Origin of the sequence: Mammaliicoccus sp. D-M19, from assembly GCF_022386695.1 — a bacterium.
Taxonomy (GTDB): Bacteria; Bacillota; Bacilli; order Staphylococcales; family Staphylococcaceae; genus Mammaliicoccus; species Mammaliicoccus sciuri.
Genome location: NZ_JAJNHW010000005.1, coordinates 1 through 57671 on the forward strand (window position 1 = coordinate 1; position 57671 = coordinate 57671).

General features: G+C 32.9%; 56 protein-coding genes and 1 riboswitch. Of the genes, 37 read left to right on the top strand and 19 right to left on the bottom strand.

Annotated features, from left to right (window positions below; all coding sequences use genetic code 11):
- Positions 1-2306 (top strand): Rib/alpha-like domain-containing protein (locus LQ675_RS15000; RefSeq protein WP_275590344.1); only part of this gene is annotated, 2306 nt, incomplete at its 5' end.
- A 157-nt stretch (positions 2307-2463) separates the two neighbouring features.
- Positions 2464-4062 carry a poly(glycerol-phosphate) alpha-glucosyltransferase gene (locus tag LQ675_RS10400; RefSeq protein WP_239727932.1) on the top strand — a complete coding sequence of 533 codons (1599 nt, stop codon included), beginning with the start codon at positions 2464-2466 and terminating at the stop codon, positions 4060-4062.
- A 61-nt stretch (positions 4063-4123) separates the two neighbouring features.
- Here LQ675_RS10400 and LQ675_RS10405 read toward each other — a convergent pair whose 3' ends face one another.
- Positions 4124-4813 carry a queuosine precursor transporter gene (locus LQ675_RS10405; RefSeq protein ID WP_048542951.1) on the bottom strand — a complete coding sequence of 230 codons (690 nt, stop codon included), beginning with the start codon at positions 4811-4813 and terminating at the stop codon, positions 4124-4126.
- A 151-nt stretch (positions 4814-4964) separates the two neighbouring features.
- Here LQ675_RS10405 and LQ675_RS10410 point away from each other — a divergent pair, with 151 nt between their 5' ends.
- The 27 genes from LQ675_RS10410 to LQ675_RS10540 all read left to right on the top strand — a co-directional run bounded on the left by LQ675_RS10410 (position 4965) and on the right by LQ675_RS10540 (position 31246).
- Positions 4965-5159 (top strand): zinc-finger domain-containing protein, encoded by a 195-nt coding sequence (locus LQ675_RS10410; RefSeq protein WP_049318859.1) that lies wholly within the window; start codon positions 4965-4967, stop codon positions 5157-5159.
- A gap of 10 nt (positions 5160-5169) precedes the next feature.
- On the top strand, positions 5170-6294 hold the full coding sequence (locus LQ675_RS10415) for a virulence factor (protein WP_107610295.1): 1125 nt from the start codon (positions 5170-5172) through the stop codon (positions 6292-6294).
- A gap of 3 nt (positions 6295-6297) precedes the next feature.
- Entirely contained in the window at positions 6298-6735 is a 438-nt protein-coding gene (locus LQ675_RS10420) for a BrxA/BrxB family bacilliredoxin (RefSeq protein ID WP_048542954.1), read from the top strand.
- Positions 6719-7519 (top strand): class I SAM-dependent methyltransferase, encoded by an 801-nt coding sequence (locus LQ675_RS10425; RefSeq protein WP_239727935.1) that lies wholly within the window; start codon positions 6719-6721, stop codon positions 7517-7519. The genes LQ675_RS10420 and LQ675_RS10425 overlap by 17 nt, the downstream gene beginning before the upstream one ends.
- A gap of 560 nt (positions 7520-8079) precedes the next feature.
- On the top strand, positions 8080-9033 hold the full coding sequence (locus LQ675_RS10430; protein WP_048542958.1) for a thymidylate synthase: 954 nt from the start codon (positions 8080-8082) through the stop codon (positions 9031-9033).
- A 15-nt stretch (positions 9034-9048) separates the two neighbouring features.
- Positions 9049-9525: a dihydrofolate reductase gene (locus LQ675_RS10435; RefSeq protein ID WP_048542960.1), complete on the top strand. Its 477-nt coding sequence runs from the start codon at positions 9049-9051 to the stop codon at positions 9523-9525.
- Between the two features lies 1 nt (position 9526).
- The gene (locus LQ675_RS10440; protein WP_048542962.1) at positions 9527-10276 is read left to right on the top strand and encodes a lysophospholipid acyltransferase family protein; all 750 of its coding nucleotides are present in this window, start codon (positions 9527-9529) and stop codon (positions 10274-10276) included.
- Positions 10263-11105, top strand: coding sequence for a DegV family protein (locus tag LQ675_RS10445; protein ID WP_048542963.1), 843 nt, complete (start codon positions 10263-10265; stop codon positions 11103-11105). Before LQ675_RS10440 ends, LQ675_RS10445 begins: the two co-directional genes overlap by 14 nt.
- Positions 11095-11661, top strand: coding sequence for a DUF2140 family protein (locus LQ675_RS10450; protein WP_048542965.1), 567 nt, complete (start codon positions 11095-11097; stop codon positions 11659-11661). The genes LQ675_RS10445 and LQ675_RS10450 overlap by 11 nt, the downstream gene beginning before the upstream one ends.
- Positions 11662-11688: 27 nt before the next feature.
- Entirely contained in the window at positions 11689-12207 is a 519-nt protein-coding gene (gene msrA / locus LQ675_RS10455; RefSeq protein WP_048542967.1) for a peptide-methionine (S)-S-oxide reductase MsrA, read from the top strand.
- A gap of 1 nt (position 12208) precedes the next feature.
- The gene (msrB, locus tag LQ675_RS10460) at positions 12209-12637 is read left to right on the top strand and encodes a peptide-methionine (R)-S-oxide reductase MsrB (protein ID WP_025906285.1); all 429 of its coding nucleotides are present in this window, start codon (positions 12209-12211) and stop codon (positions 12635-12637) included.
- 14 nt (positions 12638-12651) lie between these two features.
- Complete coding sequence (locus LQ675_RS10465) at positions 12652-13155, top strand: PTS sugar transporter subunit IIA (protein WP_025906286.1); 504 nt, start codon at positions 12652-12654, stop codon at positions 13153-13155.
- Positions 13156-13377: a YozE family protein gene (locus LQ675_RS10470; RefSeq protein WP_025906287.1), complete on the top strand. Its 222-nt coding sequence runs from the start codon at positions 13156-13158 to the stop codon at positions 13375-13377. It abuts the gene before it with no gap.
- Between the two features lie 284 nt (positions 13378-13661).
- Positions 13662-15089 (top strand): S41 family peptidase, encoded by a 1428-nt coding sequence (locus LQ675_RS10475; RefSeq protein WP_239727937.1) that lies wholly within the window; start codon positions 13662-13664, stop codon positions 15087-15089.
- Positions 15089-15619 carry a GNAT family N-acetyltransferase gene (locus tag LQ675_RS10480; RefSeq protein ID WP_048542972.1) on the top strand — a complete coding sequence of 177 codons (531 nt, stop codon included), beginning with the start codon at positions 15089-15091 and terminating at the stop codon, positions 15617-15619. The genes LQ675_RS10475 and LQ675_RS10480 overlap by 1 nt, the downstream gene beginning before the upstream one ends.
- A gap of 2 nt (positions 15620-15621) precedes the next feature.
- On the top strand, positions 15622-16689 hold the full coding sequence (locus LQ675_RS10485) for an undecaprenyldiphospho-muramoylpentapeptide beta-N-acetylglucosaminyltransferase (RefSeq protein ID WP_048542974.1): 1068 nt from the start codon (positions 15622-15624) through the stop codon (positions 16687-16689).
- Positions 16690-16702: 13 nt separating this feature from the next.
- Complete coding sequence (locus LQ675_RS10490) at positions 16703-17311, top strand: phosphatase PAP2 family protein (RefSeq protein WP_058611288.1); 609 nt, start codon at positions 16703-16705, stop codon at positions 17309-17311.
- A 645-nt stretch (positions 17312-17956) separates the two neighbouring features.
- Positions 17957-18631 (top strand): response regulator transcription factor, encoded by a 675-nt coding sequence (locus tag LQ675_RS10495; RefSeq protein WP_048542978.1) that lies wholly within the window; start codon positions 17957-17959, stop codon positions 18629-18631.
- A complete protein-coding gene (locus LQ675_RS10500; protein ID WP_025905221.1) occupies positions 18628-20004 on the top strand; it encodes a HAMP domain-containing sensor histidine kinase in 1377 nt (458 codons plus the stop codon). Before LQ675_RS10495 ends, LQ675_RS10500 begins: the two co-directional genes overlap by 4 nt.
- A gap of 91 nt (positions 20005-20095) precedes the next feature.
- Positions 20096-22882, top strand: coding sequence for a 2-oxoglutarate dehydrogenase E1 component (locus LQ675_RS10505; RefSeq protein ID WP_075577956.1), 2787 nt, complete (start codon positions 20096-20098; stop codon positions 22880-22882).
- A 13-nt stretch (positions 22883-22895) separates the two neighbouring features.
- A complete protein-coding gene (gene odhB, locus LQ675_RS10510) occupies positions 22896-24140 on the top strand; it encodes a 2-oxoglutarate dehydrogenase complex dihydrolipoyllysine-residue succinyltransferase (RefSeq protein WP_048543004.1) in 1245 nt (414 codons plus the stop codon).
- A 555-nt stretch (positions 24141-24695) separates the two neighbouring features.
- A complete protein-coding gene (locus LQ675_RS10515; protein WP_048543006.1) occupies positions 24696-25511 on the top strand; it encodes a VOC family protein in 816 nt (271 codons plus the stop codon).
- 15 nt (positions 25512-25526) lie between these two features.
- Entirely contained in the window at positions 25527-25730 is a 204-nt protein-coding gene (locus LQ675_RS10520; RefSeq protein WP_048543008.1) for a DUF6501 family protein, read from the top strand.
- Positions 25731-25808: 78 nt separating this feature from the next.
- Positions 25809-26606 carry an ATP-binding protein gene (locus LQ675_RS10525; RefSeq protein WP_048543010.1) on the top strand — a complete coding sequence of 266 codons (798 nt, stop codon included), beginning with the start codon at positions 25809-25811 and terminating at the stop codon, positions 26604-26606.
- A 10-nt stretch (positions 26607-26616) separates the two neighbouring features.
- Positions 26617-28503, top strand: a complete 1887-nt coding sequence (locus LQ675_RS10530) for a vWA domain-containing protein (RefSeq protein WP_075577954.1) — start codon at positions 26617-26619, stop codon at positions 28501-28503.
- Between the two features lie 115 nt (positions 28504-28618).
- Entirely contained in the window at positions 28619-29956 is a 1338-nt protein-coding gene (brnQ, locus tag LQ675_RS10535; protein ID WP_075577953.1) for a branched-chain amino acid transport system II carrier protein, read from the top strand.
- An 87-nt stretch (positions 29957-30043) separates the two neighbouring features.
- A complete protein-coding gene (locus LQ675_RS10540) occupies positions 30044-31246 on the top strand; it encodes a DUF819 family protein (RefSeq protein WP_048543016.1) in 1203 nt (400 codons plus the stop codon).
- A 666-nt stretch (positions 31247-31912) separates the two neighbouring features.
- Here the strand turns inward: LQ675_RS10540 and LQ675_RS10545 are convergent.
- Genes LQ675_RS10545 through LQ675_RS10555 form a run of 3 tightly spaced genes read right to left on the bottom strand, consistent with a single transcriptional unit; the run spans position 31913 to position 34106 of the window.
- Positions 31913-33115: a toxic anion resistance protein gene (locus tag LQ675_RS10545; RefSeq protein ID WP_058591278.1), complete on the bottom strand. Its 1203-nt coding sequence runs from the start codon at positions 33113-33115 to the stop codon at positions 31913-31915.
- On the bottom strand, positions 33108-33821 hold the full coding sequence (locus LQ675_RS10550; protein ID WP_048543020.1) for a 5-bromo-4-chloroindolyl phosphate hydrolysis family protein: 714 nt from the start codon (positions 33819-33821) through the stop codon (positions 33108-33110). The genes LQ675_RS10545 and LQ675_RS10550 overlap by 8 nt, the downstream gene beginning before the upstream one ends.
- 15 nt (positions 33822-33836) lie before the next feature.
- On the bottom strand, positions 33837-34106 hold the full coding sequence (locus LQ675_RS10555) for an acylphosphatase (protein WP_048543021.1): 270 nt from the start codon (positions 34104-34106) through the stop codon (positions 33837-33839).
- A 147-nt stretch (positions 34107-34253) separates the two neighbouring features.
- On the opposite strand from LQ675_RS10555, the gene LQ675_RS10560 reads away from it, so the two are divergent.
- Positions 34254-34556, top strand: coding sequence for a DUF1033 family protein (locus LQ675_RS10560; RefSeq protein ID WP_048543023.1), 303 nt, complete (start codon positions 34254-34256; stop codon positions 34554-34556).
- A gap of 168 nt (positions 34557-34724) precedes the next feature.
- A complete protein-coding gene (cspA, locus tag LQ675_RS10565; protein WP_016912585.1) occupies positions 34725-34925 on the top strand; it encodes a cold shock protein CspA in 201 nt (66 codons plus the stop codon).
- A gap of 106 nt (positions 34926-35031) precedes the next feature.
- On the opposite strand, the gene lysA is transcribed toward cspA, so the two are convergent.
- From lysA to LQ675_RS10610, 9 genes are all read right to left on the bottom strand, one after another.
- Complete coding sequence (gene lysA, locus LQ675_RS10570; RefSeq protein ID WP_107601862.1) at positions 35032-36297, bottom strand: diaminopimelate decarboxylase; 1266 nt, start codon at positions 36295-36297, stop codon at positions 35032-35034.
- The gene (gene alr, locus LQ675_RS10575) at positions 36297-37367 is read right to left on the bottom strand and encodes an alanine racemase (RefSeq protein WP_239727940.1); all 1071 of its coding nucleotides are present in this window, start codon (positions 37365-37367) and stop codon (positions 36297-36299) included. Before alr ends, lysA begins: the two co-directional genes overlap by 1 nt.
- A complete protein-coding gene (locus LQ675_RS10580; RefSeq protein WP_239727942.1) occupies positions 37367-38515 on the bottom strand; it encodes a M20 metallopeptidase family protein in 1149 nt (382 codons plus the stop codon). Before LQ675_RS10580 ends, alr begins: the two co-directional genes overlap by 1 nt.
- 98 nt (positions 38516-38613) lie before the next feature.
- Positions 38614-39333: a 2,3,4,5-tetrahydropyridine-2,6-dicarboxylate N-acetyltransferase gene (gene dapD / locus LQ675_RS10585; RefSeq protein WP_048543030.1), complete on the bottom strand. Its 720-nt coding sequence runs from the start codon at positions 39331-39333 to the stop codon at positions 38614-38616.
- A gap of 1 nt (position 39334) precedes the next feature.
- The gene (dapB, locus tag LQ675_RS10590) at positions 39335-40072 is read right to left on the bottom strand and encodes a 4-hydroxy-tetrahydrodipicolinate reductase (RefSeq protein ID WP_107601864.1); all 738 of its coding nucleotides are present in this window, start codon (positions 40070-40072) and stop codon (positions 39335-39337) included.
- Entirely contained in the window at positions 40069-40959 is an 891-nt protein-coding gene (dapA, locus tag LQ675_RS10595; RefSeq protein WP_239727953.1) for a 4-hydroxy-tetrahydrodipicolinate synthase, read from the bottom strand. The genes dapB and dapA overlap by 4 nt, the downstream gene beginning before the upstream one ends.
- 15 nt (positions 40960-40974) lie before the next feature.
- A complete protein-coding gene (locus LQ675_RS10600) occupies positions 40975-41961 on the bottom strand; it encodes an aspartate-semialdehyde dehydrogenase (RefSeq protein ID WP_107610298.1) in 987 nt (328 codons plus the stop codon).
- Between the two features lie 20 nt (positions 41962-41981).
- Positions 41982-43184, bottom strand: coding sequence for an aspartate kinase (locus tag LQ675_RS10605; RefSeq protein ID WP_048543037.1), 1203 nt, complete (start codon positions 43182-43184; stop codon positions 41982-41984).
- Positions 43185-43270: 86 nt separating this feature from the next.
- Positions 43271-43446, bottom strand: a riboswitch (Lysine riboswitch).
- Between the two features lie 358 nt (positions 43447-43804).
- Positions 43805-45406: an ABC-F family ATP-binding cassette domain-containing protein gene (locus tag LQ675_RS10610; RefSeq protein ID WP_058591288.1), complete on the bottom strand. Its 1602-nt coding sequence runs from the start codon at positions 45404-45406 to the stop codon at positions 43805-43807.
- A gap of 143 nt (positions 45407-45549) precedes the next feature.
- Here LQ675_RS10610 and LQ675_RS10615 point away from each other — a divergent pair, with 143 nt between their 5' ends.
- From LQ675_RS10615 to lacG, 5 genes are all read left to right on the top strand, one after another.
- Complete coding sequence (locus LQ675_RS10615; protein WP_048543042.1) at positions 45550-46452, top strand: CvfB family protein; 903 nt, start codon at positions 45550-45552, stop codon at positions 46450-46452.
- 255 nt (positions 46453-46707) lie between these two features.
- Positions 46708-47577, top strand: a complete 870-nt coding sequence (locus tag LQ675_RS10620) for a CAT RNA binding domain-containing protein (protein WP_037588018.1) — start codon at positions 46708-46710, stop codon at positions 47575-47577.
- Positions 47570-47902, top strand: coding sequence for a PTS lactose/cellobiose transporter subunit IIA (locus tag LQ675_RS10625; protein WP_037588016.1), 333 nt, complete (start codon positions 47570-47572; stop codon positions 47900-47902). Before LQ675_RS10620 ends, LQ675_RS10625 begins: the two co-directional genes overlap by 8 nt.
- A gap of 5 nt (positions 47903-47907) precedes the next feature.
- A complete protein-coding gene (locus tag LQ675_RS10630) occupies positions 47908-49599 on the top strand; it encodes a lactose/cellobiose PTS transporter subunit IIB (RefSeq protein WP_048543044.1) in 1692 nt (563 codons plus the stop codon).
- A 17-nt stretch (positions 49600-49616) separates the two neighbouring features.
- A complete protein-coding gene (gene lacG, locus LQ675_RS10635) occupies positions 49617-51032 on the top strand; it encodes a 6-phospho-beta-galactosidase (RefSeq protein ID WP_075577948.1) in 1416 nt (471 codons plus the stop codon).
- Between the two features lie 49 nt (positions 51033-51081).
- Here the strand turns inward: lacG and lacD are convergent, their stop codons facing one another.
- From lacD to pepF, 6 genes are all read right to left on the bottom strand, one after another.
- Positions 51082-52020, bottom strand: a complete 939-nt coding sequence (gene lacD, locus LQ675_RS10640) for a tagatose-bisphosphate aldolase (protein WP_048543047.1) — start codon at positions 52018-52020, stop codon at positions 51082-51084.
- Complete coding sequence (locus LQ675_RS10645; protein ID WP_239727955.1) at positions 52021-52971, bottom strand: 1-phosphofructokinase family hexose kinase; 951 nt, start codon at positions 52969-52971, stop codon at positions 52021-52023.
- On the bottom strand, positions 52968-53495 hold the full coding sequence (lacB, locus tag LQ675_RS10650) for a galactose-6-phosphate isomerase subunit LacB (protein ID WP_048543053.1): 528 nt from the start codon (positions 53493-53495) through the stop codon (positions 52968-52970). Before lacB ends, LQ675_RS10645 begins: the two co-directional genes overlap by 4 nt.
- A 12-nt stretch (positions 53496-53507) precedes the next feature.
- Positions 53508-53945 carry an RpiB/LacA/LacB family sugar-phosphate isomerase gene (locus LQ675_RS10655; protein WP_376700358.1) on the bottom strand — a complete coding sequence of 146 codons (438 nt, stop codon included), beginning with the start codon at positions 53943-53945 and terminating at the stop codon, positions 53508-53510.
- 135 nt (positions 53946-54080) lie between these two features.
- The gene (locus tag LQ675_RS10660; RefSeq protein ID WP_172965063.1) at positions 54081-54827 is read right to left on the bottom strand and encodes a DeoR/GlpR family DNA-binding transcription regulator; all 747 of its coding nucleotides are present in this window, start codon (positions 54825-54827) and stop codon (positions 54081-54083) included.
- A 190-nt stretch (positions 54828-55017) separates the two neighbouring features.
- Positions 55018-56814, bottom strand: a complete 1797-nt coding sequence (gene pepF / locus LQ675_RS10665) for an oligoendopeptidase F (RefSeq protein WP_107610300.1) — start codon at positions 56812-56814, stop codon at positions 55018-55020.
- 273 nt (positions 56815-57087) lie between these two features.
- Here pepF and LQ675_RS10670 point away from each other — a divergent pair, with 273 nt between their 5' ends.
- On the top strand, positions 57088-57429 hold the full coding sequence (locus LQ675_RS10670) for a hypothetical protein (RefSeq protein ID WP_025906054.1): 342 nt from the start codon (positions 57088-57090) through the stop codon (positions 57427-57429).
- Positions 57430-57671: the final 242 nt, after the last annotated feature.

Here is a 57671-nt window from a genome sequence, read left to right on the forward strand (position 1 = left end):
TTCCAAACAAAGTTGAATCTGATCCTACTTCTGATAAAGTAACGGATAAAGATGGCGACGGTAAACCTGATATCTCTACTCCGAAGGATACGGATGGCGATGGCATACCTGATAACCAAGATAACGACATCGATGGTGATGGCGTAAGTAACGAAGATGAAAAACTTATCGGTACTGATCCAACTAACCCTGATACCGACGGTAATGGTGTAAACGATGGGGACGAAGATTACGATAGTGACGGTATTCCGAATAAAGATGAATCTGATCCTAAATCTAATACACCAACGGATAAAGATGGTGACGGTAAGCCAGATATTACAACTCCGAAGGATTCAAACTCAGATAGCGATTCTGGTTCTAACTCAGACAGCAGTTCTGATAGTCAATCTGATAATGATTCTGATTCAGACACTAACAGTGGTTCTAACTCTGATACTGACAGTAATTCTGATTTAGACTCGAACTCTGATTCAAATAGCGATTCTGGTTCTAACTCAGACAGCAGCTCTGATAGTCAATCTGATAAAGATTTTGATTCAAATGCTAACAGCGGTTCTGACTCTGATACTGACAGTAATTCTGATTTAGACTCGAACTCTGATTCAAATAGCGATTCTGGTTCTAACACTGACAGCAGTTCTGATAGTAACTCTACTTCAGATGACAACAGTACATCTGACCCAGACTCTAATTCAGTTTCTGATTCAAACAGTACTTCTGATAGTGACAGTAACTCAAGCTCAACTTCAGATGGTAACACTGATAATAGTTCCGACTCTAACAGTACTTCAAATTCTAGCTCTGATTCTGATTCAGACAAAGATACTGATGGAGATGGAATCCCAGATAAAGATGACAACGACATCGATGGTGATGGTGTAAGCAATAAAGATGAAGAATTAATTGGTACTGATCCAACGAATCCAGATACAGATGGTAATGGGGTAAATGATGGTGACGAAGATTACGATAGTGACGGTATTCCGAATAAGGATGAATCTGATCCTAAGTCTAATACACCAACAGATAAAGACGGTGACGGTAAACCTGATATTACTACACCTAGTCAAGCTGCATCAAATGATCCTGGATATGGTAAAGATTCAACTTCAGTTAAACCTGGTACTGAGGCTAAAATACCTCAATCTGGTGATAAAGAATTACCACCTGGTACGAAGTTCGATGTTCCAGCTGACGAAGTTCCAAGTGGTTGGACTGTAACTGTAGATCCTAATACTGGTGACATTACTGTTGTTCCACCGAAGGATGTAACACCTGGTACTCAAGTTGATATTCCAGTAACGGTTACTTACCCTGATGGTTCTTCTGAAGTTACTTCAGCTAAAGTTGTTGTTGAAAAATCTGCTGACAAACCTGCTGGTAAGACTAACGCTGATGACAACACACCTGGATATGGTTCTAAAGATCAAGGTCCAACTCCAGTTAAACCTGGTACTGAGGCTAAAATACCTCAATCTGGGGATAAAGAATTACCACCTGGTACGAAGTTCGATGTTCCTGCAGACAAAGTTCCAAGTGGTTGGACTGTAACTGTAGATCCTAATACTGGTGATTTAACAATCGTTCCACCGAAGGATGTAACACCTGGTACTCAAGTTGATATTCCAGTAACTGTTACTTACCCTGATGGTTCTACTGAAGTTACTTCAGCTAAAGTTGTTGTTGAAAAACCTGCTGACAAACCTGCTGGTAAGACTCAAGCTGACGACAATTCACCTGGATATGGTTCTAAGAATCAAGGTCCTATAACAGTTAAACCTGGTACATCTACTCATATCCCACAATCTGGTGATAAAGAATTACCACCTGGTACGAAGTTTGAAGTACCTTCAGACAAAGTTCCAAGTGGATGGACTGTAACTGTAAATCCTAATACTGGTGACATCACAGTAATTCCATCTAAGGATGTAACACCTGGTACAAAAGTTGATATCCCAGTAACTGTTACTTACCCTGATGGTTCTAAACAAACTGTAACTGTTGGTGTAGTAGTTGAAAAAGCTTCTGATAGCACAGATGCTGGTTCTAATAATATGAATGGTATGGATAGCAAAGCTGCTGATCATGCTGGACATATGGCACAAACTGAACAACAACAAAACACTAACGGTACAGAAAGTTCTAAAGCTAACATGATGAATAAAGGAAACAATACTCAAGCAAATGTATTACCAGACACTGGTGAAACACCTGCTGAAAATGCTACTTTATTCGGAAGCTTATTCGCAGGACTTGGCTCATTATTCTTATTTGGTCGTCGTAAAAAAGAAGAAGAACAATAAAATATAATGAGTAATGAGGGTCTGGAACTTTAATGTTCCAGACTCTTCATTTTTAATTTTAATTAAATGATCATTTTTATATTTGTCTATACATATTTGAATACAGATTGAAAAAAGGTTTATATACATATATTGAAGTTGAAAGGAATGAAAGCACGTGAATATTAAAGAGCAAATCAAGCGTATAATAAATGATCATTCAGATTATGAAAGATTATTTATAAGTATTGGCTATCCTAAAGTTAAAGCCGTTGTTAAAAGCTTTAAATTATCGAACAAGAACCAAATGATTAAATTTATAGAAACATATCGTAAGAAGAGTGGTAAAGCACCTAAATGGATTAAAATTGATATTGTGACATCTGTTGAAGACATTCCATTTGATAAATTAAAAGAAGATTTGATCCATACAACTAGAAATCATGTTGAGTATGGTTTTACATTAGATTACAACTGGAACCTTGCATTTTTACCAGAAGAAATAAATAGCAATGCTTTTATTAGACCTACAAATGAGAAAGGGATATTCATACTTTCTGAGAAAAATATCAATCATTATTTAAGAAAGTATAAGAAGAATTACAATTTATATTTACACAAAGATTATGCAGGCAAAGTAGTTCAGAAATTCTATACAAAGAGTTTCTATATTGAAGATGAACAGGTTATAAATTTAGAACAAGAAGGCTATAAGAAAGGGTTAAGACCAGTAGATAATCTTCCAGTTGAAATTGATCGTATGATTCAAACGAATACAGATTATTTGATGAATATTATACAAGATAATGGTAAGTATCATTATGGCTATTTTCCACACTTTGATATCAATATCAACGCTTATAACAACCTATGTCATAGTTCAACAACATATGCGTTTATTAAATCATTATCTTATTTGAAGAAGAATGTGAGTATTGCTAAGAAACCAATAGATTACATTATTAAACATTATTTATATAAACACGAAGGTGCAACATATGTATTTGATGATACAAACTATATAAATGAAATTAAATTAGGTCAAAATGCTGCATTTATACTAGCTGTATGTGGTTATATACAATACGGTCGTTCGAATAAGAAGTATTTAAAAGCAGCTCAAAATGTTGCGAAAGGCTTAGTAAACATGATTGATGAGAATGGGGAAACAACCCATGTGTTAAACTATCCAGATTTAACAGTTAAAGATTCATTTAGAGTGATTTATTACGAAGGTCAAGCAGCACTAGCGTTATTAAAATTATATCAACTTGATCAAAAGGAAGAATGGTTAAATGTTGCAAAATTACTTTATGAAAAATTTATTCGAAAATCATATTGGAAACACCATGACTATTGGTTAAGTTATAGTACAGAAGTATTGATTCAAGTAGAACCAGAAGAAAAATATTATCAATTTGCTTTTCAAAATTTAGGAGAACATTTGAATAGCGTACAACAACGTCAATCTACAGATCCATTATTACTAGGCATGTTAATGGCTACATATAATATAGTAGAAAGTGCGAAACAACGTGACAAAACTGACTTGGTTGAACAATTTATAGACGTTGATCTATTGATAGATACGATTCACAGAAGAGCAGATTATATGAGAACAGGTTATTTTTATCCTGAAGTTGCAATGTATTTCCAAAATCCAGAGCGCATATTAGAAGCATTCTATATTAAACATGAAGGTTATCGTGTCGAAATAGATGATATCGAACATTACTTAACAAGTTATGTAGAGTATTTAAAAGTATTCAATCAATAAGAAAATCCTACCTTTTCCATTGTAATGGAGTAGGTAGGATTTTTATTGGATTTGTATGAAATTATTCGCTAATCTTACCATTTCTATACATTGATTTAGCAATGTAACCAAATGGTACGTTAGATAATGTTGTGAGCAGTTTTAAGAAGTATGTCGTAAAGAATATTTCAAATACAACATTGTTCGGTAAGTTACCATAGAACGCAATCAATACAAAAATTGCTGTATCTACAATTGAACTTACAACTGTACTTCCATAAGCTCTTATATAGAAGGTTCTATCTGATGAGAATTTCTTCTTAATTAATGTGAATAGTAATACATCTAAATGTTGACCAATGATATATGCAATGATGGATCCAAGTGCAATTCTTGGTACAATATTAAAGATTGTTTCAAGCGCTTCTTGAGAGATATCTTCCTGTGCAGGAATAAACGCTAAAGAGCACTGTAATAATATAACCATGACGATTACTGAAGAAAATCCAAGCCAAACTGCTTTTCGTGCTTGTTTTCTACCATAGATATCGTTTAATATATCTGTTGCAAGATAAATTGATGCGAACATAACATTTCCAAGTGTTGCACTAACTGAAAAGAGTTCTACTGTTTTAATAACCTGTATATTTGCTATAATAGTACCTATAGCAACCCAAACAAACAGACCAGTCTTCCCAAAAATTCTGTATAGAACGAGCATCAATATAAATGTAACGAAGAAAGTTCCAATACCTATTAATTCATTATACATAACTTTGTTCCTCCTAAATTTTGATATAGCGGGTGTTTAGAAACCGCGATAATCGAACTTATCTATTATACGGCTCAAAGTTATAAAAATCAATAAGCTTTATCGTAAACAATTTGTATGATGAATGTTATAATAACGGTCTAGTAAGGGAGTGACACTCATTTTAGCACAAGAAGAGAAACAAGCAATTAAACAAATAGACCAATTGATGGAAACATACTGTAAAGGGTGTTTATTAAAGACGCACTATAGGGAAACAAAAGGTAAACATCAAGCCCATCAGTATTGTATATCGGAATGTTCTATCGGTATACGCATTAAACAATTAGGTAACAAGTTGCAATAAGGAGGATATTATGGAAATTGTTAGAGTTGAACCGACACCAAGCCCAAATACGATGAAAATCGTTTTATCATTTAAGAAAGAAGATAGGTCTTCAAATACTTATACTGAAGTGAATGATCATAATCCAGAATTCATTAACCGTATTCTTCAATTAGATGGTATTAAATCTGTATTCCATGTTATGGACTTTATCGCTGTAGATAAACGTCCAAAAGAAAACTGGGATACTTTACTTAAAGATGTTACATCAGCCATCTCAGGTTCAGATCAAGAAGGGGACTTTGCTGAAAATCAAGTAAATGAACATTTCGGTGAAGTAAAAGCTGAAGTCTTAAAGTTTAAAGGTATACCTTATCAAATTAAATTAACAACTCAAGAAGAAGAAAAACGTAAACAACTTCCTGAAATTTATATTGATAGTATGCTAAAAGCAACGAAAGACTCAGATAACGTTGTCTTTTTAAGAAAATGGGAAGATTTAGGTGTACGTTACGGCGAAGTAGAGGAAGTATTAGCAACCGTTCAAGAAGAAATATTAGCTTTGTACCCTAAAGAGAAATTAGAGGCTTTAGTTGAAGAAGCTTTAACAAGTGACATTACCATTCCTGAAAAGCAATTTGTACATGTTGATAAAGAAACGTTTGAAGAAGAAGAGGATTGGAAAGTAAAATTAAGAATGTTAAATGACTTTCCAACACCAACAGAAGACGATTATCCATTATTAGATGTCGCGTTAAATGATGAAAAGCCTCAAGTACGTAGAATGGCAATCGTGTTATTAGGTATGATTGAATCAAAAGAAACATTACCTTATTTATATAAAGGTATGAAAGATAAAGTTGTTTCTGTTAGAAGAACAGCTGGTGACTGTCTAAGTGATTTAGGTTTTAAAGAAGCGTTACCAGTAATGATAGAAGCTTTAGAAGACCCTCAGAAAATTGTAAGATGGCGTGCAGCTATGTTTATATTTGATGAAGGTGATGAAACTGCATTAGAAGCATTGAAAAAAAGACAAGACGATCCAGCATTCGATGTTAAATTGCAAGTACAAATGGCAATTGAAAGAATCGAAAATGGTGAAGAAGCATTAGGTTCTGTTTGGAAACAAATGGCTAATAGAAAGAAAGAGGGATAAAATATGAATGCATATGAACAATACATGAAAGAACTCGCTCAACCAATGAGAAGTGAATTAACTGGACAAGGCTTTGAAAGTTTAGAATCAGCAGAGTCAGTTAAAGAATATATGGAGAACGCACAACCGAATGAAACAACATTTATCGTCGTAAACTCTGTATGTGGATGTGCAGCTGGTTTAGCACGTCCTGCAGCTGTTACAGTATCCCAACAAAATGATAAAAAACCTTCTAGAATTGCTACAGTATTTGCTGGACAAGATAAAGAAGCAACTGAAACAATGAGAGAATATATCGCACAAGTACCATCAAGTCCATCTATGGCATTATTTAAAGGTAATGAGCTTAAATACTTCATGCCACGTGAACATATTGAAGGAAGAGATATTCAAGAAATCTGTTTGGATATTAAAGACGCTTTTGATGAATACTGTGACTAATATTCGTATCACAACTGCCGTTAAAACTAATGCATCTCTCTACAAACAAGTAGAAGATGCATTTTCTGTGTTATCTCAATTAGAATCCATACAGAATGTTCAAATCATAAAGCGAAGAAAATTAACGATTAATCAATTGTTTCAACGAGATACGACACCATTAATTGTATTTGAAAGTAGTGGACCTAAACTATATTTCACGCCAGATACACCAATATATTTTCATTTAGATACTGTCAAAGTTAAATTGCATATGATGAAACAACATAAGATGCCCGTACTAATTGAAATGTTAGATGAAATAACAACAGACTTTAAAACATTTAATTTCATAGATGGCACAATGGGATTTGGGCGAGATACTTATTTAATATTAAAGCATTATCAACAAGCAAATGTATATGCAATAGAACAAAATCCACTTATCCATTATGTTATTTCTGAAGGTATGAAACGCTATTTAACTGATGATGAATTAAGACGAATCCATTATATAAATGATGATTATCACAATTGGATCAAACAACATCCCGAATTGATCGACATCTTATATTTAGATCATATGTTTGAACAGACACTTGATGAAGACGATAGAATGGGGGAACTTTCACGCAATATTGAAATACCTTCAGAAATCAAAAGTGTATCTCACTTCAAATATTTAATCGTAAAAGCACATTATAAAAGCGAGATTTTCAAACAGTTTAATACGATACAATGTATTAGGAAAAGTACTAAAACACATTATGGACTGAAAATAAATCAAGATTATAAATATGAGTGATGGTGGAGAATAATATAAGAAAGTCTTCGTGCGCTATGGCCTGTTTTAGTGCCTAGTCGCACGGTATCTTTGAGTCTTCGTGCGCTATGGCCTGTTTTAGTGCCTAGTCGCACGATATCTTTGAGTCTTCGTGCGCTACTGCCTGTTTTGGTACCTAGCCGCACGATATCTTTGAGTCTTCGTGCGCTACTGCCTATTTTCGTACCTAGTCGCACGATATCTTTGGGGCTTCGTGCGCTTACATTCTTAATTTAAACATCACTTAATTCTATACCATTATATACAAAAACTGGGACAATCTCTTGTCCCAGTTTTTGTATATTACCCCTTATTTATACTATTCTGTAATGCACATACTGATCATATAGCATAATAATAAGAAAAAGCCTAAAGTAGCAAAAATTTCATTCATTGAAATAGCCTCCTTCGTTTTGTTAGCACTTTGTTCATTTATAACCATTATACCTAATAATCTGGAAATTTTCTATATTATATCAGTAGTAAATTATCGCTAATTTCGTTAATATAGTAACAGGAGAATATTAAAAAGAGGTGCTCAAATGAATAACTTTGATAAAGCGTATCACGATTTATGTAAAAGGGTATTAGAAGAAGGCGAGAATAAGGACGATAGAACGGGTACGGGTACGATTTCTATATTTGGTCACCAAATGAGATTTGATTTATCTGAAGGTTTTCCGTTATTAACAACTAAAAAGGTTTCTTTTAAATTAATTGCAACAGAGCTTTTATGGTTTATTAAAGGCGATACAAATATAAGGTATTTATTACAATATAAGAATAACATATGGAACGAATGGGCTTTTAAAAAATGGATTGAAAGTAATGACTATGATGGTCCTGATATGACAGACTTTGGTCGTCGCTCTTTAGTAGATGATGAATTTAATGAACAATATAAAGCACAACTTGCGATATTCAAAGATAAGATTCTGAATGACGATGATTTTATGATAAAATACGGTGACTTAGGCAATGTTTATGGTAAACAATGGAGAGATTGGAAGGATCAAGATGGTAAACGATTTGACCAACTTAAGACTTTAATTGAAAATATTAAACAAAATCCTAATTCAAGACGCCATATTATTTCTGCTTGGAATCCAACTGAAATAGATACAATGGCATTACCACCATGTCATACATTATTCCAATTTTATGTAAAAGACGGAAAATTAAGCTGTCAATTATATCAACGAAGTGCAGATATTTTCTTAGGTGTACCTTTTAATATTGCGAGTTATAGCTTATTAACACATTTAATTGCTAAAGAATGTGGATTAGAAGTAGGCGAGTTTGTCCATACGTTTGGAGACGCGCATATTTATAAAAACCATATAGACGCAATCAATGAACAACTTTCAAGAGATTCTTACGATGCACCTAAACTTAAGATCAACACTGATAAATCATTGTTTGATATTGAATACGAAGATTTAGAAATTGACGGTTATGAATCACATCCAAGTATTAAAGCACCTATTGCAGTTTAAAAAGGAGTAATATAAATGAAATCAATAATAGTTTGTCATGATCAAAATCGCGTAATTGGCTTAGACAACAAGATGCCATGGCATCTACCAAATGACTTAAAAAGAGTTAAAGCATTGACGACTGGAAATACGATCGTGATGGGAAGAAAAACATTTGATTCTTTAGGTAAGCCATTACCGAATAGACGTAATGTTGTATTAACGACAAATCCATCATTTGAACACGTTGATGTCGATGTGATTCATTCTTTAGATGAAATCGATCAACTCGAAGGACATATCTTCATCTTTGGCGGTCAAGGTCTTTATGAACAAATGATGGACCGCGTTGATGATATGTATGTAACAGTAATAGAAGATAAGTTTCAAGGTGATGCCTTTTTCCCTCCATACGACTTCAAAGATTGGACGGTTCTTTCATCTGAATCTGGCGAACTCGATGAAAAAAACACTTTACCACACACTTATATGCATTTGGAAAGGAAAAAATAGTATGTTAAGAACGACGAAAACACTCGGTTATATTGTAGGTTATGCTGCACTTGTATCTTCACAATTAAATAAAGTTAAGCATAAGAAGACATTGATAAATGATATCCGTAAACAAGATGAAATGATCTTTTTATATGCGAAAAGATGGGCTTCACGTATTCTAGATTCAGCTGGTGTTACGTCACACTTGTCTGGCAATACAGAACCATTTGATGAGCCTGTATTATACATTTCAAATCATGAAGGTAATTTTGATATTCCTGTATTAATTAATCATTTACCGCAACCATTTGGTTTTATTTCAAAGACAGAAGTTCAAAAAATTCCGTTTTTAAGTCCATGGATGGAAGAAATGAATTGTATATATTTAGATCGTTCAAATAGACGCGCAAGTTTACAAATGATAAAAGATGGTATTAATAAATTAAAAGAACAACATTCTTTATTAATTTTTCCTGAAGGTAGTAGAAGTAAAGGTGGAGAAATGCAAGAATTTAAAGCAGGTTCTTTTAAATTAGCTAAATCAGCTAAAGTTAAAATTGTACCTGTTGCGATTTATGGGACATCTAACATTATGGAAGCTCAAGATTCTAAAAAAATGGTCCCTGGTGATGTTTATGTACACATTCTAGACCCAATTGAGCCTTCTATTTTTGAAGATAAGACCATGCAAGAAGTAAGCCAATTTGTACAAGGAAAAATTAGTAATACTGTTCAATCATTAAAGGAGAATCATTATGTCAAAAATTAAAATAGTTGTTGATTCGACGACAGATTTATCAGCAGATTTTTTAGAAGAAAATAACATTACTGTCGTACCCCTAAATATACTAATCGATGGTGTTACGTACGTAGACCAAGAAGATATTAGCTCAACAGAATTTCTAGAAAAAATGAAAGACGCTAAAGAATTACCTAAAACAAGTCAGCCTCCAATTGGTAAAATTGTTGAAACCTATGACGCGTTAGGGACAGATGGTTCTGAAATTATTAGTATTCATATGACTTCTGAGTTATCTGGTACATTTAGTGCAGCTCAGCAAGCAGCTCAAATGACAGAAAGTAAAGTTACAGTTGTGGATAGTAAATTCATTTCATTAGCTTACGGATTCCAAATTGAAGAAGTCGTGAAGATGATCAACGCAGGTAAAACTGTTGAAGAAATCGTCGAAGAAATTGAAGTGATTAAAAATAATTTAAGACTATTTGTAGTCATTGGTAATATCGACAACTTAATTAAAGGTGGAAGAATCGGTAAAGCGAAAGGCTTACTCGGTTCATTGATGAATATTAAACCAATCGGCGAATTGATTAACGGAAAAATCGAAATGATGCATAACGCAAGAACGCAAAACGCTATTGTTAAATATTTAATGAAAGAATTGGATGTCTTCTTAGAGAAGAAAGAACTTATAAAAATAGGCATTGCTGATGCGAATGCAGAACAATTGATGACGAAATTGATGAATACAATTAAAGAAAAGAAAAATTTCCACTTATTTGATACTGCAGTGACGACACCAGTCGTTTCAACGCATACTGGTGAAGGTGCTATTGGCGTGTTCTTCTATGGAAAATAAACATTGGATGAATCATAGAGCTTGGTTTTATGCTTTTATTATATTAATTATTCTAATACTTGGTGCTCTAGCTTATGTATGGTCTCAAATTTCAGACGATACAAACCATCAAACAATCAACACAGAACAAACTAAGAAAGATTTCACGATTTCTTTTGATAATGCACAATTAGAATCGTTAATGAATGCGTCTATGAAAGATTATGACATTCAATCACGCATAACTAAAAAATCATTGTCATTTGATACACGTACTAAAATTTTAGGTAAAGATATTGATATAACACTTCAAACGAAACCTAAAAAGTTAAATAACGATACAATCTATTTCAAAATTCAATCGATAGATATTGGGAAATTAAATATTTCAAATCCATTTATTCTATCTCAAATCAATAAATATAGTGAACTTCCACCATATATTCATGTAAATCCTAAAGATGAATCATTCAATTTATCTTTAAATCAGTTGGAGATTGATAATGTTGAGTCTATACAAATTCAAACATTAGATATTTCAGACAAAAAATGGTACTTTGATATTAAGTTAAAGTAACTTAACATCATTAAAGGAGGTACAACTATGGCTTATGCAACGTTAGCTGGGGGATGTTTTTGGTGTTTAGTTAAGCCTTTTAATGAATTCCCTGGTATTATTGAAGTGACTTCCGGATATAGTGGTGGTCATGTTGAAAATCCAACTTATGAAGAAGTTTGTACAAATCAAACTGGTCATGTTGAAGCTGTTCAAATTGAATACAATGAAGATGAAACAGACTTTGAAGCTATATTAGATATATACTTTAAGACCTTTGATCCAACAGATAATAAAGGTCAGTTCTTTGATAGAGGCGAAAGTTATGAACCTGTTATTTTCTACCACGATAAAGAACAAGAAGAAATAGCGCATAACAAAATCAATCAATTAAATGAACAAAATATTTTTGATAAACCAGTCATTACGCCAGTTAAACCGTACAAGAACTTTTACCCTGCGGAAGACTATCATCAAGATTATTACTTGAAGAATCCAGCACATTATCAAGGGTATCAACAAGGTTCTGGACGTAAAGCATTTATAGAAAAGTATTGGGGGCGTTAAAATGCTAAAAAAAAGTAAAGATGAATTAAATGAAATGGAATATCTCGTAACACAACAAAATGGTACAGAACCACCTTTTCAAAATGAATATTGGAATCACTTTGAAAAAGGTATTTATGTAGATAAATTATCAGGTAAACCATTATTCACTTCAGAAGAAAAATTTGAGTCTGATTGTGGTTGGCCAAGTTTTTCAAAAGCATTAGATGATGAAGAAATCATCGAACTTGTTGATAAAACACATGGCATGATCAGAACTGAAGTACGTTCTGAAGATTCAGATAGTCATTTAGGTCATGTCTTTAATGACGGTCCTAAAGAATCTGGCGGCTTAAGATATTGTATTAATTCAGCTGCTGTACAATTTATTCCATATGATAAATTAGAAGATTTAGGGTATGGAGAATTAGTAAATCATTTTAAAAATTAGAGGAGTCGATTGTAATGTTTAAAAAATTATTTGGCGGTAACAAATCAAAAGATACAAATGTTGAAGTATTTGCACCAATTTCAGGTGAATATGTAGCAATTGAAGATATTCCAGATCCAGTATTTGCTCAAAAAATGATGGGTGAAGGATTCGGTATTAAACCAACAGAAGGTGTAGTAGTTGCACCATTTGATGGAGAAGTTGTGAATGTATTCAAACCTTCAAATCACGCTGTAGGTATTAAAGCAGCAAACGGATTAGAAGTATTGGTACACGTAGGTTTAGAAACTGTTCAATTAGGTGGAGAAGGCTTTGAAGCACTTGTTAATACTGGTGATACAGTTAAACAAGGCGACGAGTTATTAAAATTCGACATTGAAACAATCGAATCAAAAGTAAAATCAGTAATCAGCCCTGTTATTATTACAAATACAGATGACGCTGAAGAAATTAATATCGAAAAATTAGAAAGTCTAGTTAAAGGTGAAACTAAGGCTATTGATGTGAAAATGAAATAAATGAAACAATATTCTTTCTATCAATACGCACTAACAAAACGAAGTGAAAAAAGCGAAGTAGGTAAGTTGGCAGATTTAATCTTCCAAGACTTATCATTTCCAAAATTCACAAACGATTACCACACACTTTCAGATTACTTAGAAACAGAAGCCATGTTCACACAACCAATGAGCGTCTTCGATGACTTATTCGAATCTTATGAAGAGTGGTTGAAATTCTAAGGTAAAATAAAACACCTCATTTTCAAGCGGAAATGAGGTGTTTTTTCGGTTTGTGTAGTTGGATGATGGGGGCTAACTATCATTATTCTGAATTCTGGTAATTAGACGGGCCATTCTTAGAGACATTTCTCAGAATTTCGTCCCTAACAGAACCCGTAATACTCACGATATGAACATTTTTCCATATTAATTCGTTCACTTTGCTGTTTGTCACACCAAAGTGTTTTTATTTATATGATTTAACTGTTAAAATAAATTATATTTGACAAGAAAGTTGTGAGTAAATGAAACCTTTTAAAAAGAAACAAAGTCGACAAATAACGCTTCCTTTATATAAGTTATTAATCATATTATTTGTTACGGTCTTATTAACTGCTGTTGTGTCTTATGCTTCGTATAAATTTGGTTTATATTTTGGCAATGACCAACAAAAAGAGCTTAATAAGATTGAAGAGGCTTATAAACAAATTAATAACGACTATTACAAAGATGTTGATGACGACAAATTAACTCAAGGCGCTATTGATGGTATGATCAAATCTTTAGATGATCCTTATAGTGAATACATATCCGCTAAAGATACAACAAGTTATAACGAAGAAATTTCTGGTGATTTTGTTGGAATTGGTGCAGAAATGGAAATGCACGATGGCTACGTTAGGATTACTAGTCCTATGAAAGATTCTCCTGCTGAAAAAGCTGGCATAAAATCTTTAGACGTCATTACGAAAGTTGATCATGAATCGATTAAAAATAAATCGTTAAATGAAATCGTCAATAAAGTAAGAGGTAAAAAAGGGACAACTGTTACGTTAACAATTAAACGAGAAGGTAAAGAACCTTTCGATGTTAAGATTAAACGTGACAAAATCCACCTTACAAGTGTTGATTATACGAAGAAAAAAGACACTGGCATAATTGCAATTTCTAAGTTCCAAAATAAAACAACGAAAGAATTACAATCTGCATTGAAACAAGCGAAAAAAGACAAAGTAAAACATGTCGTTTTAGATTTAAGAAACAATCCAGGTGGTCTATTAGATGAAGTCGTGACGAGTGTTAACTTGTTTGTTGATAAAAATAAACCTGTTATATATTTAGAAACGAAAGGTGATAAACCACAAGCAGTAGAAACTGAAAACGACAAAATGTCTGGCATAGGTGATATGGACTATACAGTACTCGTTAATAAAGGGTCTGCAAGTGCTGCAGAGATATTCGCTGGCGCATTACAAGATTACAAAATTGCAGATGTCCTAGGTACAACGACTTTTGGTAAAGGTATCGGACAAGTTCATAAAGAATTTAGCGATTCTAGCATTTTAAAATATACAAACATGAGATGGTTAACACCTAATAAATCTTATATTCATAAAAAAGGTATTCAACCAGATAAAACCATTAAAGCACCTAAATATGAAGAAATAGAAATAATCGATCCGAGCAAGACTTATCAAGAAGGCGATCAATCTAAAGAAATTAAATCAATTAAGATTGGTTTGAACGCTTTAGGGTATAATATTAACAATGAAAATGACCAATTTGATGCCCAATTGACATCACAAGTTAAAACATTCCAAAGTGACCATGATTTAACTGAAAATGGTATTTTCACAGATGATACAACAAAGAAATTTATTGAACTTTTACGCAAGAAAATCCGTAGTGAAGATAAACAACTTGATGAAGCAATTCAATATATGCATAAGTAATGGGGGAAAGTAGTTTGAGAAAAGCAACAAGATCAGATATTCAACATATTAATAAATTAACAGAAATGGCTAAATCTATTATGGAACACGATCAGAACCCTCAATGGGATCATCGTTATCCATTAGAGAAGCATTTCTACGAAGATATAGATAATGGAGACTTATATCTATATGAAGAAAACAATGACATTGCAGGATATATATGTGTCAATCAAGTACAAGCCGAATGGTATAAACAATTTGACTGGCCAGCTCGTACCGACGGCGCATATGTCATTCATAGAATGGCTACAAATCCTGAATATAAAGGTGTCGCAATGAAGATGATGCAATTTGCAATTGATATTGCTACTGAAGCAGGAACACCAATTATCATAACGGATACATTTTCACTTAATAAACGTGCACAAAGACTGTTTGAAAAATTTGATTTTATAAAAATGGGTGAATATGAAACAGATGAGTTTCCATTTGATAAGAATGCACCATTTTATGCATATTATAAATTGATAGAGAACGAGGAGAAATAAACATGAAGAAGATAGCATTTACCGGTGGCGGTACGATAGGACATGTTGCAGTCAATTTAGCACTAATCCCTGAAGCACAAAAACGTGATATCGAAACAATATATATTGGATCTAAAAACGGTATCGAAAAAGAAATGATTACTGACTCTGCCAAAGATACGAAATATATTCCGATATCAAGTGGTAAGTTACGTCGATATTTATCTTTTGAGAATTTAAAAGATGTCTTTAAAGTATTAAAAGGTGTATTAGACGCTAGAAAAGTATTAAAGAAAGAAAAACCAGATTTAGTCTTTTCTAAAGGTGGATTCGTCAGTGTTCCAGTTATTATCGCTGCCAAATCATTAAAAATTCCTTCAATTGTACATGAATCAGATGTTACACCTGGTTTAGCAAATAAAATATCCATGAAATTTGCTAATAAAATGTATACAACTTTTGAAGAAACTTTAAAATATGTACCTAAAGAAAAATCAGATTATATTGGTGCTATTATTAGAGAAGATTTAAGAGATGGCTCTAAAGAAGAAGGCTATCAATTAACAGGCTTTAATGATCAATTACCTGTACTACTGATCATGGGTGGTAGCTTAGGTTCTAAAGCATTAAATAAAGCGATTCGAGATAATTTAGATTATTTAACAAAGAAATATCAAATTATTCATTTAACTGGTAAAGGTCATGTTGATCAAAATATTAAAAACGCCAACTATGTTCAATATGAATTTGTTTCAAATGAATTGATGCACTTCTATGCGATTACTGACACTGTCATCAGTAGAGCAGGCGCTAACGCTATTTATGAGTTTGCGACATTAAAGTTACCAATGTTATTAATACCACTTGGTTTAGATCAATCAAGAGGCGATCAAATTGATAACGCTAAAATTTTCGAGAAAAATGGATATGCTAAAGTATTACAAGAAAAAGATGTGAGCCAATCTAATCTGATCAGTCAACTTGATAAATTAGAAAATGAACGAGAAGATATTATTGACAAAATGTCACATTTCAAAGAAAGTTATACGAAAGAAACACTATTTAACAAAATTGAATCAGACATAAAGTAAAGGGGGCAATCGAATGAGCCAAGCAAACCGTACTTTACTATTACTCATATTTAGTTTGATATTTGGAGTCATCGCGTTTTTCCATGAATCCAGACTCGGTAAATGGATAGATAATGAAGTTTATAACTTTATTTATTCAACTGAAAGCTTTATAACGACTTCTATAATGCTTGGTTTTACTAAATTAGGAGAAGTTTGGGCTATGATTGCCTTATCACTCATTGTGATTTGTTACTTAAAACTTAAAAAATATAACATTGAAACATTATTTTTTGCAGTTACGATGATTTTATCAGGTACATTAAATCCACTTCTTAAAAACATATTTGACAGAGAAAGACCAACTTTACTTAGACTGATAGATATATCTGGATTTAGTTTTCCGAGTGGACATGCAATGGGATCCACCGCATTTTTCGGGTCACTTATATACGTAATATTTAGAGTGGCAAACAAATCTATACGACCGTATTTGATGGGATTATGTGTAATTTGTATCGCAATGATATCATCGTCACGCGTATACTTAGGTGTTCATTATCCAACTGATATAATCGCAGGCATTATCGGCGGTGTCATTTGTATATTGTTAACTCAAAGTATGTTACGAAAGAAATTATAGATGAGTATGGAACAGGGTGAGCTGTTCCATACTTTTTTTGGATTAAATAGGGGATGTGCGGATGTTATTTCGGGCGAGGTGAATATAGTAGTTCCGTTATGAACAAGTTTGGTCGAAAGTGTTCATAAGGATACTAGTAATTACACTTCTTATGAGTTTTGTAATTAAGGATACCGTTATTTGCAGTTCTTATCAAAAGTGCTAATACTGGAACCGTTATTTGCAGTTCTAACCCGAACTGCTCATAACGCTCTCTCATTTAAATAAATCCATACAAAAAACAGCCACAGTGATTTGGACAGAATCACTGCGGCTATTTTACTTTTATGGGCATAAAAGGGGGTTATAGAAAATGTTCAATCCATACTTAGAGGGGGAACTCTTTTATTTGATTGATAATCATTTTCAATTACTATTATAACCAATTGAGAATGAATGTCAATTAGTTATTTAAAATTTTTACTATTTTAAATGATAAAATAGTGATGCTCATATATAATGAACATGTTAAACTCGAAAATGTTATCTTTTACTAGAGGGGGAACTCTTTCATTGATAATCATTTTCAATTACTATTATAACTAAATGAGAATCATTGTCAATTGAAAATTGAAAACTTTTATAATTTTATTACGAGGTGGCATTATGAAAAAAATACTCATCATAGAAGATGAACAAAATTTAGCGAGATTTATAGAATTAGAACTTAAGCATGAGGACTATGAAGTGGAAATATGTAATGATGGAGAAAGTGGGCTAGAGCAAGCTTTATCTGAAGATTACAATTGTATATTACTAGATCTCATGTTACCGAAAATGAACGGTCTTGAAGTATGTAGACGTGTTCGTCGTGAGAAAGATACACCGATTATTATGATAACGGCTAAAGGCGATACATATGATAAAGTTATTGGTCTTGATTATGGCGCAGATGACTATATTGTTAAACCATTTGATATTGAAGAATTATTAGCGAGAATTCGCGTTATTATTAGAAGAAATGTCACGGTTGAACCAGTAAGTCATACAATTACTGTTAATGATTTAACAATCGATAAAAATGCTTTTTCCGTATCTATACATGGTGAATCTGTTGATTTAACGAAGACTGAATATGAATTATTATTATTACTAGCTGAAAATCAAAATTTCGTCTTACAAAGAGAACAGATTTTAAATCATGTTTGGGGTTACGAATCAGAAGTTGAGACAAATGTTGTGGATGTATATATTCGTTATTTGCGTAATAAGCTTAAACCATTCAAAAAAGAGAATATTATCGAAACTGTTAGAGGAGTGGGATACGTGATTAGATCATGAAACAACAATCATTAAAAACTAAATGGATGATGCTCACTACGACGATTACGTTTATTATATTTGCTTTATTTAGTATGTTTATCATTTATTTCATTAGTTTATATTTGAAAGACCAAGAAACAAGCACAGCAACAAGAAGCACATATGACACAATCAATTTATTAAAGACTAAGACACTCGGTCAAATTACTTCAACTGATATAAATGCAACGATTACGGATAATCAAAAGCTTGTTCTCTATGATAGATTTGGTAAACCCATTTTTGAAGAAACACACAATAATGATTTGGATTATACACCTAAGTTTGAACGTGTGAATCAACTTAAAATTTATGAAACGAAACAAGATAATAAATCATATATTGTGGTTTATACACCTGTAAACACAAGTTATTTCAGTGGATATGAAGCCGTTGTTCATCCGCTAGCAAATTATGATGCCATTATTAAATTTATGATTATATTAGCAACTGTGTTTGGATTAACGGCATTATTCTTAATTGCATTAATTAGTTATGTATTCTCATCGCAAATTACAAAACCTATTACGATATTGTCTGATAAAATGAAACAAATTCGTAGAGACGGTTTCCAAGAAAAACTTGAAGTACCCACAAACTATGAAGAAACCGACGATATGATCCAGACCTTTAATAGAATGATGGAACAATTGGAAAGTTCTTTTGACCAACAAAAACAATTCGTCGAAGATGCTTCACATGAATTGAGAACGCCGCTGCAAATTATACAAGGGCACTTAAACCTCATTCAAAGATGGGGTAAAAACAATCCAGAAGTATTAGAAGAATCTTTAGATATTTCTATTGAAGAAATGACACGCATCACGAAACTCGTCGAAGAATTACTTTTATTATCGAAAGATGCGAGATCTAGTACTGGTGATGAAATTGATATTGTCGATATCAATTACGAAATAAATTCTAGAATTAAATCATTAAAGAAATTGCACCCAGATTATACATTTAATTTCGAATCAAATTACAATGCTATTAGAATGAATATCAATCGATTTCATTTTGAACAAATGTTATTAATCTTTATTGATAACGCTATGAAATATGATAAGAAAAATAAAAACATTGAAATTGTTACCAACTTAAAAAACAGAAATATTACAATAGATATTATTGACCATGGTGTGGGCATACCTCAAAAAGACTTAGAATTCATATTTGACCGCTTTTATAGAGTTGATAAATCACGTTCAAGAAAAGAAGGTGGCAATGGACTCGGCCTTTCAATTGCTAAGAAATTAGTCAATTCTTATGATGGAATTGTGAAAGTAGAAAGTGTTGTGAATGAGTACACAAAAATATCAGTTGTATTTAAAGAATCTTTTATAAACAAATAAGTTCAATATTGTCAAATTAGCCTTTAACTCAATACTGTTAAGTGCTAAAATGGAAATGTAAACGGTTTATAATTTTCTTGGAGGGTGGAACATGAAGAATGATAATCATGTCGAAGCACCTGTAAGATTTGGAACTAACTTAGGGTTAATGTTAGAAATGTATGATAATTACGTTAATGATCCAGAGTCAGTACCGGAAGACTTGCAAGTGTTATTCGATGAATTAACAAGTAACAACACAGGCGCTGGCCTACAATCAAGTACTGGGGTGGACAACTCAAGTGTCAAACGTGTAATGCGTTTAATTGATAATATCAGACAGTATGGACATTTAACTGCAGATATTTATCCAGTGTACCGTCCAGAAAGAAAAAACGTACCTAAATTAACACATCAAGACTTTGGACTATCAAAAGAAACTTTGGAAAAACTTCCAGCAGTTATCGTATCAGATCACTTTGATGGAGAATTTAACAATGCATATGAAGCAATAGAATATATGACTTCTTGTTACCAAGGTCCTATCGCTTTTGAGTACACGCATATTAATAATAATGAAGAACGCGTATGGTTGAAGAGATATATCGAATCAACACATACGATTGAAATTTCTAAAGAAGAAAAAATCGAACTATTAAAAAGTTTAGCTGAAGTAGAAGGCTTTGAAAAATATATCCATAAGAATTTTGTAGGTGCTAAACGCTTCTCAATCGAGGGTGTAGATACATTAGTACCAATGTTACAAAGAGTCTTAAAACGTACGAATGCGGCAAACATACCAAACATCCAAATTGGTATGGCGCATAGGGGTAGATTAAACGTTTTAACTCACGTATTAGAAAAACCATATGAAATGATGATTTCTGAATTTATGCATAAGAACCCACTTATTTTCTTACCGAAAGATGGTTCATTAGAAATCACAGCTGGTTGGACAGGCGATGTTAAATATCATTTAGGTGGTACAAAGACTACAAGTAAATACGGTATCGAACAATCGATTACTTTAGCCAACAACCCAAGTCACCTAGAAATCGTTTCTCCAGTCGTTCTTGGTAAAGCGAGAGCTAATCAAGATACAACAGTTGATGCTGGAAGACCAAGTCAAGATGTTAACAAATCACTTGCTGTCTTAATTCATGGGGATGCTGCATTCCCTGGACAAGGTATTAACTTTGAATCTATGAACTTAAGTAACTTAGATGGTTACACAACTGGTGGTTCATTACACATCATTACAAATAACAGAATTGGTTTCACAACAGAAGCAGAAGATGGACGCTCAACAACATACTCAACAGATGTTGCAAAAGGCTATGACTTACCAATTATCCATGTAAATGCAGATGATGTTGAAGCAACTGTTAAAGCAATTGAAATGGCAATGGACTTCAGAGAGAAATTTAACAAAGATTTTGTAATCGATTTAGTTGGTTATAGACGTTATGGACATAACGAAATGGACGAACCATCTATTACAAATCCAATGATGTATAAAGCCATTAAAGAACATCCATCTATTGAACATATTTATGGTAAACAACTTGTCGAAGAAGGCATTATTACAGAAGACGAAATGAATGGCATTTTTGACGATGTAACGAAACGCTTAAGAGCTGCTCATGACAAGATTGATAAAGATGCTGAAATGGATAATCCAGAAATGACTTTACCTGACAACATCAGTGAAGGACAAGATTATGAGTTAGCAAATGCTACTTATGAAGAATTAAAAGCGATTAATGATGCAATGTTTGATTATCCAGAAGATTTCACGGTATTCAAGAAGTTAAACAAAGTATTAGATAGACGCCGTGAACCATTTGAAAAAGACGGTCTTGTAGACTGGGCACATGCAGAACAACTTGCATTTGCGACAATTTTACAAAATGGTACACCAATTCGATTAACTGGACAAGATTCAGAACGTGGAACATTCGCACATAGACATGCTGTGTTACATGATGAGAAAGATGGAAAGTTATTTATTCCATTACATCACGTACCGAATGGAAAAGCATCATTTGATATTCATAACTCACCATTATCTGAAGCCGCAGTAGTTGGTTTTGAATATGGTTATAATGTTGATCATCCACAATCATTTAATATTTGGGAAGCACAATATGGTGACTTTGCAAATATGGCACAAATGATATTCGATAACTTCTTATCAAACAGCAATGCTAAATGGGGAGAAAAGAGTGGTTTAGCTTTATTCTTACCACATAGTAATGAAGGACAAGGTCCTGAACATTCATCAGCGAGATTGGAAAGATTTTTACAATTAGCTGGTGAAAACAACATGACAATAGCAAACTTAACAAGTGCTTCTAACTATTATCACTTATTAAGAAGACACGCTAAATATCTTAACACAGATAAAATGAGACCATTAGTCTTAATGTCACCAAAAAGCTTGTTAAGAAACAAAATTGTTTCTCGTCCAATTGATGAGTTCACTAAAGGACAATTCGAACCAATTTTAGTTGAACCATACAAGAAGACTAAAGTTAAGAAAGTTATTATTTCATCAGGAAAAATGTTTATTGACTTAAAAACTGAATTACAAAAAAATCCTAACGATGAACTTTGTTTAATTGCACTTGAACAACTTTATCCATTCCCTAAAGAAGAGATAAAGAACGTTCTTTCTGAATTCAGAAATCTAGAAACAGTTCGCTGGGTTCAAGAAGAAGCTAAAAACCAAGGTGCTTGGTCATTCGTTAGCTTAAAACTTCAAAACATTCTAGAAGATCGCAAAGTAGAGCTTGAATATCATGGCCGTAAAGTACGTTCTTCAACTGCAGAAGGCGACGGCGAAATATACAAACTTATACAAAGTAAAGTAATCCAAGAAGCTTTAAAACATAATTAGGGGGAAATGAATCATGTCAGAGGTAAAAGTACCAGAATTAGCAGAATCAATTACAGAAGGAACAATTTCAGAATGGCTCAAATCAGTTGGTGACCAAGTTGAAAAAGGTGAAAATATCGTCGAACTTGAAACTGACAAAGTAAATGTTGAAGTCATTTCAGAAGTTGCAGGTGTTCTAACTGAAATCAAAGCTGAAGAAGGCGATACTGTTGAAGTAGGTTCAGTCATTGCAGTCGTTTCAGACGGAGAAGCACAACCAGCTTCAAACGATGCTAAACCTGAAAAGCAAGAAGAACCATCTAAAGAAGATGCAGGTAAACCAGAAGCTACAGAAACAAAAGAAGAAACAGCATCTTCAAATGAAAGAATTCAAGCAACACCATCAGCACGTCGTTTAGCACGTGAAAAAGGTATCGACTTAAGCAAGGTTAAGACTCAAGCAAGTGACGTTATTCGTCCAGAAGACGTTGAAAGTGCAGCTAAACCTCAACCACAAGCTAAACCAGCTGAGAAAAGCCAACCAGCACAAGCTAAATCTAATGACAATCCTTCTAAACCTGTTGTTCGTGAGAAATTATCACGTAGACGTCAAACAATAGCTAAGAAATTATTAGAAGTATCTAATAACACAGCTATGTTAACAACATTTAATGAAGTTGATATGACAAACGTAATGGAATTACGTAAACGTAAGAAAGAAAAATTCCAAGAAGACCATAACGGTACACGTTTAGGATTCATGTCATTCTTCACTAAAGCAGCAGTAGCAGCATTGAAGAAATATCCTGATGTAAATGCTGAAATTGATGGTACTGATTTAGTACTTAAACAATTCTATGATATCGGTATTGCCGTTTCTACAGAAGAAGGTTTAGTAGTACCAATCGTTAAAGATTGTGATAAGAAAAACTTCGCTGAAATCGAACAAGATATCGTAGACTTAGCTGTTAAAGCTAAAGATAAAAAATTAGGCTTAGATGACATGATGGGGGGATCATTCACTATTACAAATGGTGGCGTATTTGGTTCATTAATGTCTACACCAATCATCAATGGTACACAAGCTGCTATTTTAGGTATGCACTCAATTGTTACAAGACCAATTGCAATTGATAAAGATCGTATGGAAAATAGACCGATGATGTACATCGCATTAAGCTACGACCACAGAATAATTGATGGAAAACAAGCAGTAGGATTCTTAAAAACAATTAAAGACTTAATTGAAAATCCAGAAGATTTATTATTAGAATCTTAATATAGTATTATAGGAAAATACAACGACGATTTATCGTCGTTGTATTTTTTTCGTTTTATAAATTACCTCAAATCTGAGTTGTGGTTTTATTTTTAATTGAAAATGGCTTACTATAAAGAAAGTATTGAATTAAAGCTAGAATTTTAAATGAGGGATAATATGGTTCAAGTTATTTGCACTTTAAGCCAGAACTGCTAATAACGATACCAGTATTTGCACTTTGAGCCAGAACTGCTAATAACGATACCAGTATTTGCACTTTGAGCCAGAACTGCTAATAACGATACCTGTATTTGCACTTTGGGCCAGAACTGCTAATAATGGGGGCCTTATTTACAAAACTCGTAAGAAGTGTAAATACTGGCGCTCTTATGAACACTTTCAGCTAAACTTGTTCGTAACGCGGCTCTTATGAACACTTTCGACCAAACTTGTTCGTAACGGCGACCACACAACCCAAAAATATATTTTTCATTATTCTCAATTTGATTGATTTGTCATACTTTGAATTTATTTGATATAATTTATAAGAATTCATATATAGGAGAGATATTCATGAATGGACTAAGAAGTGTTACATTATGGACTTTTGATATTAAAGAAACAGAGTCATTTTATAAAGATATTTTAGGGCTTAATACCTTGATGAACCATGAAAAGAATATCTTACATATCGGTGATGCAAAATTAGCGCCTGGTACGAGACTGATTTTCAAGCAATATTCTGGTGATTCAGATCAATTAGATACGCATTTTCACGGGATTGCTTTACGTGTACCGACTGATTACGCATTATATGAATATAAACAACAATTTGATGATCATCAAGTTAAATATGAGTCTGTACAACAATTAAATGGTAAGCATCTGTTTAAATTTTATGATAATAATGGACATGCGTTACATCTTATTTCTGATGAACAAAATTCTGGTGTGCCACTTGGAACTGCTTATGATGGTGGTCCAATTAGTCCTATTCATCAAATTCAAGGAATAGGGCCGGTAATGGTTAAATCACCTGAGACTCAAGCAACTGGCTCATTATTAAATAATATTTTTGAGTTGCAATTGTTTGCCGAATACAAGACAATAGATGATGAGTCAGCTATCGTATTTAAAGTCGGTGCTGGTGGAAATGGCGGAGAGTTACATTTGATTGATTATCCAAATGTGATTGAGTCATTAAATCCACCTATCGAAAGAGTAGCAATCTCCATTGATGATATCGATCATTTTGAAAAAATTGTTAATCACGTTAAAGAAATTGAATTGGAACATCATATTATTCAACATGAAGCCGGCTTAATTTCGTTATATGTGCGTGACTTAACTGGCATCATCATTACAATTACATATGACACAGTGAATTAAAGGAGCGGTTTATTTATGTTACATGAAACTTGGAAAGAAAATCACGTTATTAAACAAGTAGAAGTTACACATACAGATGCAGAAAAATTTAAAGTATCTGATATGTTAACAGTTGGTAAAACATATGATGTCGTTAATGAAACAGAAGAATATTATCAAATCATTGATAATTCTGGACTTGTTGGCGGCTACTACAAAACATACTTTAAAGAAGTATAAATATACGAGAAGAGTCTGATACATCTATATGTTCCGGACTCTTTTTTAAGTATATAAAATGTACTAAAGGAGAACACAATGGCTAATTTTAATAAATATTTAAACAACGATGAAACAATATATGATGATGCTTTGTCTATGATAAAGCTTAATAAGAATATACTTTTAAAAGGACCGACTGGTTCTGGTAAAACGAAACTAGCTGAAACACTTGCGAGAGATTTAAACAAACCGATGCATTCTGTAAACTGTTCTGTAGATTTAGATGCAGAAAGTTTATTAGGTTTCAAAACAATTGAAACAAACGAACAAGGTCATCAACAAATCGTATTTATCGACGGACCTGTTATTAAAGCAATGAAGAATGGCGATATATTATATATTGATGAAATCAATATGGCGAAACCAGAAACGTTACCTATTTTAAATGGTGTATTAGACTTTAGAAGATCGTTAACGAATCCATTTACAGGTGAAGTCGTACAAGCTAAAGAAGGCTTTTCAGTTGTTGCTGCAATCAACGTAGGATACATTGGAACATTACCAATGAACGAAGCATTAAAAAACAGATTCGTTGTCTTGGATATTGATTATATAGATGGCGAAACTTTAAAAATGATTATTAAAGAGCAAAGTGCATTACAAGAAGATGAAATCATCGATTCAATTGTTCAATTTAATAAAGATTTACGCATTATGTCGAGCCAAGGTCAAATTTCAGAAGAGTCAGCGAGTATAAGAGCATTGATTGACTTAGCTGATTTAGCGACTGTTATTCCAGTTAGACGTGCGATTAAACGTGCCATTATAGACAAAATAGACGACGAAAGAGAACAACAAGCCATACAAAATGCAATTGAATTAATTTTCGAGTAAGGAGAATATCATGAGTGATCGTTTTATATTATTTAATGACGAACAAATCGATGCACAACAAATAATGATGTTAACTGATTTAGCAAAATTATTACTTGAAGATCCAAACGTTAAAGTTTCTTTCCAAAAATTCCAACACTATGATCCTATCAACAATACTTGTAATGTTAGTTTCACTTGGTTACATCGACCTGAACACATTATAAATGCAGGACTAAAATCCGACATTATGTTAGATACTTTAGGATTTAAACATACAGATCCAGCTATTTATAAAGAAGTATTAGATGAATCATTTGATCATATGAGCTTTTTTAAACAATTATTTATGCTCATTGAAGAATACCGTCTTTCAAATCTGATTATGGTTAAACGTCCAGTCACTAAAAAGTTGTTCAAACATAGACTGAATGTCAAAATCAAACAAAATAATAGTCAAATCCATGTTTATCAAACGAAGACAACTTATACAGACTTATTATTTTTAGCAATAGAACATGCTATTTTAAATGAAAATTTCATAAACAATATTTCAATAAATGATGATTTTGATGATGCACTTGTACAAGTGTTTAATCGTTTAACGCAAATATTCAACTTGCAATCATCAGAAGATAGTTATGATTTAGCTGTAAGTATCATGATTTTAGTGGATTATTTGTTAAAAGAAGATATGCTCAACCAGTATTATCATATACCTGAGCGTATTTATCGTTCTTATGAAGAAGAATGGACTTTAGAAGATTTAAAACGTCAAGATGCGGCTAACACTAATCAAAGTCATGAACAAGAACATGATCCTGACGATATTGAAACTGAAGATGCTAAAACAAAGACAAACGATAGTCAAACTGACAGCACTTCTTATTTAGAAATGGAACTTCACGAAGGCGAAAATAGCGACATTCTTACAGACAACGATAGAGAAGGTGACGCTGGCGATGATATGACGGATATGATCGAGAAAAAAGGTAAGGGTTCTAATAATACTTTAGATGATGAAGAGGGCGGCGCACAAGGTCTTAATCAGCAATATCAACTTAAAGGTATTAACCAAAATGTTTCTCTGACTTTCAATCGACCAGATATTTTACCGGCGCATGTGTCAGCCTATAAAGAAGCTGTTGATAGTGTTCAGTTTGAAATAAAAGACTTAACAAGTATTATCCAAAAATCAATGAATCATCAATATAGTGATATTAGAGAGAACTTAACTAAAGGTAGATTGCAAAAGAACTTACTAAATTGGTTTATCGATGATCAATATAAACTATTCTTCAAAAAGGATGCATTTAGTAGAAAATTAGATGCAACATTCACATTATTAGTTGATGCATCAGCAAGTATGCACGATAAAATGGAAGAAACTAAAAAAGGTGTCGTCCTATTCCACGAAACACTTAAAAATTTAGATATTAAACATGAAATTCTAGGTTTTAGTGAAGATGCTTTTGAAGCTGATAAATTAAATCAACCTAATACAATCGAAGAGCTCATCTTATATAATGAATCAACACTTAAACAAAATGACGCAAGAATTATGACGCTTGAACCACAAGATGATAATCGTGACGGTGTCGCTTTAAGAGTTGCAACACAACATTTACTTCAAAGATCTGAGACACAAAAATTCTTAATTGTATTTTCTGATGGGGAACCTTCAGCTTTTGATTATGCAGAAGACGGCATTATAGATACACATGAAGCTGTGATAGAAGCAGATAAACAAGGAATTTATGTCTTTAATGTATTCCTTAATCAAGATGTGATTGATGAAGCCACGAAAAAGACTGTTCATAACATCTATGGTAAACAAAGTTTATTTGTAGAAGGTGTTGAAAATTTACCATACCAATTGGCACCGTTATTAAAAAAATTACTGTTGCAATCTATATAATTAGCAAAACTAAATAATAACATTCTTTTTTAAATTTTCAGAAATTTCATATAGACGAAAACAAACTCCAATGATAAAATATAAATTATTGTTAGACGCAAAAGGAGTAAAATATATGAACAAGAATATTTTTGTAGTAGGGTTTATGTTATTCGCGATATTCTTTGGTGCCGGGAACCTAATATTCCCACCAGCATTAGGATTATCGAGCGGTCATTTCTTCTGGCCAGCAATATTTGGTTTTGTAATTACGGGAATCGGTTTACCACTTATTGGTGTAATCGCAGGTTCAATTGAGGACAAGGGATACAGAGTTTCATTAAGTAAAATTCATCCAGTCTTTGCAATTATATTATTAATTGCAATTTCTTTAACGATAGGACCACTATTCGCAATACCACGTACGGCAGCAACATCTTTTGAGATGGGTATTACACCAATTTTTGATACAAATAGTTCAATGGCTTTATTTATATTCTCACTTATTTACTTTGTGATTGTTTTTTACTTAAGTTTCAACTCAAGTAAAATGGTCGATAAAGTCGGTGCGATATTAACACCTTTACTATTAATCTCGATTACAGCATTAATTATTAAAGCATTCTTCTCATTAGGTGGAGGAGCTACAGTTGAAGGTGATCCTGCAGTATATAGTAGTGCTGGAACAAGCTTTGGTAAAGGTTTCGTTGAAGGCTACTTAACAATGGATGCTATCGCAGCTATTGCTTTCTCACTCATTGTTATTACAGCAATTAAGAGTAAAGGTGTAACGAGAGAAACAGGATTATTCAAACAAACAATTTATGCAGGTGTTATTGCAGCAATTGCACTTGGATTTATTTACATCTCTTTAGGTTGGATCGGAAATCACATGAATGTTTCAGCTGAGACACTAAAAGAATTAAACGATAACGGTCAAAATATCGGTACATATCTCTTAACAACAGCCGCGCAATTAGCATTCGGTGAATTTGGTAAATATTTAATCGGTATTATCGTTGCATTAGCTTGTTTAACAACAGCTACAGGTTTAATCGTGTCAGTAAGTGAATTCTTCCACGAAATTATACCTAAAATTTCTTACAAATGGTTTGTAACAATCTTTACATTAATTAGTTTCATCCTTTCAAACCAAGGTTTAACTACAGTAATTAAAGGTTCACTACCAGTATTATTAGTGTTATATCCAATCGCAATTACAGCTGTATTATTAATTGTTCTTGCTAAATACGTTGGAACACCACCAATTGCTCAACAATTATCAGTGGCACTTGTAACAATTATTTCATTAATATCAGTTGTAAACCAAATGGGTTGGGCTAAAATTGGATTTATTCAACAATTACCATTATCAACTTACCAAATGGAATGGATACCTTTCGCAATCGTAGGATTCATCATTGGATTTATAATCGGTAAAGTTAAGAATCAAGCACCAATCACATATTCGTAAGTTGTATAAGAATCTTCAAAATTATTTTGAAGATTCTTATTTTTTATGTCATCATATTGATAACAAAATAAAAAGGGGTTGGTATTCATGATATTAAATGCATTCATAAACAAAGATGAAACATGGCTTTTGTGGGCAATTCTAGTAGGTATTGCAGCCATTAGTATCTTCTTAGAACAGAGATATCAATTTGCAGCAAAACTAACAGGCGCTATCATTGCATTAGTTGGTGCGATGATATTATCCAATCTCAATATCATTCCGATTGAATCACCTGTCTATGACCAAGTGTGGGAATATGTCATTCCATTAGCAATACCTTTACTTTTATTTAGATCAAACATATTTAAAATTTGGAAAGAAAGTAGAAGACTTTTATTCATATTCCTAATCAGTTCAGTAGGTACTGTAGTAGGTGTTGGAGCAGGATTTTTATTACTTCACCAATTCATACCTGAACTAGATAAAATCGGTGCTATGATGACTGGTAGTTACATAGGTGGTGGTGTAAATTTTGCAGCACTTAGCACGAAATTCCAAACACCAGGCGAATTAGTATCTGCAACTGTTGTAGCCGATAATAGTGTAATGGCATTCTACTTCATTGTACTGATTACGCTACCGAATATGACATTTATTAAAAAATATTTTAAAAGACTTTATAATTCAAACGATGATGCAAACAGTAATCAAGCAGAAGCGTATTGGAAACGAAATGATATAAGTTTAAAAGATATTGCTTATTCAATTTCCATAGCATTTGTATTAGTTGCGATTAGCTTTAAAATTTCAGAACTTGTTAATGAATACATTCCTAAAAATAATCACTTTATGGAAATATTAGTGAGTATCATAGGTGACCAATTTTTATTATTAACGACATTAACACTTGTTACAGTGGCTATGTTTAGTAAATTCTTTGAGAATTTAAACGCTTCTGATGAACTCGGTACATTTTTAATATATATTTTCTTTGTCGTAATAGGTGTACCTGCATCTATACCAATCATTATCAAAACAGCACCATTATTATTTATTTTCGTCGCAGTTATTTTGATTTTCAATTTATCTATAACATTATGCTTCGGTAAATTGTTCAAATTCAATATTGAGGAGATGTTACTAGCTAGTAATGCAAATGCCGGAGGACCAACAACAGCAGCTGCATTAGCGATTTCTAAAGGGTGGCAAGGATTAGTAGGACCCATTTTAATCATCGGTACTCTAGGTTATGTAATCGGAAATTACGTCGGAACATTAATGGGGTATTTCTTAAGTCAATTTATGTAAGAGGGTGTAGGGATGAGTAGAGTGATGTAGGAGATGTGAGTTTGTTGGGATTTAACACAGATCTAAAACTATCTCTTGGCTTTATTCATCCTTTAAGCCAAGACTTAGGCTATCTCTTGGCTTTATACAGCACTTAAGCCACAACTTAGGCTATCTCTTGGCTTTATTCAGCACTTAAGCCACAACTTAGGCTATCTCTTGGCTTTATTCAGCACTTAAGCCACAACTTAGGCTATCTCTTGGCTTTATACAGCACTTAAGCCACAACTTAGGCTATCTCTTGGCTTTATTCAGTACTTAAGCCACAACTTAGGCTATCTCTTGGCTTTATTCAGTACTTAAGCCAAGACTTGGACTATCTCTTGGCTTTATTCAGTACTTAAGCCAAGACTTGGACTATCTCTTGGCTTTATTCAGTACTTAAGCCACGATTTCTACTCCAAAATTATTGTATTGAAATAGCCATTTTCTAATATATTCTAATATAGCAAGTATCTATATTGTATTTTTTCGATAAGATATTACATCCTTCGTTTCCACTTTTATATTCTCGAATCAATTTTAATTTGAAATCTAAACTATATTTTTTATTCATAAATAAACACCCCTAAAGTTGAATTTTAGTTCAACTTTAGGGGTGCACTTAATTGTTGGTGGGTCTATTATTTATGATTTAAATGTATTTCTCAATTGCTGCTGTTCGTCTTTGAGTTGTAATAATTTTGTTTTTAAGTCTTGTTCTAAGCTTTGTAATTCTTGTTCTGCTTGCTGACGTTTACGTGTGCCGTCTTCTTGTATGCGTAATGTTTCTTGAATTGTATCTACTATATTAGTTTGGGTCGTCTTCAATGTTTCGATATCAACGATGCCTCGTTCATTTTCTTCAGCTGTTCTAATCGCATTCTGTTTCAACATTTCAGAGTTCTTCAGCAATAATTCATTAGTTGTATCTGTTACTTTTTTCTGAGCTTCTGAAGCGCCTTGTTGTCTTAAAAGTGTTAACGCGATTGCCATTTGATTTTTCCATAATGGGATACTCGTTAAAATTGAACTTTGAATTTTTTCGGCTAAAGTTTGATTAATATTTTGTATCATTCTGATTTGTGGGGCAGATTGTAATGTGATTTGTCTAGAAAGTTGTAAGTCATAAATTCTTTTTTCTAGTCGATTAATATATTGTTGTAAATCTGCTAGTTCTTGTACATCCATTTGGTTATTTGATGCTTTAACTTTTTGTTCTAATTCTACAAGATTATGTTGTTTCAACTCGTCGCGTTTCTTTTCTGCTGCTGCGATATAAATATTTAATGCATCAAAGTAAGCTTTATTTTCTTCATATAATTGATCTAATAAGCCTACATCTTTCATTAGCATATTTTGTGATTTCTGAAGTTCTACAGATATTCGATCGACTTGTGCACCAACAGATTGATATTTACTAAACATTTCATTTACAGAACGTTCAGCTCTTCTAAAAATGCGTTTCAATCTAGATTGATTTTGTTTTTGTAATTCATCTGGATTTACTTCTTTTAATTTATTCATTAAATTTCTTAATGAATTACCAATAGGTCCTACATCTTTAGATTGTACTTGTGTAAGCATTTGATGTGAGAACTGTGATAATTTATTTTGTGCTTGTTGACCATAGAGTAGAAGACCATCATTATCTAATGGTTTAATTTGCTTAGCAATTTCATCAATTTTACGTTGATCTTCATCTGAGAATGTCTTTTCGTAAGTTGATGTTACATCAGAAGGGGTCTGTTGTTCTGTAATTTCTGAAGTTTGTGGTGTTAATGCTTCTGATGAATCTTTAAATGGGTCATCAATAAGGTCGTCAAATAAGTTCTTATTCGTTTCAGTCATTGTTACGCTCCATTTCATATTCATATTTTTTATGAGTTTTTGTTAAATTTACTTTTTCTTTCGTTGATTCTGGAATGCCTTTTCTATAGCTATTTCTTTGTTTAGCAATATCAGCAAGTTCCATTTCAATATCTAATTGATGATAACTCGATTCATTTAATTCTTTTAAATCTGCAACGAGTGTTCGTTTATTTTCATCAATTGTAAGCTTCGTTTGTTTAAGTTTAGCTTTTTCTTCTTTAGATTTATTCGGCATACGTTGTAAAAGTGTGTAATTATCAATTAAATTCACAGTATTATCTAAGTGAGAGTAGAAGAAGCTTTCGACTTTATAAAATTTCTCAGGTGACTGTTTAACTGTGTTATAAATTGTACGTGCTAATTTAGCTACTTCGTTTAAGTTCTTGAATTCTTTATATGATCTGATTCGCATATAATTTTTATAAAGTCTTTTCAATTTTGGTTGCGCTTCGTTTAACTGTTTTCTAATAAAATGAAATTCTCTTCGTGTTAAACCCATTTCTTTCAAATAACGTCGTGAACTATACCATTGTATTGGTAAAAAGCTAATAACGTAAGTACCTGCAAATACAGCCATATCGATAAGATAATTTAAATCTAATTGAAAAACACTAAATAAAAAAGCAATAAATGATATAGGTACTGCTAATAATGCACCTAATACATATGATAAATTATATTTCATTGTCATCTTCCTAAATTATAACGTTTTGAAATGCTTAGTTTTTTCGTCTAAAGTGGTATCTTCGATTGTATAATTTTCTACAACTGAAGCTGGCGCTACTCCCTGGATAACACCATCAGTAAATTGTTTTAATTGATCTTCTTCACCACTTGCGTATATTTCTACATAATCGCTGACATTTTCAACGGTACCGACTATTTTATGTTTCTTAGCGAGTTGAGCAGTGAAAAATCGAAACCCAACACCTTGTACGCGTCCAAAAACTTTTATATGTTTTCCGTTCATATTTATCACCTCATATCTTTATTATAAAGGGTTCAGTGTAAAAAAACTAATAATTAGAAACAAATCGACAAGCTATTTTCTTGATTTAATAATCAATAAGATTTAAATTAACTCTAGGGCAATTTTCTAAATAGGGGAGATTTTAAGATGTATAAAATCGTAACAATCCGAACAGATTATGAGGGATGGTGGCTGTTTGACGATTGGAAAGACTATATCATTAAAGAAATTGAATGTCATGACTATGAAGAAATGGTCAATCAATATCATAATCTACTTAATCAATATCAAACGAAGTTTACTAATGAACTTGTAGGTAAACATAACATACATGCTTTCTATAATAATTGTGATCTATCTTACTGTGAAGACTGCGAAGAAGATATGCAAATATTTTATAGTATTCTTATATTAAATGACAATTCAATTTATACACCATTACCAAAATAATAAATTCTGAAAATATCTTAAATGGTATTGCATTTGAATATTCTGTGACGTATAATAAGTAATAGCAATATCGTTATTCCATATTGCAAATAACATTATTAATTAATTGTGTTTTTTGTAATATGCGAATATCGCATATTGAATTTTAGTCTTGGAGGTTTCACAATTATGAAACAAGGTACAGTTAAATGGTTTAACGCAGAAAAAGGATTTGGCTTCATCGAAATTGAAGGAGAAAATGACGTATTCGTACATTTCTCAGCAATTAACCAAGAAGGTTACAAATCTTTAGAAGAAGGTCAAGCAGTAGAATTCGAAGTAGTTGAAGGCGACCGTGGCCCACAAGCTGCAAACGTTGTAAAACTATAATATATATGAATTTGAACGACTAAAAAGAAACCCTAACGATGTTAGGGTTTCTTTTTGCGTTATCATATTGTTATTATTTAATAATAAATTTCATGATTTCAGCTTATTATTTTACGTCATTCATAATCAATTGTTTTAAAGTTTGTCTCTTAATAACTTCTCTTGCTTTTCCATCTTTAACAAATAGAACTGAAGGTTTAAGCATTTGATTATAATTTGAACTCATAGAGTAATGGTAAGCACCTGTAGATAATACAGCTATATAATCACCGATTTTTGTAGATTTAGGAAGTTTCATATCTCTACCAATTAAGTCGCCTGATTCACATAACTTACCAGCAATTGTGACTTCATGTGTATCTTCATCATTTCTATTCACTAACAACGCTTTATATTGTGCATCATAAAGTGCCGTTCTAATATGATCACTCATACCACCATCAATCGATACATACGTATTAACATTAGGAATCTCTTTAATCGTTCCTACTTGATACAACGTAACGCCCGCTTCACCAACAATTGAACGGCCTGGCTCTATAGAGATTTCTGGAATAGCCATGTCATATTTTTGACTATTTTCTTTGATCGCATCTGTAATCAACTTAATACCATCTTCAATAGGGTAACTTTTATCCGCTTCAGTATATTTAATACTAAATCCGCCACCTAAATTTAATATATCAATCTCAATATCATGTTCTTTTAACCATTCAAATACAATTTGGATTGTGTTGATTGTACCATCCGCTTCAAAAATTTGTGATCCAATATGGAAGTGAATACCTTTGAAGTCTATTTTATCTGATTCTTGTAAAGCACGTACACCTTCAAGTGCCATACCGTGTTTAATAGACAAGCCAAATTTACTATCTTCTTGACCCGTTTGGATAAATTCATGAGTATGTGCTTCAACGCCAGGATTAACTCTTAAAACAGCTTTAATAGGCTTAGAAGCTAATCTATTAATACGTGTGATTTCATCTAAAGAATCAATTACGAAATATTCAACGCCGCTTTCAATAGCATATTCAATTTCTTCATTCGTCTTATTGTTACCGTGAAAATGAATTTTACTTGGATCAAATCCACTTGCTAAAGCTGTATATAATTCACCTTCAGATACGACATCTAGACCCATTTCTTCTTCTTCCATCAACTTAAACAATTGAATACTACTAAAGGCTTTAGAAGCATAAGAGATATTATATGATAATCCACTTTCTTTAAAAGCTTCATGGAATCTTCTACATTGTGTTCTAATTTGTTCCTCATCATATACGATAGTAGGGGTACCAAAACTTGCAGCTATCGTTTGTAATGATACATTGCCCATTGTGAGAACACCTTGGTCATTATATTTAACTGTCATTATCTAATCTCCTTTATTAATGAATGATGGTTTAATGCACTGATTTGCTCAGAATTTGCACCAACACCTTTAAATGTAAATTCATCAATCCTTATATCGTTACCATACATAACGACTTGATCACCACTTTGGATTGTATCATCTACTTCAACGAACATGTGACTCATCATCAACCCTCTAATTGGATAGCGCTTTTGATTAATAAGCGCATCATGTTTCGCTCTTGTCTTAAGTATACCGTCTCCATAGCCAATATCAACTACAGCAATGTTACAATCTTTATCAGCTTTATATTGGAAACTATAACCACAAGTTTCTCCTTTTTTAATAGGGCGAACTTGTATCACATTTGCTGTGACAGTAAAGTTTTGTTCTGTAAGTGAAGTGGGGAGGGTACTATAAGGTCTTGAACCATAAAGTATAATACCGAGACGAGCGTGCGTATGTTGATTTAACAATCCGTCTTCTCGTACATAACTTGCACTATTTTGTGCATGAATAAATTTAAAGGCATAACCTAGGTCTAATATAAATGATAAACAATTAACCCAAGCTTGTCTTTCTGTTTCATATTCATCGCCACCGAATTCATCCGCATATCCGAAATGTGTCCAAATACCTTCCATAATCGCTTGCTCTGCAATAGGTAAGCTTTCATTATGTTTGAGTACTTGCAACATTTCATCTTGGTCTTTCAAACCAGAACGGTGTAAAAGATTTTCAAGTTCTAAATGTAATTTAATGCCCGCTAAATCTTCAATATGTTCATGATAGAATGTTAATGATGGTAACGTCATCGCAATGTTATGTGTCTTTAATGTTTCAAATTCAATAGAAGGGTTCATCAAAAAGATATTCACTTGTTTATCTATTTCACGAATTCTTACCGCTTCATGAAGTGATGTTGTACTGAATGTTTGAATACCTGCTTGAATAAAGGATTTAACTGCGAATTCTAGTCCAAAATGATAAGCATCGTTTTTCACGACAGCCATAACTTTGTTATCTTTAATAACATTTTTAGCATTTTTTATAAAATTTTGTTCATCAATCGTAATACGTGCTACCATTATTTGTCCGCTCCTTGATTTAATAGTGCTGTATAGTAATCAGCGACACTGATTAATACTTCTTCATCGAAATTGAGTCTATTTGTATGTAGACCATAAATATAATCTTTTTCAACATTGCGTGTTCCAAAAAAGACAAAATAACTTGGTGCTAATTGACGATAGAAACTAAAGTCTTCACCAAATAAATAAGGCTTTTCTAGTTCATGTAGTGTTAAGTCTAGGCTCGTTAAAGCTTCTTTAACACCCTCATATAATTGTGCATCATTTGTAGTAGGTGGATACCCTTCAGCAAAATCAACCGTACATGTCACACCAAATAACAATTCAACACTTTCTGCAATTTTTTGCATTTGATTTTTAACAATTTCAAGATCATTCGTATCATATGTACGAATCGTGCCTTCTAAGTAACCATTCTCTGGAACGGTATTAATGGCTTCGCCAACATTGAACTGTCCAACATGAACAATATTGCGATTTAAACCATTTAAATGAAATTGCTGAATTTGTGTAACTTGAGAAAGGACATGCATCATCGCTTCTGATGCTGCTTTACCATCTTCTTTACTGGCAACATGACTCGAGCTTCCTTTTAAGTAAAATCGATACTCTGTTGCACTAGCTGTAATTTCATCATTTTTAAAGGCTACTATGCCGACATCTTCAAATGGCATAATATGAACGCCATAAATTTGCTCTATATGATATTTATCAAACACGTTTGATTGGATTAATTGATTTGCACCGGCTTCAGTTTCTTCTGAAGGTTGGAATATAAATACTACATTATGCGGTAATTCACCTTTATCATATAAAGCTTTACAACGATGCGTAAAAAGCATTAACGCTGTCGTATGACCATCATGACCACATGCATGCATAACTTGATCAACCGTACTTTTATAAGGTACATCGTTTACTTCTTGAATAGGTAAGGCATCGATATCCGCTCGATACGCAATAGTATGACTCGAATTGCCTTCTAAATAACCAATGATACCCGTTTGAATAGGGCGTTCGTAAGGAATATTTAATTGTTTTAAGAAGTCTTCAATGTATGCAGTTGTCTCATATTCTTGCATACTTAACTCTGGATGTTGATGTAAGTATCTTCTTGTATTTTTCACAAATTCTAATTCAGACATTTAACTCAGTCCTTTGTATTATGTATAGAAAGAGGGAGCGGGATAGAAATTTCATTTAAGGAAAATGATATCGCAGTCCCGCCCCGACTAAAATGATATTATTGATTTAAATTACGTAAAGCAGATACAATTTCTTTTTTACCGTCTTGAACATCTGCTGATTGTTTAATAACTTTAGCCGGTGTACCAGCTACTACTGCGCCAGCCGGAACATCTTTAGTTACGATAGCACCAGCTGCAACGATTGCACCTTTGCCGACTCTAACACCTTCAAGGATAACAGCATTTGCACCGATTAATACGTCATCTTCAATTACTACAGGTGATGCACTTGGTGGTTCAATAACACCCGCTAATACTGATCCAGCACCAACGTGTACATTTTTACCAGTTGTTGCACGTCCACCTAAAGTAGCGTTCATATCTACCATTGTACCTTCACCAACAACAGCACCGATATTGATTGTAGCACCCATCATAACAACCGCACCGTCTTCAATAACTGCATGTTCTCTAATGAAAGCACCTGGTTCGATTCTTGCATTTGTATTTGTTAAGTCTTTTAATGGAATTGCTGAATTGCGACGATCATGTTCAATTTCTAAATCTGTAATAGCTGATTGATTCGCTTCATAAAAGCTCTTCCAATCTTTAGCATCACAGAAAATTGTTTTAGATGTTTCAGAACCAAATACTTTAAATGACTCTGGGAATTCAACATTTTCAAATGCGCCGTTTACATAAACCTTTAAAGGCGTTACTTTCTCTGCCTCACTAATATATTGTATAATTTCTTCTGCCGTAAAATCTTTAACCATGTTAAATTCTCTCCTCATTTAAATTATTGTATGTGTAATATCCGTTTTCTTTATTGACTAGAACATCTGCTACATTAATTGCGCCATTAGCGAAAATATCTTTAGACTGCGCACGATGTGTGATTTCAATCGTTTCGTCATGGCCAGCAAATAATACTTGATGTTCTCCAACAATTGTACCACCACGTTGTGAACTAATGCCAATTTCTGCAGGTTCACGTTTAATAGTTGATTCATGTCTATCATAAACTGGTACAGATTGTGCTCTTTTTTCTTTAATTGCATCATATAGTTGAACGAGTGTACCACTTGGTGCATCGACTTTCTTATTATGGTGCTTTTCTAACATTTCAATATCAAAGTCTTCTAATAATGGTAATGCATATTGAATAATTTCTTTGAGTATATGCACGCCATAGCTCATATTTGCGCTGAAAAATACAGGCATATTTTGAGATTTTTCTTTTAACTTTTCTATGATTTGTTCTTTTTCACCAGTCGTTGCGATAACTAAAGGTAATGTGAAGTCTTCTTCTAATAATGGCAATAATAATTCAGGATTAGAAAAGTCTATCGCCACATCCGCTTCTGGCGCTTCTGAAATAGATTCAAAAGCAGGGTAGGGATATGATTTCGTTGAATCCTTCACGACAACACCAACTATTTCGTTGTCTCTTTCTTCTGCTAATCTTGCGACGCGTTCATTCATTGCGCCATATCCGATTAATAATATCTTCATTGTTTTACACCATCTTTAAACTTAGTAAATGCTTCACTTAAAACTTTTCTTTCTTGTTCTTCCAATGCAACAAGCGGTAATCTTACTTCATAACAACCGAAACCTAATTCAGACGTTAATAACTTAATCGGCACTGGATTAACATCTACACTTAAGTGATTAAGTAATTCTGTAATATCACGATTTAAAGTGTTTGCTTGTTCTAATTGATCATTAACGACATAATCATATAATTGTTGTGTTTCTTGTGGTATAGCATTTGCTACAACTGAAATTAATCCCGCTCCGCCTAATTGATAGTAATCCAACATATTGTCATCATTACCACTATATAATGCAAAGTCACTTGGTAATTGTTGTTTTAAAGTTTTTGCATATTCTAAATCTCCTGTCGCATCTTTTAAAGCCACGATGTATGGATTTTCACTTAGTTTAAGCACCGTTTCAATATCTATCGTCATATTTGTTCTTGATGGGACATTATAAAGTACAACAGGTAATGCAACTTCATCCGCAATTTTTGTGAAATGCGCGATTAATCCACGCTGACTCGTCTTGTTGTAATAAGGTGTGATTAACATAATCGCATCAGCACCTAATTCTTTAGCTTTTATAGAAGCATCGATAGAAGCTTGCGTATTGTTTGTACCTGTACCTGCTATAACTGGAACACGGCCATTGACTTTTTTAATCCCACATTCTAATAACGTATTTCTTTCTTCTGTTGTAAGGGAAGGGTTCTCTGCTGTTGTTCCGTTAATAATAATACTTTTAACACCATTATCTATTAAAAATTCTATATGATTTTCAAAGGCTTCGTAGTCTACATCCTCATTTGTAAATGGTGTTGTAAGGGCAACGCCCACACCGTTAAAAATATGTGACATACTGAACACTCCTTATTATTTTTTATTTAATTCTAATACTTGTTCTAGCACTTGAACGGCATTTAAACTTGCACCTTTTAATAAGTTATCTGAAGTACACCAGATGTGGAATGTATTGTCTAAAGAATCATCTTTACGAATTCTTCCAACGAATACTTCATCTTTACCAGTAGAATGAATCGCTAGTGGATATTCATTATTTTCTACGTTATCTACTAAGACAACACGGTCATCTTCATTAAATAAGTTACGAATATCTTCAACAGTCGCTTCTTTATCTAAAGTTACGTTGATATGCACACTGTGGCTATCTTGAACAGGTACACGCACACAAGTTGCTGTTACATTTAAAGAAGGTTGATCTAAGATTTTTCTAGTTTCATCGATCATTTTTTGTTCTTCTTTTGTATAACCATCTTCTAAGAATACATCTATATGTGGTAACACATTATTATAAATTGGGTGAGGGTAGTTCTTTGGTGCTTCTCCTTTTTCACCATTAGCTAAATCTTCACGACCAGCTAAACCGGATCCTGATACAGCTTGATATGTTGTATAAGCAACACGTTTTAATCCGAATTGATCTAATAAAGGTTTTAAAGGTATAACTGATTGAATTGTTGAACAGTTAGGGTTTGCAATAATTTTACGATTTAATTTAGGTACATTCACTTCCGGAACGATTAAATCAATATCTTCATGCATACGCCATTGACTTGAATTATCGATTACAATTGCACCATGTTGTTCAAATAGTGGGGCGAATTTCTCGCTTGTACCACCTCCAGCACTCATAATAACGTAATCGAAATTGCCATCAGTTTTCTCTTCTGTCAATGCTTCAACCGTATAAGTTTTTCCTTGGAATTCGATTTTTATGCCTGCTGATCTAGGTGATGAAAATAATACAAGTTCATCAAATGGTACATTTTTTCTATCTAATACTTCTAATACTTTTTCTCCTACTAAACCTGTTGCGCCAACAACTGCTAATTTTGTCATTTTGTTCACTCCATCATTCATTATATATTAAATGCTTCACTTAAAGTTCGAACGGCAGTTTCTCCTAATTCACGATCAACAACATAAGAAATACTAATCTCAGAAGTTGTTGTTTGATAGAAGTTAATGTCATGACTAATTAAAGTGCGGAATGCTTTTGAAGCTATTCCTGACATATCTCTCATACCTGTTCCGATTACTGAAAGTTTAGCGTAGTTATCTCTCATTTTATAACGTAAATGAGGGTATTCCTCAGTAAGTTGTTCAATGATTTGTTCGATTTGATATACGTCTGAATCTTTAATCGTAAACGAAAGCTGTAATCCTTGTTGATTTTCAATTTGAGATATCATATCAACATTCATTGATTGTTCTTCTAATGAATCAAATAATTTCTGTAACAATGCAAAGTTTTGCATCGGATAAGTTAAAGTAACATGAATCATATGTGTATCAAGTGCGACTCCTGTAACTGCTTTTTTCTCTAATATCTCTGTTTGTGGCATAATCCATGTTCCTTTCACGTTTGATAATGTTCTACCAAGATATAATGGTATGTTATAATTTTTTGCAATTTCGACACTTCTAGATTCTAATACACCAGCACCTAAAGCACTCATTTCCATCATTTCTTCATATGAAACTTCATTGAGTAACTTTGCTTCTTTATAAATTCTAGGATCTGTTCCATATACACCATCAACATCAGTATATATTTCACAAGATGTATCTATACTTGCTGCAATGGCTACTGCAGTTGTATCAGAACCGCCGCGTCCTAAAGTCGTAATTTCTAGATGATCATTCACACCTTGAAATCCTGCAACGACAAGAATGTCATTTTTTTCAAAAGCTTCTTCAAAACGTAGTGCATCAATTTCTGCAATTTTACTTTTCAAATGATGACCAATCGTTTTAATTCCTGCTTGATATCCTGTCATTGCTTTCGTTTGAACACCAATATCATTCAATACCATTGATAAGTATGAAATGGTTTGTTGTTCTCCCGTCGTTAAAAGCATCGCTAAATGCTCATCTTTAGGTTGCGAAGTAAGTGAACTAATATTTTCAAGTAAAGAATCTGTCGTCTTACCCATAGCACTTACAACCACTACTAATTGTTCTCCATTATCAACACGTGATTTCAACATATGTGCGATATTTTTAATTTTGTCAAAATCACCAACGGACGTACCGCCAAATTTTAAAACACTCTGACTCAAAATAATTCCTCCTATAAATCGGAGACGAACGCTGTAATATAAATAAAAAAACAAGTTCGGCATTCGAACTTGTTTTAATTTATATATACAAGTGATGCACTCCATTATTCTTAAGATAATGACAGACAATTAGCTCTTAACCTAAATGTCCAACACCATATTTCTGCAAAAATACAATGTTTCGGCATCGCACCCTTTCACTCCTTTAAGATTGCAGTCCAGTAGGGGAGTTACTAATGATTGATGCGCCTCATCAAAAACATATTCAATTGGTATGCATTCATTATACATACAAAGAATATTGATGTAAAGAGAGAAAACTGATAATTTCAAAAAGTTCTTACTATTTAGACGATAAGCCCTAGAAATCAATATTCATTCATATTCATTTTAGAAGGTAATGGGGCGGTGTAGGTATTTTATAGGAATGGGGGGGATGTTGGTAAGAAAAGTAGGATTGTATTTATCTTGTTTTATCAGTCTTGATAAATAGGAGGACTGAACATTGCAAGTCAGCTCTCACTAGCTACATTGAACGCCAAAAACACCCCACATTACCTCATTTCCCCAAATAAAAAAGCTAGGACTTATAAAAATGTCCTAGCTTCTCTATATGAAAATTAGTTATAAACACCTTGATCTCTCAAGTATTCTTCATAACTGATTTCTTTAGAAATTGCGCCGTCTTCTTTGATTTCAATTACGCGGTTGGCGATTGTATTGATAAATTCAAAGTCATATGAAGTAAAGATTAATGATCCTTTGAAATTCTTCAAGCCATCATTGACTGCAGTGATACTTTCTAAGTCTAAGTGGTTTGTTGGTTCATCTAGTAATAATACGTTAGAGTTTGATAACATCATTTTACTTAACATACATCTTACTTTTTCTCCACCTGAAAGGACACTTGCTTTTTTCTTAACTTCTTCACCACTAAATAACATACGTCCAAGGAATCCTCTTAAGAATGTTTCTGTTTGTTCTTCTGGTGGTGCATATTGTCTTAACCAGTCAACTAAGTTCATTTCAATACCTTCGAAATAATCTGAGTTATCTTTTGGTAAGTATGATTGTGTTGTTGTAACGCCCCATTTAACTGTTCCTTCATCTGGTTCAAGTTCACCAGCTAAAATACGAAGTAGGGTTGTTTTAGCAATCTCACTTTCTCCAATTAATACAGCTTTATCATTTGGATTCATTGTAAATGAAACGTTATTTAATACTTTTTGACCGTCAATTGTTTTTGAAACACCTTGAACTTGTAATAAGTCGTTACCGATTTCTCGTTCAATTGTGAAATTAACGAATGGATAACGTCTTGATGATGGTTGAATGTCATCGAGTTCAATTTTTTCAAGCATTTTCTTACGGCTTGTTGCTTGTTTAGATTTAGAAGCGTTCGCACTAAATCTAGCAATAAAGTCTTGTAATTCTTTAATGCGTTCTTCTTTTTTCTTGTTTTGGTCTTGAGCCATTTGAGAAGCAAGTTGACTTGATTGATACCAGAAGTCATAGTTTCCGACAAATAGTTTAATTTTGCCGTAATCTAAGTCAGCTATATGTGTACAGACATTGTTTAAGAAATGTCTATCATGTGATACGACGATAACTGTATTCTCAAAGTTAATTAAGAAATCTTCTAACCAAGCAATCGCTTTAATATCTAAACCGTTTGTAGGCTCATCGAGTAATAGAACATCTGGCTCACCAAATAAACTTTGAGCAAGAAGTACTTTTACTTTTTGGTTGTTTTCTAATTCAGACATCATTTTGTCATGTAATTCGTCTTTAATACCTAAACCTGAAAGTAATACAGATGCATCCGCTTCTGCATTCCATCCGTTCATTTCAGCAAACTCACCTTCAAGTTCTGCTGCACGCATACCATCTTCATCTGAGAAATCTGGTTTCATATAAATTTCATTTTTCTCAGTCATAACTTGCCATAATTTTTCATGGCCTTTTAATACAACATCAATCACTTTTTCATCTTCGTGCGCAAAGTGATCCTGTTTTAATACTGCTAAACGTTCATCTTTACCAAGTGAAACGTGACCTGATTGAGAATCTAATTCGCCTGATAATACTTTTAAGAACGTTGATTTTCCAGCTCCATTAGCACCGATAAGTCCGTAACAGTTACCTGGTGTGAACTTAATATTTACATCTTCAAAAAGCTTACGATCACCGAAACGTAAACTTACATTCGTAACTTGTAACATTAAATGACTCCTTTTCATTAATACTTCTACCGATGAATTATATCATAAATGAAACAAAAATGGGCAAGAGTTTGAACAGTCGTTACACGAAGCAAAATGCATGTTATAATGAATAAACGAAAAACATATGAATGGAGAATGACATGGCACACGAAAAAGATACGCTTGTAGGTCGCATAGACTTTTTAAAAGTGGATAGATTGGAAGGTTCAACTTATCATTTACTTGGACCAAATAGCGAACCTATTAAAATGAATGCTTCAGAAGTCGAAGATGACGATCAATTAGAAATCGGTGAAGATTATAGTTTCTTTGTATATCCAAGCCGATCTGGAGAATTATTTGCAACACAAAACATGCCAACTATTACAAAAGACCGTTATGATTGGGTAAAAGTATTGAGAGTAGACCGTGATGGTGCTGCAGTAGATGTAGGATTACCTAGAGAAGTACTCATTCCATGGGAAGATCTACCTAAAGTTAAAGAACTATGGCCACAAAACGGTGACATGATATTCTGTACACTTAGAATAGATAGTAATAGTCAAATGTTTGCGAGATTAGCAACTGAAACAATCGTTGATACAATGTACAAAACAGCTGAAGAATCTATATTACATCAACATGTAACAGCAAGACCATATCGTTTATTAAGAGTAGGTACTTTCCTCCTATCTGAAGATGGTTATAAAATCTTTGTACACGAATCAGAACGTAAACATGAGCCAAGACTAGGTGAAGAAATGGACGTTAGAATCATCGGCGTAAAAGAAAACGGTGAATTAAATGGTTCATTCTTACCATTGGCACATGAAAGACTTGATGAAGATGGCCAAGTGATATTTGATTTACTAGTAGAATATGACGGAGAATTACCATTTTGGGATAAATCAAACCCAGAAGCAATTAAAGAAGTCTTTAATATGAGTAAAGCAAGTTTCAAACGTGCTATCGGTAGATTATACAAGCAAAAACTGATCACAATCGAGACTGGTAAAATTACCATTACCAAAAAAGGTTGGGCTCAAGTTAAAAAAGAAGACTAATCATATAACCAAACCGACACTTCAAAATGAAGTAGGTTTGGTTTTTTAATGCATTTATATTCCATTTAATTACAATATTGACATAATTTAAAAAGCGTTGTAAATTATAAATGTAACAATATCGAACATTAATAAACAATTAAATATTTGGATCGTGACTATTCAATTAGGCGAAAACCACAATTCTTGAGGTGCATCAATCACCTCTAAGTCTTGTGGTATTTTTATTTCAAATGATTGGAGGTATTGCTGCCTATGATAATCAAACAAGTCCTTAACAATAATGTTGCTATTGCCATTACTGAAAATGGTGAAGAAGTTATCGCGATGGGGAAAGGAATTGTGTTCTCAAAAAAGAAAGGTGATTTCTTATCTCATCAAACACCCGAGAAAATATTTAGACTCGATAATCAAGAAGTGAGATTTCATTTACAGTCTTTAGTTAATGATGTCCCCGTACCTATTATTACGACATGTTGTGAAATCATAAATGATGTTCAACATAAATTTGATTTTACGTTTCAAGATTATATTTATGTCACGTTAACACACCATTTGCATCACGCTGTTAATATTCATCAAAACAATCAAAAGATACAGACATTTTCTATTGATGTTAAAAGCATTCATCCTCGTGCATTTGAATCTAGTTTATACGCATTGACGATTATTAAACGAAATTTAAATATTTCTTTCCCAGCATATGAAGCAAATAATCTAGCATTACATTTTATCAATGCTGAGCAACCTGAAGGTATCGAAAATCAAACTGCTTATAAGAATAAAAATATTCAACTGAACGATTTAATCAATTGCTTAAACCAAATAGGTATTACTCGGAATAAGTCCAATGAATATTATTATGATAGATTCATCCAGCACTTAAAGTATTTAACAGAACACATTCTTGATTATTCTGAAGACTTATCTCAACAAGTTGATATATCATTCCAACAGCATTTAAAAACACACTATCCAAATTCTTATTTGTACGCAAAAGACTTATATCATGCCATATCAAGAAAGTTCAATATTGTTATTAATCAACATCACTTGTTCTATTTTCAGTTGCATATAGAACGCATATTATCATCACAAAAAGGAGGCACAACAAGAGATGAGTAGAGAAGAAAATATGATGGTAGGTTTCACCATTGTTGCGATAGCTGGGGATGCAAGAAGAGAAGTTATGGCGGCTATGGAAAAAGCTAAAAATGGACTATTCGAAGAAGCACGTAGTCATATTGAAAGTGCAAATACATATATAACGGAAGCACATAAAGAACAAACCCAATGTTTAGCTCAAGAAGCAAGTGGTGAATCATCTGAGTTAAGTTTTATTATGGTACACGGTCAAGATCACTTAATGACAACGATGGCACTACGTGATTCTGTAAATTACATCATTGATATTTATGAACAACTTCAAACTTTAAAACAAAATGGGTGATACTTGTGAATAAGATAATTAAATTTATTGAAAAGATGAAACCATTTTTTGAGAAAGTGGCTTCTAATCCATACTTAACGGCAATTAGAGATGGCTTCGTTGCATTAATGCCAGTTATTTTATTTTCATCATTATTTATTTTAGTTGCTTACGTACCGAACGTTTGGGGATTCCATTGGCCAAAAAATATCGAAACAACCATTATGAAAGTGTATCAATTCACGATGGGTATGTTAGCACTTTATATGGCAGGAACCGTTACGAAATCATTAACTGACAATAAAAACTTAAAATTACCTAAAACGAACCAAATCAATGTCATTTCAACATTCGTAGCTGCTGAATCTTCATTACTAATTGTAGCGATGAACCCCGTTAAAGACGGTATAAGTATTGACATGCTTGGTACTAAAGGACTTATCGCGTCATTTATTGTAGCATTTGTAATACCAAATATTTATAAATTCTTTATTGGTAGAAATATCACAATCAAGATGCCTCCTCAAGTACCCGGTAATATCGCACAAGCGTTTAAAGATATGATCCCGTTTGCCGCTTCTGTCGGTTTATTCTGGATTATTGATATCGCGATCCGTCAAATTGCGAATGGTAACTTAGCAGAATTGGCGACAATTATACTGTCACCATTATTTACTGCTGCGAATGGTTACTTAGGATTTGCGATTATCTTCGGATTTATTGCTTTCTTCTGGTTTATTGGTGTACATGGACCATCTGTAGTAGGTCCAGCTGTTATTGCAATTATGTATAACAACCAAGTTGAAAACTTAAGATTATTTAGAGAAGGTCAACATGCACATATTGCATTAACACAAAGTACGCAAGACTTTGTAGCACTTATTGGAGGTACAGGTGCCACATTCTTAGTTCCATATATATTTATATTCTTGTGTAAGTCTAAAGAACTTAAAGCTGTTGGTAAAGCGTCATTTATTCCTACAACATTTGCTGTAAATGAACCTTTACTATTTGGTGCACCAATAATTTTAAACCCAGTATTCATGATACCTTTTATTGTTACACCAATTCTAAACTCATGGGTATTGAAATTCTTTGTAGAGAATTTAGGTATGAATGGTTTCATGCATTTCTTACCATGGCCGACACCAGGACCTATAGGTATTTACATGGCATCTAACTTCGCGCCATTATCATTATTATTAATTGCCGTTATTATGATACTCGACTTTGTGATTTGGATGCCATTTATTAAAGCGTATGATCGCATAAAAGTGAGTGAAGAACGCGGTACGATTGAATGTCAAAATATTGTACAGCCTCAATCAAATGCAGAGTCAAACAAAAATAGTCAGTTAGAAACAACTAATACTATAGTTCAATATGACATTAAAGATCACGTCAATGTATTAGTCGTATGTGCTGGTGGTGGTACAAGTGGTATACTCGCTAATTCGTTAAATAAAGCTGCTAAAGAACAAAACATTCATTTAAATGCTACTGCGAGGGCATATGGTCAAGATATGGATTTAATTAAAGATATGAACATTGTTATATTAGCCCCTCAAATGGATTCAATGAAAAATGAAATGAAGAAATATACTGACCAACATAATGCTCTTCTTATGACAACAACAGGTAAAGAATATATTGCTCTTACAAGGGATGGAGAAGCAGCAATAGAGAAGATATACAAACTACTATTAGAAGAAAAATAAAACAAAGGAGTATAAGCATGTTAGAATTACCAAAAACTTTTGTACTAGGCGCTGCAACAGCAGCATATCAAGTCGAAGGATCAAGCAAAGTAGATGGAAAGGGACGTGTGCTTTGGGATGAATTTTTAGAAAAACAAGGAAGATTCAGGCCAGATCCAGCAAGTGATTTTTATAATCGATATGAAGAAGATATTAAATTAGCTTCAGAACATGGTATTAAAGCGTTAAGAATTTCTATTGCTTGGTCTCGCATATTTCCAAAAGGGTATGGGGATGTTAATCAAAAAGGGGTAGAATATTATAAAAATGTATTTGCGACATGTCGTAAATATAATATCGAACCATATGTGACTTTACATCATTTTGATACGCCTGAAGAACTATTCAAACAAGGGGATTGGTTATGTAAGGAAAACATCACGCATTTTGTGAACTATGCAGCATTTTGCTTTGAGACATTTAAAGATGATGTTCAATATTGGATGACAATTAATGAACCTATCGCATATACTTTAGGTCAATATGTAACAGGCGCGTTTCCACCTGGTGAACAATATCAAGTCGTCAAATGTCTCCAAGCTCAACATAATCTTATTGTTGCGCATAGTAAAGTAGTTAAACTATATAAAGAGAAAGGTTATAACGGAGAAATCGGTATTATACATGCTTTAACTCAAATATATCCAATTAATCAACAACCTGAAAATGTAAAAGCTGCTAAAATACAGGATACATTTATAAATGGACTTTTATTAGATGGTACATTTTTAGGAGAATATTCTAGTGAGAAAATGGAGGTCATTCATCATCTACTCAATATATATGATGGTTCATTAGATCTGACGGAAGAGGAAATGACAATCATTAAAGAAGCTAGTCAATTACAAGATTTCTTAGGTATCAATTATTATCAAAGTAATTGGGTTAAATCAAATGAAGCGGATAGCTTAATACATCATAATGGTACTGGGGATAAAGGTAGTTCGATTTTTAGACTTAAACAAATAGCTGAAATTGTTAAAAACCATGACGTTCCAACGACTGACTGGGATTGGTATATATATCCTAAAGGTTTATATGATATGATTATGCGCATTAAAGAAGACTATCCAAATTATAAAAAGCTTCTGATCACTGAGAATGGACTAGGGTATAAAGATCAATTTATAGATGAACAAACCATCATCGATGATCAACCACGTATAGACTATATAGCTGCTCATATAGAAAGCATTAGTGATGCGATTAAAGATGGTGTAAATGTAGCAGGTTATTTTGTTTGGTCATTGCAAGATATGTTTAGTTGGTCTAATGGTTATAATAAGCGATATGGATTATTCTATATAGACTTTGAAACACAGAAAAGATATATCAAGAAAAGTGCATTATGGTATAAAGCACTATCTGAGTCAATAGAGAAAGAAACAGAATAAAAATCATATTAAACCCCGCTTCTAGATTAAATAGAAGCGGGGTTTTTAATTAACTTATAGCTGTTGCATATTGTTCAATCATTTTATTTAAATTTTGTATATTGGTTATACCTTCATTATTTAACCAAGCTTTGCATCCTTGTTCACCATCTTTAACATATGCTTGAGTAGCGCCTGCCCATGTTGCTCTTCCACATAATACACCGTTAAATTTAGATTCTGATTCATAAGCAAATTTTAACGTTTCTTGGAATAAAGTAGGTGATACGCCTGCACTTAAAAAGATAAATGGTAAATGCGTTGCGTCTGATTGTTCTTTAAAATACTGTTGAGCTTGTGCTTTAGTATATACTGGATGATCTCCAAATCCTTCTACAAAATTCATATTAACTGGAACTTCTACTTTTAATACATCTACTTTAAAACGGTCTTCTGAGAATAATTTCATTGCATCAATAACTTTATGAGGTTTAACTTTTGCGTATGCTTCGCTTAAATTATCATCATTTGTTGCGTCATATGACACGATTTCTAAGAAAAATGGAATATCCAATGCGACACACTCAGCACCGACTCTTTCTACAAAGGCTTCTTTTTGTGCGTTGATTTCTTGTGATTCATCAATATCAAAATAAACGAGTAATTTAATGGCATCTGCACCTTGTTCTTTCAGTGCATGTACAGACCATGTATTTAATAAATCAGGTAATCGACCAGGTGTCGCTTTATCATAGCCAGTCTTTTCATAAGCTAAGATTAAACCGCAATTAGGATGTCTTTCTTTTGAAGCGGGTAATCCATACTCAGGATCTAATAATATACTTGAAGAATATGCCGTTAATGTCTTAGATATTTGTACTTTAAAATCTTCTATCGTTTCTGATTCTACATTTTCACCAAGCATTTTCTTTAATGCACCGCGCTGATCAATAGCAAGTGCAGCAATTTGGCCTAAATCGTTTGTGAGTTTTGATAAATTTTTAACCATTTAAAAACACTCCAATTGTTCAATTTTTATTTTTGCTAAATAATACTCAAAATTCTCTTTCGTTAAGAATCCAGTTTTCTGTTCTAAAGCATTAGCAATTCCAGCAGCCATTGCTGATTTAACAGCATAGTGAACATCTTGTTTATGTATGAGTCCATAACTAAATCCTGCTATAGAACTATCACCAGAACCAACTGCATTAACAGCTTTAATTTTAGGAATATTTACTTTATAAATTTGATGCTGATATTTATATAGTGCACCATTAGAACCAAGTGAAATCATGACACATGGAATTTGGCTTAAAAGAGGGGATTTCAATGCGTTTATAATCTCTTGGTGATTATCTTGATCTTTCACATTAAAAAGCTGAGCCAATTCTTCGATATTAGGTTTAATTAAATAAGGTAAGCTTTGACCTTCATGATTTAATAAATCTTTTAAAGTATGACCATTAACGTCCAACAATACTTTCTTACCATGACTAACAGCGATATCGATAAGCGTCTGGTAAGCTTCAACATTCATGCCTGGTAAAGCACTACCTGATATCGCAATCATGTCATGCCCTTGAATGAGTTCAGTCACATGTTGAATCAATAATTGAATATCTTCTTGCGTAATTGAATCTCCCTGTTCAAGTAATTCTGTTTGATGCGCTCCATTTAAAATCGCTATACATTGTCTCGATTCAATATTTGTTTCATAAAAATCATGTTTAATATGATCTTGATCTAAATCACGTTTAATAAATTCACCAGTAGTACCGCCGATAATGCCAGTTGCTAAATGATCAATGCCTAAAATGTTTGCCACTCTCGTAACATTCAATCCTTTGCCACCAGCCGTTTTAATAACATTTTTAACGCGATTCGTTTGATTCAATTCAAAATGATCTAGTTGATAGGCGATATCCACTGAAGTATTTAATGTAATTGTTAATAATTTCAATATTTCACCTCATCCACATATTCTCCTTTATTCCATTTATCAATATATTTGTTAAACTGATTGGCATCATATTGAACTTGGTCGTCTGTTAACAATTGATTCATGCGTTCTATTAATTGATCTGATTCCGATGTTTGGATATAACTTGCATTTATAAAAGTCTCAACGATATCTTTAATTAAATCTATGCCTGAAATCGTTCCGCCGACACCGATAATATTGCAATTATATTTTTCTTTCGCTAAACGAGCGCTTGTAATGTCACGTACGAGCGCAACTCTCGCATTAGGCACTTTATTTGCTGAAACACTAATACCTACACCTGTACCACAAAGTACAACACCTAAGTCAGCTTTTCCTTCTGTCACAGCTTTTGCGACATTTACACCATAAATAGGGTAGTGTGTTCTTTGATGATCATAAGTTCCAACATCTATCACTTCATGACCAATACTTTTAATAAAATCTGATACTTTGATTTTTTCATCCGTAACGATATGATCGCATCCAATAGCTATCTTCATTTAACTTCCTCCTTAACACAAACTATTTAACATATCTATTCTGATTTGATGGCGGCCAGCATCATAAGATGATTCACCAAATGCTTTAGCACAATTAACCGCTAGAGTAGGGCCAACAATTTCAGAAGCAAGGATCATAATTTTTGTATTGTTGTGACGTGCTGTCATACAAGCAGAACGGTCATCTGAAACTGAAGCAGCAATTATATTTTTATGTTTGTTTGCAATAATGAATGGTGCAATACCATAATCATCAATAATTATTGCCTTAGCATCTTCATTATTTTTAACTGCTTCTATAGTATTTACAGTTACAGCAAACACATCGTCTTCAAGTGTTTCATCATACAAATTGATCCATTCAATGTTAGAATGAGATAGTTCTTGAATAATCTTGTCTTTTAAAGGGCTGGATTTACGAATACAATTAATAAAAACTTTCATATACATCCTCCTGTGTTTTTAATTGTTCGTTTTTGTTAATTATAATATAAAATCAAACATACTTTCTGTCAATAAAAAAAGCAATATAAAATAGCGTTATGCTATTCTATATTGCTTTTCTTTTAATATTCATTTTTATAACTACTTAATCTTGTTTGGATATGTGTTTAATATTTCTTCACTTACATCATCATCTGAAATAACAGCATCGACATCGTTAATATTATAGAAGTTATATAATGCTTGAACACCAAATTTTGTGCTGTCTGCGGTGATATATTTAAGCTTTGCATTTTCTAAAATAATATGAATGCCTTTGCCTTCTTCTTCATTAGCAGTTGTTAATTTCTGACCATATATACCGTTAACACCGACAAATGCTTTTGCTACATGAAAGTCTTCCATCATTTTGTTCGCAAAGTGTCCGATAAATGTACCCGTTTTAGATCTGAAACGACCACCTACGAGTAATACATCAATGTTTGATAAATCTTTATATTGTAAAAATATATCAAGCGAATTCGTAAATATGCTTAAGTTCTTGTCTTTTATAAAATCAAATATGAGTTCATTTGTAGAACCTGAACCGATAAATATAATATCTTCATTATGAATGAGTTCGCCACACTTTTGAGCGATTTTCATTTTATTAGAGACATTAATGGTTTGCTTTTCTTTATGTGACTTTTCATTATATAAGTTATCTTCAATTAATTTAGCGCCACCATGAATTCTATTTAACAAACCATTGTTTTCTAGTTCTTGTAAATCTCTTCTTATTGTCATTTCAGCAACGTTCATCTTCTCTGAAAGGGAAGATACTTTCACAGACATATTATTTTTAAGTTCATCCATTATAAAACGGTGCCTATCAACTTTTAATTTCACTTGTGATCCTCCTATATATTAACTTTTTAATAAGTTCGAATTTGTTTGATTATATTGTAACACAATTAATATTAAAATTAGAATAATATATAATACGGTAATTTAATAAGGCATGTTTATATTGGACAAGAAAATGTAGAGACTGACACAATAAGATGTACCAGTCTCTACATTAATAATAGAAAAGATATTATTCAATTTCGTTTGTGAGTGATTCTAGCTCATCGATTAAGTGACCGATATACGCGATTGTTTCTTTAAGTGGTTTATCTGTCGTAATATCAATGCCTGCCATTTGAGCAAGTTCAACAGGAGATTTAGAGCCACCAGCTTTTAAAACGTTTAACCAATCTTCAACAGCAGGTTGTCCTTCTTTTTCAATTCTTTGACTCATAGCAGTTCCTATCGTTAAACCTGCAGAATACGTATAAGGATATAAGCCCATATAATAATGTGGTTGGCGCATCCATGTTAATTCTGCACCTTCTGTTATTTCAACTTCGTCTCCCCAGAAATCAGAAATAACTTGTTTCTTAATACTATTTAAAAGTGGGGCAGTGAGTGCTTCACCTTTATCAACATGTTTATAAACTTCTCTTTGATATTTAGCTTCTAATAAATGTGTAACCATATTATGATAGTACGTTCTTGAAATAATTGAGCTAATAACCCAACGTTTAAATTTCGGATCATCTGATTTCTTCAATAAACTATTAGCCATTAACATTTCATTCATTGTTGATGGTGCTTCTACAAAATACATAGAACAATCTGCTTGATATACATTTTGATGTGCATTTGCTAAATTAAAGTGTCCTGCATGACCAAGTTCATGTGCTAATACAAATACTTCAGTCATCTTACTTGTCCATGAAATAAATATGAATGGGTTAACACCGTATGGGCTTGCGCAATAAGCACCTGTTTGTTTCCCTTTGTTTTGAGGAAAATCAATCCAACGTTTATCATAACTATCATTAACCATTTGCATATAATCTTCACCAAGCACACTCAATGCTTCTTTAATATAATCTTTAGAACCTTCAATTGATACATCTGGTTCATAAGTAGGGTCTAATGATATACGTAAATCTTCAAATTTCAATTTATCTAGATTATTTGTACGCTTAAGTAATTGCGCATATCTTCTCATATGAGGTGCTAATTCTTCTGAAATAACATCAATTTGACGATCGTACATTTCTCTCGTTACATCTTGTGATTCTAATAAGAAATCAATAACAGAATCATAACCACGTAATTCAGATTCAATTTTTTCTTTTTGAACGTGAGCGTTGTATGTTGCTGCAGTTGTATTTTCATAACGGCGTAGCGACTCACTAAATTTCTTGAATGCATTACGTCTAACTTCTGTATTAGACTCAACTTCGTAATCACCTTCAAATGATACATAATCTAAAGGTATTTCTTCTCCATTCGCTTCAAAAGTACCAAACTCAATATCTAACATCTTCGTAATACCATATAATTCATATGGCGCACCAAAAGTAGGTGAGAAGGTTGCTAACGCTTTTTCTACTTCAGGATGTAATGTATGTTCTTTTTGACGTTTTAACAATGTTAAATATTTAGGATACTCAGATTGTTTAATTAAAGCATTGAATGCTTCATCATCTAATTGCAAAATTTCTGACTCTACAAATGATAATAAACCAGCTACTTTTCCATATGTAGTAGAAAATTGTGCAGCTACTTTTTGACTTTGTTCATCTGTCGTATCAGTCGAATAAAGTAATTCTGCATATGTGCTTAAGTGAATAATACTTACGATAAGATCAGCTTGTTCACGTAAAGCAGATTCAATCGTTGATATTTCATTTAACTGATTCACATATTTGTTATTAAATGCTGTAACGTTCTCAACTAATTCATTTAATGCACTAAAAAATGCATCATTGTCTTGATACAAACTTGAAAGATCCCATGTTTCTTGAACAGGAACTTCACTTCTTAATAATTGTCCCATCAAATCACCCTTTTTTTAAAATTTACTTATTTATGTACTTATGTACATATTATACATATAAACATCTTCTACGTCATATGATACAACGCACTATTCGAACAATTTATCTTGCTCATCATGGTCACATTTGTGCGCTTATGTCCGTAAAATTTAAATAAAATTGCAAATGTACAATTAATTTTATATGAATAAATCAAATTTCTATCTATATTGTAATTAAACATAAATAAAAGGGGTATAGACCAGTACAACTAGATAAAGGAGGCGTACATCTTGAACATTTTTGATTTCCCAAACTACTTATGGATTTCATTTGTCGTCGTTATTGTTTTTTCTGTATTATCATCATTAATACTTAAAAAACACGTCATCAGTGCAATTTTGACATTTGTCGTATTAGGTATGATCGCATTTATATTACCTAATTTTTATGATATTACATACGAACCATTATTAGGCTATGCCGCATTTATGGCAATCGTAAGTTTATTTGTATGCTTATTAACATGGTACTTAATGAGAAAGAATCAAAAAAGATTAGCTGAAAAACATAGTCAAGATGAAACAATAGAAGATGGACGTCAATTTAATGAATTAAAAAGACGTAATAAATAGGGAGCCGGACAGAAATCTAATTTAAATAAAAAGATTTCGTAGTCCCGCCCCGGCAAGGATGACTAGAATTGAAAAAAGCTTGGTACAAGCGCATTTTCAATTCAGACACCTACTGCCAAGATACTAGAAGAGTCTGAGACATTACATTATGTCCCAGACTCGTTTTTTGATTGATTGGTCGGGCGTTGTGAACACTTCTGGCTAAACTTGTTTATAACGGGGCTCTTGTGAACACTTCTCGC

Coding starts and splice junctions, on each gene's coding strand:
- LQ675_RS10405 (WP_048542951.1), bottom strand. CDS start 4,813: ATGTATAATGAATTAATAGGTATTGGAACTTTCTTCGTTACATTTATA.
- LQ675_RS10415 (WP_107610295.1), top strand. CDS start 5,170: ATGGAAATTGTTAGAGTTGAACCGACACCAAGCCCAAATACGATGAAA.
- LQ675_RS10420 (WP_048542954.1), top strand. CDS start 6,298: ATGAATGCATATGAACAATACATGAAAGAACTCGCTCAACCAATGAGA.
- LQ675_RS10425 (WP_239727935.1), top strand. CDS start 6,719: ATGAATACTGTGACTAATATTCGTATCACAACTGCCGTTAAAACTAAT.
- LQ675_RS10430 (WP_048542958.1), top strand. CDS start 8,080: ATGAATAACTTTGATAAAGCGTATCACGATTTATGTAAAAGGGTATTA.
- LQ675_RS10435 (WP_048542960.1), top strand. CDS start 9,049: ATGAAATCAATAATAGTTTGTCATGATCAAAATCGCGTAATTGGCTTA.
- LQ675_RS10440 (WP_048542962.1), top strand. CDS start 9,527: ATGTTAAGAACGACGAAAACACTCGGTTATATTGTAGGTTATGCTGCA.
- LQ675_RS10445 (WP_048542963.1), top strand. CDS start 10,263: ATGTCAAAAATTAAAATAGTTGTTGATTCGACGACAGATTTATCAGCA.
- LQ675_RS10450 (WP_048542965.1), top strand. CDS start 11,095: ATGGAAAATAAACATTGGATGAATCATAGAGCTTGGTTTTATGCTTTT.
- msrA (WP_048542967.1), top strand. CDS start 11,689: ATGGCTTATGCAACGTTAGCTGGGGGATGTTTTTGGTGTTTAGTTAAG.
- msrB (WP_025906285.1), top strand. CDS start 12,209: ATGCTAAAAAAAAGTAAAGATGAATTAAATGAAATGGAATATCTCGTA.
- LQ675_RS10465 (WP_025906286.1), top strand. CDS start 12,652: ATGTTTAAAAAATTATTTGGCGGTAACAAATCAAAAGATACAAATGTT.
- LQ675_RS10470 (WP_025906287.1), top strand. CDS start 13,156: ATGAAACAATATTCTTTCTATCAATACGCACTAACAAAACGAAGTGAA.
- LQ675_RS10475 (WP_239727937.1), top strand. CDS start 13,662: ATGAAACCTTTTAAAAAGAAACAAAGTCGACAAATAACGCTTCCTTTA.
- LQ675_RS10480 (WP_048542972.1), top strand. CDS start 15,089: ATGGGGGAAAGTAGTTTGAGAAAAGCAACAAGATCAGATATTCAACAT.
- LQ675_RS10485 (WP_048542974.1), top strand. CDS start 15,622: ATGAAGAAGATAGCATTTACCGGTGGCGGTACGATAGGACATGTTGCA.
- LQ675_RS10490 (WP_058611288.1), top strand. CDS start 16,703: ATGAGCCAAGCAAACCGTACTTTACTATTACTCATATTTAGTTTGATA.
- LQ675_RS10495 (WP_048542978.1), top strand. CDS start 17,957: ATGAAAAAAATACTCATCATAGAAGATGAACAAAATTTAGCGAGATTT.
- LQ675_RS10500 (WP_025905221.1), top strand. CDS start 18,628: ATGAAACAACAATCATTAAAAACTAAATGGATGATGCTCACTACGACG.
- LQ675_RS10505 (WP_075577956.1), top strand. CDS start 20,096: ATGAAGAATGATAATCATGTCGAAGCACCTGTAAGATTTGGAACTAAC.
- odhB (WP_048543004.1), top strand. CDS start 22,896: ATGTCAGAGGTAAAAGTACCAGAATTAGCAGAATCAATTACAGAAGGA.
- LQ675_RS10515 (WP_048543006.1), top strand. CDS start 24,696: ATGAATGGACTAAGAAGTGTTACATTATGGACTTTTGATATTAAAGAA.
- LQ675_RS10520 (WP_048543008.1), top strand. CDS start 25,527: ATGTTACATGAAACTTGGAAAGAAAATCACGTTATTAAACAAGTAGAA.
- LQ675_RS10525 (WP_048543010.1), top strand. CDS start 25,809: ATGGCTAATTTTAATAAATATTTAAACAACGATGAAACAATATATGAT.
- LQ675_RS10530 (WP_075577954.1), top strand. CDS start 26,617: ATGAGTGATCGTTTTATATTATTTAATGACGAACAAATCGATGCACAA.
- brnQ (WP_075577953.1), top strand. CDS start 28,619: ATGAACAAGAATATTTTTGTAGTAGGGTTTATGTTATTCGCGATATTC.
- LQ675_RS10540 (WP_048543016.1), top strand. CDS start 30,044: ATGATATTAAATGCATTCATAAACAAAGATGAAACATGGCTTTTGTGG.
- LQ675_RS10545 (WP_058591278.1), bottom strand. CDS start 33,115: ATGACTGAAACGAATAAGAACTTATTTGACGACCTTATTGATGACCCA.
- LQ675_RS10550 (WP_048543020.1), bottom strand. CDS start 33,821: ATGAAATATAATTTATCATATGTATTAGGTGCATTATTAGCAGTACCT.
- LQ675_RS10555 (WP_048543021.1), bottom strand. CDS start 34,106: ATGAACGGAAAACATATAAAAGTTTTTGGACGCGTACAAGGTGTTGGG.
- LQ675_RS10560 (WP_048543023.1), top strand. CDS start 34,254: ATGTATAAAATCGTAACAATCCGAACAGATTATGAGGGATGGTGGCTG.
- cspA (WP_016912585.1), top strand. CDS start 34,725: ATGAAACAAGGTACAGTTAAATGGTTTAACGCAGAAAAAGGATTTGGC.
- lysA (WP_107601862.1), bottom strand. CDS start 36,297: ATGACAGTTAAATATAATGACCAAGGTGTTCTCACAATGGGCAATGTA.
- alr (WP_239727940.1), bottom strand. CDS start 37,367: ATGGTAGCACGTATTACGATTGATGAACAAAATTTTATAAAAAATGCT.
- LQ675_RS10580 (WP_239727942.1), bottom strand. CDS start 38,515: ATGTCTGAATTAGAATTTGTGAAAAATACAAGAAGATACTTACATCAA.
- dapD (WP_048543030.1), bottom strand. CDS start 39,333: ATGGTTAAAGATTTTACGGCAGAAGAAATTATACAATATATTAGTGAG.
- dapB (WP_107601864.1), bottom strand. CDS start 40,072: ATGAAGATATTATTAATCGGATATGGCGCAATGAATGAACGCGTCGCA.
- dapA (WP_239727953.1), bottom strand. CDS start 40,959: ATGTCACATATTTTTAACGGTGTGGGCGTTGCCCTTACAACACCATTT.
- LQ675_RS10600 (WP_107610298.1), bottom strand. CDS start 41,961: ATGACAAAATTAGCAGTTGTTGGCGCAACAGGTTTAGTAGGAGAAAAA.
- LQ675_RS10610 (WP_058591288.1), bottom strand. CDS start 45,406: ATGTTACAAGTTACGAATGTAAGTTTACGTTTCGGTGATCGTAAGCTT.
- LQ675_RS10615 (WP_048543042.1), top strand. CDS start 45,550: ATGGCACACGAAAAAGATACGCTTGTAGGTCGCATAGACTTTTTAAAA.
- LQ675_RS10620 (WP_037588018.1), top strand. CDS start 46,708: ATGATAATCAAACAAGTCCTTAACAATAATGTTGCTATTGCCATTACT.
- LQ675_RS10625 (WP_037588016.1), top strand. CDS start 47,570: ATGAGTAGAGAAGAAAATATGATGGTAGGTTTCACCATTGTTGCGATA.
- lacG (WP_075577948.1), top strand. CDS start 49,617: ATGTTAGAATTACCAAAAACTTTTGTACTAGGCGCTGCAACAGCAGCA.
- lacD (WP_048543047.1), bottom strand. CDS start 52,020: ATGGTTAAAAATTTATCAAAACTCACAAACGATTTAGGCCAAATTGCT.
- lacB (WP_048543053.1), bottom strand. CDS start 53,495: ATGAAGATAGCTATTGGATGCGATCATATCGTTACGGATGAAAAAATC.
- LQ675_RS10655 (WP_376700358.1), bottom strand. CDS start 53,945: ATGTATATGAAAGTTTTTATTAATTGTATTCGTAAATCCAGCCCTTTA.
- pepF (WP_107610300.1), bottom strand. CDS start 56,814: ATGGGACAATTATTAAGAAGTGAAGTTCCTGTTCAAGAAACATGGGAT.